Origin of the sequence: Pseudomonas multiresinivorans (assembly GCF_012971725.1) — a bacterium.
GTDB classification, from domain to species: Bacteria; Pseudomonadota; Gammaproteobacteria; order Pseudomonadales; family Pseudomonadaceae; genus Pseudomonas; species Pseudomonas multiresinivorans.
Map to the genome: position 1 here is coordinate 6,242,757 of NZ_CP048833.1, position 54,913 is coordinate 6,297,669.

Genomic DNA, 54,913 nt, shown 5'->3' on the forward strand with positions numbered 1-54,913 from the left:
CAACCTGATCGCCGAAATCGGCCAGCGCCCGGCACAGACCATGCTCAACGCCGGCACCCTGAAAAGCTACGAGAAGGGCATCGCCAAGCTGCTCACCCACCCCGGCCTGCGCCACCTCGCCGGGCATCCGCAGGAAGGTTCGCAAGCATTCCCACAACTGTTCCAGGCCAAGGCCAGCCTGCTGCTGGAAGGCGAGGAACTGCTGCAGGAAGAAGTCTTCGGCCCGACTACCATCGTCGTCGAAGTGGCTGACGAGGCCGAACTACGCCGCGCGCTGGACGGCCTGCACGGCCAGCTCACCGCCACGCTGATCGCCGAGCCGGACGACCTCTCGCGCTTCGCCGCCCTGGTGCCGGTGCTGGAGCGCAAGGCCGGGCGCCTGCTGATCAACGGCTACCCGACCGGCGTGGAAGTCTGCGACGCCATGGTCCATGGCGGTCCCTACCCGGCGACCTCCGATGCGCGCGGCACCTCGGTGGGCAGCCTGGCCATCGACCGCTTCCTGCGCCCGGTTTGCTACCAGAACTACCCGGATGCGCTGCTGCCGGATGCACTGAAGGACGCCAACCCGCTGGGCATCGCACGGCTGGTGGATGGTGAGACGACGCGGGACTCTGTCTCCCGCTGAGGGTTCGTCGGTGCGGGAGTGAACTGTCGGCCAGTCCCGCGCCGATGCTCAGCCCCGGCCTTGCGCCGGGGCTTTTTTATGCGAAGAGGTATGGCGCCCTGCGCGTGATCGCGGGCAGGGCGCCATACCTGGACAATCCTGTGCTGGCTCAAGCCCTCTCCCCCGCCCTCTCCCTGAAGGGAGAGGGAGTTTGCCTGTGCCGGCTGACATCGCGGTTCCAACCTGCACCATAGTGTCCCCTCTCCCTTCAGGGAGAGGGTTAGGGAGAGGGAAATCCCAGGCACGGACTTTCAGACGAAGGCAGTTGCTCCTACTGGTGGACGGCCTTATTCCAGCAGCGCGCGCAAATCGGCATACAGCGAATCACTGATCTCCACGCCCTCTTTCAGGCTGCGCTCGCGTGCCGTGAAACGCCGCTGGGACGGCAGGCGCGCGCCCATGTCGACGATGGACTCGAACAGGGTTTCAGCCCGCGCCAGGTGCTGCGGCGCTTCGGCACCGAGGAAGCGCGCCGGGTCGATGGCGATCAGCAATTCGCCGTGGTACGGCGAGGACTTCGTACCCTCGTCGAACACCGTGGACTCGGCACTGGTCAGGTCGCCGATCAGCGGGCCGGCGATCAGTTCGACCATGGTCGCCAGCGCCGAGCCCTTGTGCCCGCCAAAGGTGAGCATAGCGCCGTCTAGCACGGCGCTTGCGTCAGTACTGGGGTTGCCCTGCACATCGATCCCCCACCCCAGCGGAATCGACTTGCCCTCGCGCTCGTGCAGCTGGATTTCACCGCGCGCCACGACCGTCGTGGCGAAGTCGAAGACATAGGGGTTCTGCCCGGCGCGCGGCCAGCCGAAGGCGATGGGATTGGTGCCGAACAATGGCCGCGTCCCACCGGCCGGCGCCACGTAAGCCTGGGCCGGCGTAACGGCCAGGGCTACCAGGCCGTGGGCGACTATCTGCTCGATCTCCACCCACAGCGCCGAAAAGTGCACGCAATGGTTGACCGCCATTGCGGCAATACCCTGGCTGCGCGCCTTTTCGACCAGCTTCGGCAGGCCGAGATCGAAGGCGCATTGCGAGAAGCCGCCCTTGGCGTCCACCCGCACCAGCGCCGGAGCCGGTTCCGACAACTCCGGCACGGCGTCCAGCGACACCTTGCCGGCGCGCGCCGTGTGGATACAGCCCAGCAGCCGCCACACGCCGTGGGAGGTGCAACCATCGCGCTCGCCGGCCAGCACGGTCTCGGTCACACCCTGCACGTGGGGCTCGCTGAAACCGTGGCGACGCAGGATCGCCTCGGACAATTCGCGCAGTTCTTCCAGGCTCAGTCGGGTCACGCCATCCTCCTCGATTGCTACAAAAGGCTGCGGCAAACCGCCGCCGGTCGGTCATCGTGCCTACAGTGGCGCCTGGCGCCGGGGCTGGCTTGCCTGCAATCGGCAGGGGCGACGACGATTTCAGCACAGCCGGCGGCCAAATCCCGACCATCCGGTCGTCCAAAGGATTGGCCCCACGTTGCTTGGGCCAATCCGGAGCATCAGGTAAACTTCCGCATCTTTGCCTCTCATAACGATCAGCCTGATGCCCACGACGTTCCACGAGATTCCCCGCGAGCGCCCCGCCACGCCTCTGCTCGACCGCGCCAGCACGCCGGTCGAGCTGCGCCGGCTGGGGGAAGCGGAGCTGCTGACCCTCGCTGACGAACTGCGCCAGTACCTGCTGTACAGCGTCGGCCAGACCGGCGGCCATTTCGGCGCAGGCCTGGGCGTCATCGAGCTGACGGTCGCCCTGCACTACGTCTTCGACACCCCGGACGACCGCCTGGTGTGGGACGTCGGCCACCAGGCCTACCCGCACAAGATCCTCACCGGTCGTCGCGAGCGCATGGGCAGCCTTCGCCAGAAGGACGGCCTGGCCGCCTTCCCGCGCCGCTCGGAGAGCGAGTACGACACCTTCGGCGTCGGCCACTCCAGCACCTCCATCAGCGCCGCCCTGGGCATGGCCATTGCCGCGCGCATGCAGGGCTCCAACCGCAAGTCGGTGGCAGTGATCGGTGACGGCGCGCTGACCGCCGGCATGGCCTTCGAGGCGCTCAACCACGCGTCGGAAGTGAAGGCCGACATGCTGGTGATCCTCAACGACAACGACATGTCGATCTCCAACAATGTCGGCGGCCTGTCCAACTACCTGGCCAAGATTCTCTCCAGCCGCACCTACAGCAGCATGCGCGAAGGCAGCAAGAAGGTGCTCTCGCGCCTGCCCGGCGCCTGGGAGATCGCCCGCCGCACCGAGGAATACGCCAAGGGCATGCTGGTCCCCGGCACGCTTTTCGAAGAGCTGGGCTGGAACTACATCGGCCCTATCGACGGCCACGACCTGCCGACCCTGATCGCCACCCTGCGCAACATGCGTGACCTCAAGGGCCCGCAGTTCCTCCACGTGGTGACCAAGAAGGGCAAGGGCTTCGGCCCGGCCGAGATCGACCCGATCGGCTACCACGCCATCACCAAGCTCGAACCCGAGGGCGCCCCCGCCCACGCCGTGCCGAAGAAGGCCGGCGGGCCGAAGTACTCCAGCGTGTTCGGCCAGTGGCTGTGCGACATGGCTGCCCAGGACCCGCGCCTGGTCGGCATCACCCCGGCGATGAAGGAAGGCTCCGACCTGGTGGCCTTCGCCGACAAGTTCCCGGATCGTTACTTCGACGTCGCCATCGCCGAACAGCACGCCGTGACCCTGGCGGCCGGCATGGCCTGCGATGGCGCCAAGCCGGTGGTGGCGATCTACTCCACCTTCCTGCAGCGCGGCTACGACCAGTTGATCCACGACGTCGCGGTGCAGAACCTCGACGTGCTGTTCGCCATCGACCGCGCCGGCCTGGTGGGCGAAGACGGCCCGACCCACGCCGGCAGCTTCGACCTCTCCTACCTGCGCTGCATCCCCGGCATGCTGGTGATGACCCCCAGCGACGAGAACGAGCTGCGCAAGCTGCTCACCACCGGCCACCACTTCGAAGGCCCGGCGGCAGTGCGCTACCCGCGCGGCACCGGCCCGAACGCCGCCATCGAAGCCGAACTGGCTCCGGTGGAAATCGGCAAGGGCGTGGTTCGCCGCGAAGGCAAGGCCGGCAAGGTCGCCTTCCTGGTGTTCGGCGTGCAACTGGCCGAGGCACTGAAAGTGGCCGAACAGTTCGACGCCACGGTCGCCGACATGCGCTTCGTCAAGCCGCTGGACGAGGAACTGGTGCGCCAACTGGCCGCCAGCCACGACCTGCTGGTGACCATCGAGGAGAACTCGGTGATGGGTGGCGCCGGCGCCGCCGTCAGCGAATTCCTCGCCCGCGAGAATATCCAGCAGCCGATCCTGCACCTGGGCCTGCCGGACTACTACGTCGAGCATGCCAAGCCTGCGCAGATGCTCGCCGAGTGCGGTCTGGACGCCGCCGGTATCGAAGCCGCGGTGAAGGCGCGCCTGGAAGCCCTCGGCAATCGCTGAGACCGATCGGCGCATCCCTCCCCGGGAGTATTGCCAGTGACGGGCGCACCGACTAAGGTGCGCCCGTTTTCGTTCGAGGTAACGGGAAGCAGGTGAAAGACCTGCGCTGCCCCCGCAACGGTAACCGACGCACTCCCCAAGGGAGCGCAGCATCGCCATGAGCCACTGCACGAATGTGGGAAGGCGGCGATGTGACGTCGGCAGCCCGGAGACCGCCCTCGACACGCCCCGACAGGTGTTGCGGAGGGCCGCACCGTCAAGTGCGGCCTGCCGCCCTTGCCACGCCCTCCTCGAAAGTCATCCGCCCGCTTTTGAGGACGCTCCATGAAACTGACCCGACTCGCCCTGGCCACCAGCCTGCTGCCCGGCCTGGCGTTCGCCGCCGACGACATCTACCGGCTCTCCGACCAGGTGATCACCTCCGCGCGCCAGGCCCAGCCGCGCGCCGAAGCCACCTCGGCCAACAGCGTGTTCACCCGCGCCGACATCGAACGCCTGCAGGTACGCAGCGTCCCCGCCCTGCTGGCTCGCGTGCCCGGCGTGCAGATGGGCAGCTCCGGCGGCGTAGTCTCGTACTCCGTGCGCGGCACCAGCACCGCGCAGACCCTGGTGCTGGTGGACGGCCAGCGCATCGCCTCGGCCAGCAGCGGCATTGCCCGCCTGGACTACCTGAGCATCGACAGCATCGAGCGCGTCGAAGTGACCCGCGGCCCGCGCTCCGCGCTGTACGGCGCCGACGCCATCGGTGGCGTCATCCAGATCTTCACCCGCCGCGGCGAAGCCGGCCTGCACCCGGAAGTGCGCCTGGCCGCCGGCAACCACGGCACCTTCGAGCGCAGCCTGAGCCTGTCCGGCGGCAACGAGCAGACCCGCTACAACCTCGGCAGCAGCCTGGACGAGAGCCAGGGCTGGGACCGCACCAGCGACAACGTCGGCGCCGACAACGACCACGACGCCCAGCGCAACAAGGCCGTGCACCTGAACCTGGACCATCGTTTCAGCGAGGATTGGAAGGCCGGCCTGAACCTCAACGACCAGCGCGGCAAGAACGAATACGACGACGCCTACAACTTCGAGCCGGGCTCGCCCCGCGACGAGTTCCGCGTCAGCAGCTACAGCGCCTATCTCGACGGCCAGATCACCAACATGTGGAACAGTCGCCTGGAGCTGGGCCGCAGCTTCGACCGCAACAAGGCCGTGGGCGCCGCCGATAGCTGGAACAATGGCACGCTGGAAACCACCCGCCACTCGGCGAGCTGGATCAACCGACTGCAACTGGACGAGGCCAATCAACTGGCCCTGGGCGCCGACTGGTACGAAGACAAGGTCGACGGCAGCACCGACTTCGCCGAGGACCAGCGCAGCAACCGTGCCTTCTTCGCCCAGCACAGTTTAAAGGGCGACAACTTCGGCACCGAGCTGGGCATCCGCCACGACAACAACCAGGCCTACGGCAGCCAGAACAGCTGGAACGCCGCCTTCAGCCTGCCGGTCGGCGACAGCCAGACCTGGATCGCCAGCTACGGCGAAGGCTTCCGCGCACCGACCTTCAGCGACCTCTACTACCCCGGCGCGAGCAACCCGGACCTGAAGGCCGAGACCTCGAAGACCTATGAGCTGCAATGGCGCGGTGACTTCTCCGGCACGCACCTGGAAGCCTCGCTGTACCGCACCGAGATCGACGACCTGATCGCCTGGGACAGCAACAGCAACCAGCCGGAGAACATCAACAAGGCGCGCATCAATGGCTTCGAGGCCAGCGTTGCCCGCGAAGTACTGGGCTGGCAGGCCGCGCTCGGCCTGAGCCTGATCGACCCGCGCGACCGCGACACCGGCCACACCCTGCCCTACCGTGCGCGGCGCACCCTGAGCCTGGACCTGGACCGCCAGTTCGGCGCCTTCGGCGTCGGCGGCACCTGGCGCGCGGTCAGCCAGCGCTACGACGACGCGGCCAACACCCGCGAACTCTCCGGCTACGGCGTGCTCGACCTGCGCACCAGTTGGCTGGCCAGCGACGAAGTCCGCTTCGACCTGAAGCTGGATAACGCCCTGGACCGCGACTACACCCTCGGCGACTACCTGCGGCCGACCAGCCCGATGGACTTCATGGGCGAAGCCCGCCCTTACCGCGAACCGGGCCGCACCGCCCTGCTGGCGGTGACCTGGACGCCGGAGCTGTAAGGCTCCGCATGGCGCGGGATTTTCGGGAAGCACTCCGAGGCCTCGCGCGCGCGTAGGAGCGGATTCATCCGCGATGATCTGGCGTGGTGGGATGCCGATCGCGGACGGAGTCCGCTCCTACGCGCGGGAGGACGCGCACTCAGGGGGTACGGCGCAGGAGCCTGTTCGCGAGCAAGCTCGCTCCTACAGGGTACGGCGCACGTGAGAGTTGGCGGCGCGCCGAGCCGCTCTTCGTAGGAGCGAGGGGGGCGCCTGGCCCTTGCTCGTGAACCAGCACGGCAGCGGGCTAAACCAGCATGCCCGCCCTCCGCCCCGGTTTCGTAGGGTGCATAACCTGGAACAGGTTATCCGCCTCCCGTGCCATCGGCGGATAACGCTGACGCGTTATTCGCCCTACGAAGCTGTAGGAGCGAGCTTGCTCGCGAACCCGCATTGCAGCGGACTACACCAGTACCCCCGCCATCCGCCCGAGCTCCGCACAGTCCTGCGCATGCCAGTCGGTCAGCTCCGGCCAGGGGTTCTCTTGCAGATGGTCTGGCAGGTTGACCAGCGCACTCTGGGCACCAGCAGCCCGCGCGCAATCGAGATCAAAGCGGTAGTCGCCGACCATCAGCATCTTCTGCGGCGCCACGTCCCAGCGCGCCGCAAGACGCAGCAGGCCATCCGGGCTGGGCTTGGGATCGGCCTCGCCACGCCCGAGAACATCCTCGGTCAGGAAGCAGTCACCGATACCGATGGCCGCCAGGGTAATCAGCGCCAGCTCATGGGCATTGCGCGTCAGGATGCCCAGGCGGTAACCCGCAGCATGCAGCGCACGCACCAGTTCCACCGCACCCGGCGCGGCTTTGGACGCTATCGCCAGCTCTCGTTCATGCTCCAGCAGCCAGGCATGCTTGGCCGCCGCCTCATCCTCCGGCAGCGCGGCCAGGTGGGTGAGGATGTCGTGCTCCTGGGGAATCCCCAGCGCGCGCTTGATCGCCGGGAAATCGTGCACCGCCAGGGTCAGGGTGCCGTCCATGTCGAACACCCAATGACGGATATCCCCAAGCCTCATGCCCAGTCCTCGCGGCGGCGGATCAGGCCTTCCTGGGTCGAGGAAGCGACCAACTGGCCGTCACGGTTGAAGATGCTGCCGCGCACGAAGCCACGGCCATTGCCGGCCCAGGGGCTGTCGATCGCATAGAGCAGCCACTCGTCCGCGCGCAGGTCGCGGTGGAACCACACGGAATGGTCGATGGTGGCGACCTGCATGTCCTTCTGCCACACCGAGCGGCCGTGGGGCAGCAGCGAGGTGGTGAGGAAGCCGAAGTCCGAGGCGTAGGCAAGGATGTACTTGTGCAGCGCCGGCACGTCCGGCAGCTTGCCGTCGGCGCGCAGCCAGAGGTACTTGATCGGCTCGCCGACCTCCGGGTCGTAAGGGTCGTTCTCGGTCACCGGGCGGATTTCGATGGGTTTGGGGTAGAGCAGCTTGTCGCGGATGCGCTCGGGGAACTGCGCGGCACTGCGCTTCTTGAGTTCCTGATCGGTCGGCAGATTCTCCGGGCCGACCACGTCGGGCATGGTGATCTGGTGCTCGAAGCCTCCCTCGTCGGTCTGGAACGAAGTGCTCAGGGCGAAGATCGGCTGGCCCTTCTGGATCGCGGTGACGCGGCGGGTGCTGAAGGTGCCGCCGTCGCGCACGCGGTCAACCTGGTAGACGACCGGCTTGCTGGCGTCGCCCGGGCGCAGGAAGTAGCCGTGCATCGAGTGCACATGGCGCTCCGGCTCGACGGTCTGGCTGGCCGCCGACAGCGCCTGGCCGAGCACCTGTCCGCCGTAGAGCTGGCGGAACCCGAGGTCCTGGCTCGTGCCGCGGAACAGGTTCTCTTCGATCTGTTCCAGGCTCAGCAGAGCCACCAGGTTGTCCAGGATCTGGGTCATGCGCGTTGTTTCCTCAATTGCGGTCTTGCTGAAGTGGGAGTCGGCGTGGCGACGGATAGGCGGGAAGGCTGGTGAGCCGTTCATCCCAGACCGCGCCGCCAATGGTGAAATGATAGAGGCTGACCGGGCAGTCCGGCCCACCTTCCAGCAGTTGGTGTACTGCCGGATCGAAATAGCAGCCGATGCCGGTGCCCGACAGGCCCGCCGCTTCGGCTTCCAGGTAGAGCAGTTGGCCGATCTGCCCGGCTTCCCAGTACAGGCGCGGATAAGTCCAGGCGCCCTCGGTCAGCGCGGCATCGAGGTCGGCGAGCATGGCGAAGGCGACGCAACCGTCGCTGGCGATGTCCTGCCCGCAGGACAGGAACGCCGACAGCCCGCGTGCATCGCCGGACAACAGGCGATACAGCGGCACACCGCTCTCCGCCACCGGCTGCCACAGGTAGTCGTCGCGTAGCCCAACCGCCTCGCGGCCACTGCGACCCAGCCAGTACAGGCCCGGCTCCAGGCCCTGGACGCGGTGGACGAACAGCAGCAGGTCGATACGCGGCGGCTCGCCGGTACAGCCGAAGGGTACCGGCGAGCGCTCGGGCATCAGGCGACGCAGCCAGGCATATAGCAGCTCGGCGTGAATACCGCTGCGGCCGTCCATGGATTGCGCGCTGCGCCGACGATGCAGAATCGGGCGCAATGGCAGGCCGGGGTTATCCACAGCTGGATCGGCGTTCGCGACGCTCCATTGGCCGGCGGGCAACGCGGGCGCGCGGCACAGCGGGTGCACGCGCTCCAGCTCCGGCCAGTGGCGATAGTCGCGGGACAGGCGATTGGGCGTGCCATCCAGCGGCAACTCGGCAAGGCCCTTGAGCAGGGTATCGGGCAATGGGAATTCGGCCGGCTGCGCCGGGCCGATCCATAGCAGTGCGTCGGCGAACTCATGCTCGCTGAAGCCTTCACGGTCGAGACCGATCAGCGCATCCAGCCGTGATTCGGCAATACCGCGCAACAGGCGCACCTCCCAACCCTGGATCGCCGCGGCGATGCCCAGGCAGGCCAGCGCGTGGCCGAGGTCATGATTGCAGTAGCGGTAGGCACGCTCGCCGTACTTCCAGGCCTCGCGCCAGGGAATGCTCGCCAGCGCCAGCAGGAAACCACCCGCCGGCAGCGCATCGTCCAATTGCTTGGCCAGCGGCGCCGGCAACTCCGCACGCACCTCCAGCACATGGTCATCGGCGCTGTAGTGAGTCAGCAGCGCAGCGTTATCCACAGCCCCGGCAGGCAGCAGCAGGTAGGCTTCGGTCGGGTGCAGGTTGCCGCTGGAGGGATTTACCCGCAGCGCCCAGCGATTGCCGCCGGCCTCCTTCCACGCCGAGATCGCCAGGCTGTCGTAGAGCAGCTGCGGAACGGCGGCAAGGTTCAGTGGTGCCGGTTGGCCGATGGGGCCGGCGAAGACGCCGTCATACCCCGGCGATTCTTCCTGCGGCCGGTGCAGCAGTTCGATGCAGCGCGCCCCCGCATAGCGGCGGAAGGCGGCCGGCTGGGTCGCCCAGTCGAGCTGGCCGGGGCCGGGGGCGAAGCGCTCCGGGCGATGGCTGCTCAGTTCGTGGTAGGCGCGCACGCCGTCTTCCGGCTTCATGGGCGGCGAATCCGGTACAGGACATGGGGGCGTAAGGCGTGGCCTTCCGGCAGGCGCGGGTGCTCGAAGTCGCCGGCTTCATCGCGGACCATCCCCAGGCGCTGCATCAAGCCCTGGGACGGCAGATTGGCCGGCACGGTGAAGGCCACCACTTCCTCCAGCTGCAACTGCTCGAAAGCGAAATCCAGCGCGGCGCGGGCCGCCTCCAGCGCATAGCCTTGGCGCCAGTAGGCGACGTTGAAGCGCCAGCCGATCTCCACTGCGGGCGTGAAGGCCGCCTCGAAGGACACCCGCGCCAGCCCGAGCACGCCGATGAACGTGCCATCCTCGCGGCGCTCGACTATCCAATGGCCGAAGCCATGCTCGTCGAAATGCTGGAGGATACGCGCGGCCAGCAGGTCGCTCTCCTCGCGGCTCATGCAGGCGGGGAAGTGGCGCATCACCTGTGCGTCGGCGTTCAACGCGGCGAAGGGCACAAGGTCCTCGGTGCGCCAGGGGCGCAGCAGCAGGCGCTCGGTAGTCAGGCTCGGGATATCCATGGTCGGCATCACGCGTCGGCAAAGATGACCATGATACCCGCCCACGGACCTGTAGGCGGCAATCCGTCAGACCAGGCGCAATCGATTCAGCAACGAGCGCCATCATCTGGTATTTTTCTCCTACCTTCGCTGTCGGTCACTGCCTTGACCGTGCTCACGCAGACAGCCGCGCCGCCACGGCGCACCTCAAAAAGACCAAGGAACCCCAATGACGACCTCCACCACCGGACTGCACCGCAGTACGGCCCTGGTGCTTTTCGCCCTTGCTGTCGGCGGCTTCGCCATCGGCACCACCGAATTCGCCACCATGAGCCTGCTGCCCTACTTCGCCCCGGCGCTGGGCATCGATGCTCCCACCGCCGGCCACGTGATCAGCGCCTACGCCCTGGGCGTGGTCGTCGGCGCGCCGCTGCTGGCGGTGCTCGGCGCGCGCCTGCCGCGTCGTACCCTGCTGGTACTGCTGATGGCGCTGTTCGCCGTCGGCAACGGCCTCAGCGCCCTGGCGCCGACCTACCACTGGATGCTGCTGTTCCGCTTCATCAGCGGCCTGCCCCACGGCGCCTACTTCGGCATCGCCGCGCTGGTCGCCGCCTCCATCGTGCCGCCGCACCGGCGCACCGTGGCGGTCGGGCGGATGTTCCTCGGGCTCACCGTCGCCACCATCATCGGCGTGCCGCTGGCCAACTGGCTGAGCCAGGCCGTGGGCTGGCGCTGGAGCTTCGCCCTGGTCGCCGCGCTGGGCGTGCTGACCATGATCTGCGTGCGCCTGCTCGCGCCCTACTCGCCGGCCGAGCCGGACTCCAGCCCGCTGCGCGAGCTGGGCGCGCTCAAGCGCGGCCAGGTCTGGCTGACCCTGGGCATCGGCGCCATCGGCTTCGGCGGCCTGTTCGCGGTGTACACCTACCTGGCCGACATCCTTGGCGCTGTCACCCACGTCTCACCGAGCATCGTGCCGCTGGTGATGGCGGTGTTCGGCATCGGCATGACCCTGGGCAACCTGTTCATCCCGGTACTCGCCGACCGCGCCGTGATGCCCACCGCCGGTGGCCTGCTGGTGTGGAGTGCGGTGGTGCTGGCGATCTTCCCGTTCACCGCCGGGAACATCTGGACCATCTCGATCTGCGTGTTCTTCGTCGGCTTCGGCGGCGCTCTGGGCACCGTGCTGCAGACCCGCCTGATGGACGTCGCCGAAGACGCCCAGGGCCTGGCCGCGGCGCTGAACCATTCGGCGTTCAACTTCGCCAACGCACTGGGCCCGTACCTCGGCGGCCTGGCCCTGGCGGCCGGCTACGGCTGGACTTCGCCGGGCTGGGTCGGCAGCCTGCTGGCCATCGGCGGCTTCGTGCTGTGGTCGGTCTCGGTGGCCACCAGCCGCAGCGCCCAGCGCAACGCAGCAGTCTCCAACGAGGGCTGATGCGAAAAAGGGCCGGCGCAATGCCGGCCCTTTCGTAGGCGCTCAACCTCAGCGTACCCTGACGCCATGCCGCTGCCCCTGGTCTACCACGACGACTACAGTCCGCCCTTCCCGGACAATCACCGCTTCCCCATGGAGAAGTTCCGCCTGCTGCGCGACCACCTGGTGGACAGCGCCCTGGTGAGCGACGCCGAGCTGCTGCGTCCGGAACTCTGCCCTGTGGATATCCTCGCCCTGGCCCACGATCGCGATTACATCGAGCGCTATTGCAGCGGCGCGATGGAGCGCGAAGAACTGCGCCGCCTCGGCTTGCCCTGGAGCGAAGCGCTGGCCCGGCGCACGGTGCGTGCGGTGGGCGGCTCGCTGCTGACGGCCGAACTGGCGCTCGAACATGGGCTGGCCTGCCATCTCGCCGGCGGCACGCACCACGCGCACCATGACCACGCCTCGGGCTTCTGCATCTTCAACGATCTTGCAGTGATCAGCCTCTACCTGCTGGAAAGCGGCAAGGCCAACCGCGTGCTGATCTTCGACTGCGACGTGCACCAGGGCGACGGCACTGCACGCATTCTGGAGAACGTGCCGGACGCGGTGACCGTGTCATTGCACTGCGAGAAGAATTTCCCCGCGCGCAAGGCGCAGAGCGACTGGGACATTCCCCTGCCGCTGCACCTGGGCGATGTGGACTACCTGAAGGTGGTGGAGGAAGCGCTGGACTACCTGCTGCCGCTGTACCAGCCGGACATCGTGCTCTACGACGCCGGCGTGGACGTGCACAAGGACGACGCCCTGGGCTATCTGCAGCTCACCGATGCGGGATTGGCCGCGCGGGACGAGCACGTCCTCCGCCGCTGCCTGGCCAGCGATATTCCGGTGGTCGGCGTGATCGGCGGGGGCTACGACAAGGACCGCCACGCGCTGGCCCGGCGCCACGGCATCCTGCACCACAGCGCTGCACGGGTAGCGCGCGAGCTTCAGTTGGCCCGGTAGCGCGAGTTGTTGGTGTCCATGCGCGAGGGCAGGCGCTGCTGTTCCCAACGCGCCAGCTCGTGGGCCGAGAAGCCCAGCAACGCGCCGGCGCGCTGGCGGCAATCCTCACCGTAGTGCTTCTCGCAGAAGCGCATCACCTGTTCGGGCACATGGTGCTGCAGCAGCTCCTGGGCGCGCAGCGGCCCCGCGAACTGCAGGTAGCGCGGCAACAGGCGGCTCCAGTTGGTGAACACATAGAGGTTGTGCAGCGCGACCTGTATCGACAGCAACTCGAGCACACGCTGCTCGAACTTCACTTTCGAACCCTGCAGGTTCTTGTTCAGGCGCACCACCATGTGGGCCACTGCCTCGTTGAGCAGCGTGCGAATTTCCTCGCTAGGGAGTGCGCGGATAACGATGTCGAGGCCATTCACGCGCACACGAGTGTCGCTGCCCTCCACCCAAAGGTGGGCCTCATGAGAGCGAAGGTAATCACGAACTTTCATCGACCATCGGACCAAGGTTGCAAGAGGCCCGCATGCTGACGGATTCACAAAAGCGCCAACATCGGCGGAATCTCGATCCGCTGTCAGAATTATCGTAACCCCTACCATCTGGGGATCAGGGCGCGCTGTACGATACTGGCCCCTCCTCGGAATTTGCCGCGGTCGGCGTTTTCCACCATGGCTGTGGAACGGCCTGTGGATAAGCTGCGGGAAAGCGCTCGACGCCCCCGGCTGCGCAGGCTCCGGGAAAACTGGGCAAAAAATGAGCAACCGGCGCGCAGTGCTGCTGCGCTAGAATTGCGCCTTTTCCCGCACTCTTCGCCTGGCCTTCTGCATGACCGATTCCCGCCCGCTCGCCTCCCGTACCGCCATCATCATCGGCGGCGGCCCCACTGGCCTGATGGCGGCCGAAGTCCTGTCCAGCGCCGGGGTGAAGGTGGAACTGTTCGACGCCATGCCCTCGGTCGGACGCAAGTTCCTGCTGGCCGGCGTGGGCGGCATGAACATCACCCATTCCGAGGCCCGCGAGCCGTTCCTGTCGCGCTACGGGAAGCGTGCGCAGACCCTGGCGCCGCTGATCGACGCCTTCGACAACCAGGCGCTGTGCGCGTGGATCCATGGCCTGGGCATCGAGACCTTCGTCGGCACCTCCGGCCGCGTGTTCCCCACCGACATGAAGGCCGCACCGCTGCTGCGGGCCTGGCTCAAGCGCCTGCGCGAAGCCGGCGTGGTCATCCACACCCGCCACCGCTGGATGGGCTGGGACGCCAACGGCGCGCTGCTGATCGAAGGGCCGGAAGGCCAGCGCAGCGTGACGGCCGACGCCACCGTGCTCGCCCTTGGCGGCGGCAGTTGGCAACGCCTGGGCTCGGACGGTGCCTGGGTGCCGCTGCTGGCCGAGCGTGCTGTGGATATCTCGCCGCTGCGCCCGTCCAACTGTGGCTTTGAGGTGGAAGGCTGGAGCGAATTCTTCCGCGACAAGTTCGCCGGCGCACCGGTCAAGCCGGTGGCCCTCTCGCTGCCCGGCGGCACGCCGCGCCAGGGCGAGTTCGTGGTCACCGCCGGCGGTATCGAAGGCAGCCTGGTCTATGCCCTGTCTTCCGCTATCCGCGAGCGCATCGAGCAGACCGGCAGCGCCACGGTGCACCTGGACCTGCTGCCCAACCGCAGCCTGGAGCAGGTTGCCAAGGCCGTGGCGCAACCGCGCGGCTCCAAGTCCATGGCCAATCATCTGCGCGGCCGCCTGGGCCTGGACGGCGTGCGTGCCGGGCTGTTGCGGGAGTTGTCCACAGCCGCCGACTATGCCGACCCGCAGCGCCTCGCCGCCCTGATCAAGGCGCTACCGCTGACCGTGGTGCGCCCCCGCCCGCTGGACGAGGCTATCAGCAGCGCCGGTGGCGTGACCTTCGAGGCGCTGGACGAGCACCTGATGCTCAAGGCGCTGCCGGGCGTGTTCTGCGCCGGCGAAATGCTCGACTGGGAAGCGCCCACCGGCGGTTACCTGCTCACCGCCTGCTTCGCCAGCGGCCGCGCGGCCGGAGCCGGCGCGTCAAAGTGGCTCGATACGCAAGGCTGAGCGCTGCACTTTATGGAACCATGGTGCTAAATTCTCGACTCCCACCCAGGAGTCGCCTGCATGTCGCTGACCTTCCGCCGCGCCCGCCCCGATGATGTCGCCGCCATCCCGCTTATCTACAGCTCCGGCCCCGACGCCTTCGACTATGCCTTCGCCCGCCCCGGCCGCAACAGCGCGCAGGATTTCCTGCGTTACGCCTTCGTCCAGGGCGGCGGGCAGTTCGGCTGGCGCCAGCACTGGGTCGGCGAACAGGACGGGCAGGTCGTGGCTGCCGGCACCGTGTTCGGCGGCGAGGTGACGCTGGGCTACATGCTCGCGGCCACGCGGCAGATTCTCGGCTATTTCGGGCTGGGCGCGCCCGGCGTCATCCGCCGCGGCCTGCAACTGGAAAGAATCATCTGCCCACCGCCGCGCAGGACACTGTACCTCGCCCACCTGGGCGTCACCTCGGACCTTCGTGGCGAGGGGCTGGGCAGCCAGTTGATCGAGCACTTCCTGCAGATCGGCCGCAGCAACGGCCTGCCCATGGCTGCACTGGACGTCTCGGTGGCCAATCCCAAGGCCCAGGCGCTCTATGAGCGTTTCGGCTTCGAGGTGCAGGTGGAGCGCGTCTCGACGCTGCCGGGCGTCTCCAGCCATCGCTACATGCAGCGCAAGCTCTGAGTTAGACTCGCGGCCAGCCGCCCGCCAGAGACGGCTTGATCCCGCAGAGAACACCGTCGAAAAGCCTGCTCACGAATTACCAGGAAGGTTGCCCATGAGCACTGCCAGCGTTGAACTGAAAGTCTTCGTCCCCGCCCGCGATTTCGCACTCTCCCAGCAGTTCTACAAGGACCTGGGCTTCAACTCGCCGTGGACCTCCGAGGAGCTCGCCTACTTCCACCATGGCGACCATTGCGCCTTCCTGCTGCAGAACTACTACGTCAAGGAATTCGCCGAGAACCTGATGTTGCACCTTCTGGTGGAAGACGCCGACGCCTGGTACACGAAGGTCCTCGACTCCGGCCTCGCCGAGCGCTATGGCGTGCGCCTGGGTGCGCCGGAAGACCAGCCGTGGAAGATGCGCGACTTCACCCTGCACGACCCGAGCGGCGTGCTCTGGCGGATCGGGCATAACCTCGATTGATACGCTGGTAACAGCCGGAGCCTTGCTTCGCCTGTGGGAGCGAGCTTGCTCGCGAATGGAACCTCAGGCCACACCGCATTCCCGGCCAACCTTTGTTCGCGAGCAAGCTCGCTCCTACAGTGATGCCGCTACTTCAGGTACCAGCCCCAGGGCTGGTCGGAGATGTACTCGGTCACCTGCTTCACCTCCAGGTAATTCTCCAGCCCCCAAACGCCCAGCTCGCGGCCGATGCCGCTTTGCTTCATGCCGCCCCAAGGCGCCTGGGTGAAGGTAGGTTGCGAGCAGTTGACCCAGACGATCCCCGCCCGCAGCCCGTCCGCCACTCGCGCGGCGCGCTGCGGATCGCCCGACATCACCGCGCCGGCCAGGCCGAAGCGGCTGTCGTTGGCCAGGCGCAGGGCCTCAGCCTCGGTCTTGAAGCGCTTTACGCAGAGTACCGGGCCGAAGATTTCCTCGCGCCAGATCAGCGCGTCCTCGGCCGGTTCGTCGAAGATTGCCGGCTCGATGAACCAGCCCTGCTCCAGCCCCGCCGGACGCTTGCCGCCGGTGAGCAGGCGAGCGCCACCGGCGCGGCCCTTGTCGACGGATCCGAGCACCTTCTCGTGCTGCCCCTGGCTGACCAGCGGGCCGAGCAGCACGCCCGGTTGCAGGCCGTTGCCGATGGTGATGGCGCGGGTCGCTTCCACCAGCCGCTCGATCAGGCGCGGGGCGATGCCTTCCTGCACCAGCAGGCGCGAGGTGGCGCTGCACACCTGCCCCTGGTTCCAGAAGATGCCGAAGAGAATCCATTCCACCGCCGCCTCGACATCGCTGTCATCGAAGACGATGAAGGCCGACTTGCCGCCCAGCTCCAGGCTGACGTTCTTGATGTCCTGCGCCGCCGCCGACATGATCCGCGAGCCGGTCGGCACGCTGCCGGTGAAGGCCAGCTTGTCCACGCCCGGATGCTGGCTCAGCGGCCCGCCGGCCTCCGCGCCCAGCCCCGGCAGCACGTTCAGCACGCCTGCCGGCAGCCCGATGGCATCTGCGGCGGCAGCCAGCTCCAGGGCGCTCAGTGGCGTCAGCTCGGACGGTTTGAGCACGCAGGTGGCACCCGCTGCCAAAGCCGGCGCCACCTTCCATGCCGCCATCAGCAGCGGGTAGTTCCAGGGGATGATCTGCCCCGCCACGCCCACCGGTTCCTGCCGGATACGGCAGCGGAAGCGTTCGTCGGGCAGTGGCAGAGTCTGGTCCTGGCGCTCGTCCAGCTCCCGCGCCAGCTCGGCGTAATAGCGGAAGCAGCCGATGGCGTCGGCCACGTCCCACTGCGCCTCGGGCAGTGGCTTGCCGTTGTCGCGCACTTCCAGTTCGGCCAACGAGTCCTGGTTGCGTTCCAGCTCGCCGGCCAGCGCTTCCAGCCATTCGGCGCGCTCGCTGCCGCGGCTCTGCCCCCAGCCACGATTGAACGCGGTGCGCGCCGCGCGCACCGCGTGGTCGACGTCTTCCTCGGTGGCCGCCGGCACTTCGCGCAGCGGCTGGCCGGTGGCGGGGTCGTAGCTGGTGAAGCGGCCGCCCAGGTCCGGCCTGACCCACTGCCCGTTGATGTAGAGCTGGTCGCGCATCCTCGAGTCTCCTTGAAGTCGGCCCTCAGGCGGCCTGAACGCCGGTGCGGCGGTTCTGCAGGTAACGGGAGGTGAACAGCAGCGCCAGCGAGGCGCAGATGATCACCGTGGAGATCGCGTTGATCTCCGGCGTGATGCCGCGGCGGATCGACGAGAAGATGTAGATCGGCAACGTGGTTTCCGAGCCGGCGACGAAGAAGGCGATGATGAAATCGTCGAAGCTGAAGGTGAAGGCCAGCAGGAAGCCGGCGAGGATCGCCGGGGCGATCTGCGGCAGGGTCACCCGCCAGAAGGTGTCCAGCGGCGGCGCGTAGAGGTCGGCGGAGGCTTCCAGCAGCGACTTGTCCATCGCCTCGACGCGGGTGCGGACGATCACCATCACCAGCGCCATGGTGAACAGCGAGTGCGCCGCGACCACGGTGCCGAAGCCCATGTTGAGTTTCGGCAGGCCGATATCCAGCAGCGCCAGCAGCGGGTTCACCACGTCGAACAGGGTGATGAAGGCGATCAGCGTGGCAATGCCGATGACGATGCCCGGCACGATGATCGCGCAGTAGGTCAGCGCGTCGAACAGCAGGCGCACGCGCTTGCCGACGCGCTGCAGGCCGAACACCGCGAGGGTGCCGAACAGCGTGGCGATCAGCGCCGAGCAGAAGGCGATCAGCGCGCTGTTGCCCAGCGCTTCCATGATGAACGGGTTGCCGAAGGCGCGGCCGAACCACTGCACCGAGCAGCACTGGAAGCTCAGCCCGCTGCGCCCGGCGTTGAAGGCGAAGAGCATGATCAGCGCGATGGGCGCGTAGAGGAACAGGTAGACCGAGGTGGAGTAACTGCGCAGCCACATGTCAGAGCACCCCGTCGTTGCGTGAGCCGCCGTAGCGCGCCACGAGTTTCAGGTAGACGCCGATGATCACCAGCATCATCGCCACCAGGGTCATCGCCACCGCGCTGCCGAACGGCCAGTTGCGCGATTGCAGGAACAGGTCGACCAGCGCGTTGCCGACGAAGAACACCTTGCCGCCGCCGAGGATCGCCGGGATCAGGAACTCGCCCATGAGCAGGATGAACACCAGCATCACCCCGGTGATCACCCCCGGCGCGGACAGCGGCAGGGTCACCCGGCGGAAGGTCTCGAAGGCGCTGGCGCCGAGGTCGCCGGAGGCTTCCAGCAGGCGCTTGTCGAGCTTCTCCAGAGTCACGTAGATGGGAAACACCATCAGCGGAAGGTAGCCGTAGACGATACCGATCAGTACCGCGTAGGCCGTGTTGATCAGCCGCACATCGGCGATGCCGAAGCTCTCCAGCAGCGCGGGAATGCCGCGACCGCTGAGGATGAAGATCCAGGCGTAGGTGCGGATCAGGAAGCTGGTCCAGAACGGCACGATGACCAGCGTGAGCAGCAGCGACTTGTTGCGCCGCACCTTCACCGCCAGGAAGTAGGCCAGCGGGTAGGCCGCCAGCAGGCAGGCCAGGGTACCCAACGGCGCCAGGGTCAGGGTGTTCCAGAAGGCCTGGGCTCGGGAACCGAGGTTCAGGTAGTTCTCCAGCGTCAGGCCGCCACCGTAGCCTCCCACGGCGCTGCGCTCGCCGAAGCTGAAGACCAGGATGATCACCAGCGGCATCAGCAGCAGTAGCAGGAACCACAGGGTGGACGGCAGGAGCAGCAGGAGCGTGACGCGCCGGCCGAGGCTTTTCGCGCGCGAGGCCGTGGGCGTCGCCTGGGTCTGCGGCAACGGGGCGCTGACAGCGATGTTCATGTTCGATTCCCTACGCATGGAGTTACGCAGTTCCCCTGTAGGAGCGCGCTTGCTCGCGAAAGAATTCACCGGCAGCTCGGGAGCTGGGCGGTTCGCGAGCAAGCTCGCTCCTACAGGGAGACCTTCCTCAGGCGGCCTTGAACCGCGCCATCAGTTCGGCGCGCGCCGGGCTGGTGAGGGTCGCCGCGGCGCCGAACTCCAGCGGCGACAGGCGCTCGGCCGCCGGGTACATGATCGGGTCGTCGAGCATCTCCTTGGAGAGCAGCGCATCGACGCGCTTGTCGCCGCTCGGGTAGCCGTGGGAGAGCACCTCCAGCTTGTTGTGTTGCGGATCGAGCAGGTAATTGATGAACGCGTAGGCCGCGTCACGGTGCTCGGCGCTCTTGGGAATGGCGAAGAAGTCACTCCAGATTTCGCCGCCTTCCTTGCCCAGCACGAAGGTCATGTCCGGGTTGTCGCGGTGCAGCTGCGAGGCGTCGCCGGTCCAGGCCATGGCCATCCAGGCGTCGCCGTTGCGCAGCGAGGGCTGGATGTCGGAGTTGATCGCGAACAGGTGCGGCTTGGCCTGGATCAGCAGCTTCTCGGCCTCGGCCAGTTCCTTCGGGTCCAGCGAATTGAAGCTGTAGCCGTAATACTTGAGTGCATTGCCGATGGCGGTGAGCTGGTAGTCGTGGACGATGGTGCGGCCCGAGGCGCTGGTCAGGGTCAGGTCCCAGAACTGCTTCCAGGAGTCCGGGCTGCCCTTGACCTTGCTGGCGTCGTAGACGATGCCGGTGGTGCCCCAGTTCTTCGGCACCGCGTAGACCTTGCCGTCCACCGTGCCCTGGGCCATGAAGCGTTCCTCGAAGGCCTTGGGGTCGAAGTTGGGGATGCGCGAGAGGTCCAGTGGTTCGATCAGCCCGAGCTGCACGTAGGTGCTGATGGTGTAGTTGGTCGGCACGAAGACGTCCCAGCCGCTGCCGCCGGCCTGCAGCTTGGCGAGCATCTCCTCGTTGGAGCCGAACACGTTCATCTGCACCCGCGCACCGGTGGCCTTGGCGAAGGCGTCGAAGTTCTCCTGGCTGTGGTAGTTCGGCCAGGTGGCCAGGGCCAGGCGGTCGCCGATGTTGCTGCCCTCGGCAGCGTAAGCCTTGCCGCTCAGCAGACCGGGAGTGTTGGCGGCGACCACGGCCATCGCCAGGCCGAGACCGGTCTTGCCGAGAAAGTCGCGCCGCGTGATGGAGCCGTTTTCCCAGCTGCGCATCGTCTTGATGAAGCTCTTCTTGTCCATCTTCACTCCCCGCCTGTCTGCTGATTGTCGTTATGGTTGGATCGTCGGGCTGTGCCCGGTTCAAAGAGCCATGGCCAGGCCGCTGGCCTGGTTCCAGCCGACCTGCACCGGCGCGCCGTGCTCGAAGGCCTCAACCTCGCCGCCGGCCTTGCGCGGCACGCGCACGCAGACGATGCCGAAGGCGTCGGTGCGAACGCGGTATTCGGTGAGATTGCCCAGGTAGATGCGGTCCTCGACGCGGCCCTTCAGGCGCACCTCGCGCTGCAACTCCGAATCCGCAGCGGCGATGCCCACCAACTCGGGGCGCACGGCGATGCAACCCTCGGCCTGGGGTGAGAGCGAGGGGCCAGTGGGTGTCGGCGGGCTGCTCAGTTCCAACCCGGCCGGCGTGCCCAGCACCACGCGGCCGGAATCGAGGCGGCGAACGGTGCCGGCGAACAGGTTGGACTCGCCGATGAAGTCGGCCACGTAGCGGCTCGCCGGGGTCTCGTAGAGCGCCTCGGGAGTGGCGGTCTGGATGATCAGGCCGTCCTTCATGATGCTGATGCTGTCGCTCATCGACAGCGCTTCTTCCTGGTCATGGGTGACCAGCACGAAGGTGATGCCGACCTCGCGCTGCAGCCGCAGCAGCTCGGACTGCATCTCCTTGCGCAGCTTGCGGTCCAGCGCCGCCAGCGGCTCGTCGAGCAGCAGCACGGTGGGCTTGTTCACCAGGGCGCGGGCCAGCGCCACGCGCTGCTGCTGGCCGCCGGAAAGCTCGTGGGGCTTGCGCGTGCCGAAACCGGAGAGGCGCACCATCTCCAGCGCCTCATCGGCCATGCGGCGCTGCTGCGCGCGGTCCGGGCGCGGCGTGCGGTAGCGCAGGCCGTAGGCGATGTTTTCGGCCACCGTCAGGTGCGGGAACAGTGCGTAATGCTGGAACACCATGTTCACCGCGCGCTGGTGCGCCGGCACCCCGGCCACCGCCTGGCCGGCCAGCAGGACCTCGCCTTCGCTGGGCTGCTCGAAGCCGGCGATCATCCGCAGGGTGGTGGTCTTGCCGCAGCCGGAGCTGCCGAGGAAGGAGTGGAAAGCGCCGCGCTTCACCTTGAAGCTCAGCCCGTTGACCGCCGGCACGCTGCCGTAGCGCTTGACCACGTTACGGAACTCGATATCGACATCCTGACCGCTTTCCATCACCGCGCTCCCACCTTGTTCTTGTTGGTGGTCACGCTAGCAATGGGGCTTTCGGGGTGTATATATCCCTCGGGGGATAGATGGCGGGATTGGTTCTCCCGGCGCGTGATCGCGGGATGTGCATCCCTGTAGGAGCGAGCTTGCTCGCGAACCGCCCAGCGCCGGAGTTATCGGGGAGCCCGTTCGCGAGCAAGCTCGCTCCTACGAAGAGCCGTGCACTTATCCCACCGCAAGCATCCCACCCGCCGCATCGCGCCCGGCCAGCTCGCGGATGAACAGCCCGAGCAGTTCCGACTGGCTGCCGATGCCGAGCTTGGCGTAAAGGTTCTTGCGATGGATCTTCACCGTGCCGGGGCTGATATCCAGCTGCTCGGCCACCGAGGCGCTGGAGTGGCCGCGCAGCAGCAGCTGGACGATCTCCTGCTCGCGGGGCGTGAGCAGCTGGGCGCCGAACTGGTCGAAGGCCTCGCGGATCTGGTAGTCCAGGTCCTGTGCCGGGCGCGGTTGCGCGCGGCGCAGTTCCCAGGCCTCGCGCACCACCTGCTCGACCACCGGCCGCGCGCACTCAAGCAACTGCATCTCGTCGCGGCTGTAGGCCAGGCTGGAAGTCTTGCGCATCAGCGAAAGCACGGCGGTGGCACCGTCGGCCAGGTCGACGAAGAAGGCGATCTCCTCGGTCAGGCCGGTCTGCTGATAGTAGGTCTGGTAGTACTCGCCCACGTAGAAGTGGTCCGGCGCGAACTGCCGCAGACGCCACAGCCCCGGCGCCTGGTGGCGGGTGCAGGCGAGGTAGAAGGGATCGAGCAGGTAGGGGCCGACCTGGTAGTCCTCGACGTAGACGTGGCGGATGTCGGCCGGGAAGGTGTCGAACAGGTCCAGTGGGCGGTGGTTGCCTTCGTAGACGAAGAGCACGAAGTTATCCACCGCACAGACCTGCTGCAGCCACTGGCTGAGGCCGAGCAGGCGCGGGCGACCGGCGGCCAGCGGGAGCAGATGGGCGACTCCGCCGGTCCAGGCTTTGAGTTCCTTGTGGCGCATGGGCTGTCGTTCTTGTTGTGTGCGCGATGGGCACACTATAGGCGTTCGGGATTCCACACGGAAATGCAGCTTTTGCGCCACACCGCGCAAGACCCCGCCACGCCTGGAGACAGCCCCGACTCAGCCCTCGGCGACGCACCGCGATGAAGCAGGCGCGCGCCTTATCGGCTCAGGGGCGGCGAGCGCCCTTGCCGCCGGGCTTTCCGGAAGGCTTGCCAGCGGCGGGCTTGCCACCGGCCGGCTTCCCTCCCAGGCCAAAGCCCGGCGCCTTGCGCACTGCCTTGACCTGCGGCTTGTCGTCCAGGAGCGAGCCCAGGTGGACCTTGCCCGGCTTGCCTTCGGGCACCTTGGGTTGCTTGGGCTTCTTCGGCTTTTTCGTTATCTGGCCGCCAGGGGCGGTGACGGGCACCCGGTGTTCCGCCTCGAAGCCATCTTCTTCCTGGCGCTGCAGGGTCTGGCCGATCAGCGTCTCGATGGCCGCCAGCTGCTGAACTTCGTCGGCACAGACCAGCGAGATCGCCTGCCCGCTGGCGCCGGCGCGACCGGTACGGCCGATGCGGTGCACGTAGTCTTCGGGGACGATGGGCAGGTCGAAGTTGACCACCAGCGGCATTTCCTCGATATCCAGGCCGCGGGCGGCGACGTCAGTGGCAATCAGGAAGTCCACTTCGCCAGCCTTGAACCGCGCCAGCGCGCGCAAGCGCGACGGCTGCGGCTTGTCACCGTGGATCGAGTCGGCGCGGATGCCTTCTTTCTGCAACAGGCCAACCAGCTCGTCGACGCCCTTACGGGTCTTGGCGAACACCAGCGCCTGGCGCCAACCCTGCTCGCGCATCAGGTGCAGGAACAGTTCGGCCTTGCGCTTCTTGTCCACGGTGACCAGGTGCTGCTTCACCGTCTTCGCCGCCGTGTTGCGCGGCGCCACGTCGATGGTCAGCGGGTCGCGCAGCAGCTCGCGAGCCATCTGGCGGATGGCGTCGGAGAAGGTCGCGGAGAACAGCAGGGTCTGCCGGCGCCTGGGTAGCGCGGCGAAGACCTCGTCCAGCTCGCGGGCAAAGCCCAGGTCGAGCATGCGGTCGGCTTCGTCCAGCACCAGCGCCTGCAGCTGGGTGAATTTCAGGGCGTTCTGCCGGTACAGGTCGAGCAGGCGGCCGGGGGTGGCCACCAGCACGTCGACGCCCTTGCGCAGCTTCATCATCTGCGGGTTGATGCTGACCCCGCCATAGGCCACGGCCGTGCGCAGCGGCACATGCTGGCCGTAGGCGCGGAAGCTCTCGTGGACCTGCTCGGCCAGTTCACGGGTCGGCACCAGCACCAGCGCGCGAATGGAGTTGGCCCCCACCTGCGGGCCTTCCTGCAGCAGCTTCTGCAACAGCGGCAAGGCGAAACCGGCGGTCTTGCCGGTACCGGTCTGCGCGGCGGCGAGCAGGTCGCGGCCCTTGAGCACGGCCGGAATGGCCTGGGCCTGCACCGCCGTCGGGTTCTGGTAGCCGAGCCCGTCGAGGGCGCGCAGGAGGGGATCGATCAGGCCGAGGTTGGCGAAGGTCATGGAGCGCTCGCAATACGAATTCGGAATGGGCGGCATTGTAGCCGCAAGGCTCAGGAACGCAGCAGCAGCGCGCCTTCGATGGGCACGTAGCGGCTGGCCGCACGGATCAGCGCCTGGGCGGTGAGGCCCGGCACGCCGTAGGCGGTGGCATCGGTGCCGCCGGCGCGGACGCGGTCCAGGAGCAGGTCGAAGTCACCGTCGCCGGAAGCCAGCACGACTTCGTCCACGTTCGGCGCGGCGTCGAGGATATCGATGGTGATGCCCACGTCCCAGTCGCCCTTGGCCGAGCCGTCGGCGCGCTGGATGTAGGGCTTGAGCTTCACGGTGAAGCCGAGCTTGCGCAGGATCTGCTGGAACTGCTGCTGCTTCGCATCGCCCCGGTCGATGGCATAGGCGTAGGCCTGGACGATGTTGCCCTGGGCACTCAGCTCGGCCCACAGGGCGGCGTAGTTGAAGTGGCAGCCGTAGGCCTGACGCACGGTGTAGTAGAGGTTCTGCACGTCGGCGAACAGGGCGATGGTCTTCAACTATGACTCCGGGACTCGAACAGCGGGGGCGCATTATCGGCACAGCGGCGCGCCCCCGCCAGTCCCGGCGGGCGGGCGGCTCAGCTGAACATGTCGCCGTCGTCGCCACCGAAGAAGCCGGAGTCGTCGCCGAAGCTGCCGCCGTCGTCGTAGTTGGCGTCACTGAAATTGCTGTCGGCGTAGCGGTCGCCGCCGCCAAAGGAGTCGTCCGTCCGCGAGTCGTCGAAGTTCGAAGGCTCCGGCTGCACCGGCTGTTCCTGGATCACTTCGACGATTTCCTGCGGCTGGTTGTGGTGGAACATGCTGGTCAGCAGGTCCGCCACCATCACCCCGCCGGCCACGCCCGCGGCGGTCTGCAGCGCACCGCGCATGAAGCCACCGCCCTGGGGTGCGGCTTGCGCCGGCTGTGCGGGGCGGAAGTCGTTGGGATTGCCGGCCGCAGGATTATTGGCGTACGCCGCATTGCCGCCAGGCTGCGAGAAACGTGTCTGGCCCCAGCCGTCCGGGCGCTGCTGCGGTTGCGCCGCGCGCTGCTCCTGGCTCTGGCCGCCGCCGAACAGCCCGGCGAGGAAGCCGCCGCTGCTCGGGCGCTGCTCCTGAGCCCTGGCCTGCTGCGCTTCGAGTTCCTTGACGCGCTGGTCCAGGCGCTTGATCGCCGCTTCCTGGATCAGCATCGCCTGGGCCATGTAGTACGGCGCGGCCGGCTGTTGCACCAGGTGCCTGTTGATCTGCGCCTCGGCGTCGGCGTCGCGGGGCGCGGTCTGCGACTCGGCGTCACGCAGGCGGGTGAACAGACCATCGATCAGGGATTGCTCTTCGGAATTCATGGCAGGCCTCGAGTGAGCGGGTGGTTCAAAACGGATCGCTGTAGCGAAACATTGGATCGGGTCGGAAAAAAACAAGTTCCGGTCACAGAATTCTTGCGCCTTCTATCTGAGGGTTTGCTTAAGTTAGAGTCGAAGCCCTCGGACAGTATCGGGTTACTGATGAATCCCCTTTCCATCCTCCGCGACACCTGGTTCTTCTTCTCCCGTCATCTGGGCACCCTGGTGCCGCTGTGTCTGCCGTGGATCGTCATCGAGACGCTGGTGCAGCAACAGATCAACGTCGCCGCCGGCTCGCAGAACTTCGCCCCGTGGGGCATGGCCGCGGGCTTGGTGTTCTACCCGATCTACACCGCCAGCCTGATCCTCTACATGATCGACGCGGGCGAAGGTGTAGAGCGCAGCGTGCGCGAACTGTGGAGCGCAGCGTTGCGCCTGTGGCCGGCTTTCGCCCTGCTCTCGGCGATCTCCTCGCTGCTGATCGTGATCGGCCTGTACCTGATGGTACTGCCGGGCATCTTCGTGATGATCAAGCTGGCCTTCGCCGAATTCCTCCTGGCGCAGCGCGGCCGCGCGCCAATCGACGCGATGCGCGAGAGCTTCAGCCTGACCACCGGGCATTTCTTCCTGCTGCTGATCACCTCGCTGGCCATCCTCGCACCGGTGTGGATCGCCGAAGGCTGGATCACCGAGGCCGGCAAGGATGCGCCGGTACTCAGCGTCGCGCTGCACTCGCTGAGCGGGTTTTTCCAGCTGCTGCTGACGGTGGCCGCGTACCGCATCTTCATCCTGCTTGGCCGCGAGGCCGCCTAAGCGGCAGCAAGTCGCAACAAATACCCCGGCACGTCGCGGGCCGGGGTTCTACGCTGGAGTTTCCTTTCCCCGAGTATGGAGACTCGCCGTGAGCGACTTCCCGCCCAGCTGCCTTTCGCACATTTCCATCGGCACCAACGACTACCCGCGCGCCAAGGCGTTCTATGACGCCGTGCTGCCGACCCTGGGCTGCCAACAGATCATGGAGCACCCCGGAGCCGTGGCCTACGGCCGCGCCTTCCCGGAGTTCTGGCTGCAGACGCCGATCGACGGGCGCCCGGCCAGCGTCGGCAACGGCACGCACTTCGGCTTCATGGCCAACTCCCGCGAGGAAGTGGACGCCTTCTATCGCGCCGCGATAGCCGCCGGCGCCACCGACGAAGGCGCCCCCGGCCCGCGCCCGCTCTATGGCGATCCGTACTACGGCTGCTTCATCCGCGACCTGGACGGGCACAAGATCGAGGCGTCGTTCTGGGACATGGCATTGGCGGACGGCTCGTTCGACTCGCACTCACATTGAGCGTAGGAGCGGACTCTGTCCGCGATTGGCCTGGCGCGAGGTGCGATCGATCGCGGACGAAGTCCGCTCCTACCCACCGAGCAGGCACCCCTCGCCGGGCAGGCAAGGAGCCTTGTAGGAGCGAGCTTGCTCGCGAACCCGCTCCACTTTGGCGTCGTCGATAAATCCGTTCGCGAGCAAGCTCGCTCCTACAGGCACGGTTTTCTGAGCGTAGGGCGGACTCTGTCCCCGATTGGCCTCGGCGTGAAGTGAAACCGATCGCGGACGAAGTCCGCTCCTACCCACCGAGCAGGCACCCCTCGCAGGGCAGGCAAGGAGCCTTGTAGGAGCGAGCTTGCTCGCGAACCCGCCCCACTTTGGCGTCGTCGATGAATCCGTTCGTGAGCAGGCTCGCTCCTGCGAAAAGCTAGTACCCCGGCCTGAGCCCCGACATCTTCGGCACCAGGAGCTTCTCGAACAGCCGTGGGAAGAAGCGCGCCAGCAGCCTCGCCCGCCAGTTGACGTTGGACAGCACCAGCAACCGCCGGCGGCGCAACGCGCCCTGATAGATCGCCTCGGCCACATCGCGTGGCGAGGCGACTTCCGCGCCCAACACCACCGCCGGCTGGCGGATTACCGAACCGTCGCCCACCAGGGCGTTCTTGCGCAGGTCGGTGGCAGTGAAGCCCGGGCAAGCCAGGGTGACCGCCACGCCGGTGCCGTCCAGCTCCATGCGCAACGTGTCGAACAGGCCGTGCAGCGCATGCTTGCTGGCGTTGTAGGCGCTGCGGTAGAGCAGCGGCGCGAAGCCGGTCAACGAACTGAGCACGACGATCTGCCCATGCCGCGCCAGCAGGCTGGGCAAGGCCGCCTGGGTGCAGTGAAGTGCGCCGTAGAAATTCACCGCCATTACCCGGCGAAAGACTGCCAGTTCGGTCTCGATGAACAGGCTGCGGTGGGTGATGCCGGCGTTGTTCACCAGCACGTCGATGCCGCCGAAGCGCTCGATCGCCAGTGCCACCGAGCGCTGCACCGCCTCGGCGTCGGCGATGTCGCAGCGCAGGCCGAGGGCTTCGACATTCAGGTGTTCGCGCAGGTGCTGCACCAGGCTGTCCAGCGCCGCCTGGTCGAGGTCGAGGATCACCGGGTGGGCCCCAGCCCGGGCGAAGCGCAGCACCAGGGCGCGGCCGATGCCGGAACAGCCGCCGCTGACCAGCACCACCTTGCGTCGGTAGACGGGATGGGAGAAGAGCTTGCTCGACATGGCAGCCTCCCGGAGCGCGCAGGGTGCGAAACGGCATCTTGCGAACTACGTCGCACAAGGTTTCAGGATAATTCCCACACTAAACACAGAGATGAAATACGAAGTCACAGCCACTATCCTCTGGTCCCAACAAGCATAGCCCCTGGTCACCCATGAGCCTCTCGCTTCGCCGTCGCGCCCTGTTCCTGCTGTTCATCGTCCTGCTGCTCGCCCTCACCGCTGCCGCCTGGCTGCTGGCCTGGCACCCTGCCGAACGCGAGAGCATCGCCGCCCAGTGCCGCACCCCCGCGCCGCAACTGCAGCCGGGCCAGGCGCTGAAGGTGATGACCTGGAACGTCCAGTACCTGGCCGGCAAGCGCTACATCTTCTGGGACGACCTGCCCGACACCACCGGCCCGGACGACAGCCCCAGCCCCGAAGACATCGCCTACAGCCTCGACGAGGTGGTCCGGGTGATCCGCGACGAGGCTCCGGACATCGTCCTGCTGCAGGAGGTGGACGACGGCGCCGCCGCCACCGGCAAGCAGGACCAGCAGGCGCTGATCGGCGATCGCCTGGCCGACCTCTACCCCTGCTCCAGCGCCGCCTTCGACTGGAAGGCACGCTTCGATCCCAATCCCCATGTGTTCGGTAGCGCCGGACGCAAGCTGGTGACCTTCAGCCGTTTCCAGATCGCCAGCAGCGAGCGCATCGCCCTGCCGCAGCGTTCATCCATCCCGCTGCTGCACCTGTTCGCCCCGCAACCGGCGCTGTTGCAGAGCGACCTGCCGATCCGCGGCGGTGGCCAGCTCAGCGTGATCAACACGCGCCTGGAACGCCCCGACGGCGACGACACCCCGCAGCGCCAGGTGGAAGCCATCGAGGCCCAGATGAACTCCCTGCAGGCCGCGGGCCGCCCCTGGCTACTGGGCGGCGATCTGGGCCTGCTGCCGCTGGGCCAGTATCCCTACCTGCCGGAAGTGCTGCGCGCGCCCTACCGCGCCAACAGCGAGCTGAACCTGCTGGCGGCGCGCTTCCCGGTGATCCCGGCGGTGGAAGAGTCCAGTGGCGCCGACCAGGAGAACTGGTACACACATTTCCCCAACGATCCGCGCGTGCACAAGCCAGACCGCACCCTCGACTACCTGTTCCACAGTCCCAGCCTGAACCGCCTGGAGGCCGGCGTACGCGGCCACGACACCCTGCGCATCTCCAATCACCTGCCGCTTTCCGCGCGTTTCCTGCTGCCCCACTGAGCGCTTCGGCACAACGCCGCCGGTGGAAGCTGGACAAGTGCGAGGCGGCGGTCGCATGCTCGGCCCGCTTCGAACAAAAACGATAACGAGCACCCAGGCCATCCATGCATTTGCGCCGTCTCGCCGGGCTGATCCTCGCCCTCCTCTGCCTCAACGCCCTGGCCGTCGACCGGCCCACGCTGGCCGACCGCCTGCCGCATCCACTGCCGGCGCTGACGGTGGGCTACTACGAATTCCCGCCCTACACCTATACCGCCCCGGATGGCAGCACCCGCGGCAGCGGTGCCGAGATGGTCCGGCGCATCCTGCTCAAGGCCGGCTACCGCGCCGACTTCCGCCCACTGCCCAGCGCCCGCCTGTACCTCGGCTTGCAGGACGGCAGCGTGCAGCTCTGGGCCGGCGCACCCGGCAAGCAGGAGCTGGCCGGCAGCACGCTGGAGTGCGAGCGCGTGCTGGGCCACGTCGAGCTGAACCTCTACCGCATGCCCTCGCGGCCCTCGCCCGAAGTGCCCGGCGGCCTGACCGGCAGCCGGGTCATCCTCATCAGCGGCTACAGCTACTGGCGACCGATCACCGACCTGCTCGCCGACCCGAAGCTGAAGCTGGAACTGCACCGCACCAGCACCCACACCGCGGCGCTGCAGATGCTCGAACGCGGCCGCGGCGACTACCTGATCGACTACCAGACGCCGGTAGAACAGGCGCGCCGGGAGCTGAATATGGCGCCACTGGCCTTCGACAACCTGTACAGCGTGCCGACCAAGCTGATCGTCTCGCGCCACGCGCCCGACGCAGAAGGCCTGCGCGCACAGCTGGACCATGCCTACGACGAATTGCAGGCGGCAGGTTACGAGATGAAATTGCCCTGACCGGGAAGACCGCTATCGCGTAGGAGCGGACTCTGTCCGCGATCGGCTCCGCTTCGCACAGAAACATCGCGGATGAATCCGCTCCTACAAGAGCAGGAGCCCTTGCGCGAATTTCAGGTCTTGCGCGGCTTCGCCCGCGCCGTCGGCTCGGCAATCAGCGGGTCATCCGGCCAGTAGTGCTTGGGATAGCGCCCCTTGAGGTCCTTCTTCACCTCGGCGTAAGTGCTACGCCAGAAGTTGGCCAGGTCCTGGGTCACCTGCACCGGCCGCTGTGCCGGAGAGAGCAGGTGCAACTTGACCGCCACCCGGCCCTGGGCGATGCGCGGCGTATCGGCGAGGCCGAACAGCTCCTGCAGGCGCACGGCAAGCACCGGCGGGAATTCGCTGTAGTCCAGGCGGATGTTCGAGCCGGACGGCACCTGCAACGTGCGCGGCGCCAGTTCATCCAGGCGTTGCGGCAATGGCCAGGGCAGCTGCGCATGGAGAATCCCGCTCAACTCCAGGTTGCCGAAATGCGAGAGCCGCGAAACCTTGCCCAGGTAAGGCAGCAGCCAATTCTCCAGCGAGCCCAGCAAGGCGGCGTCGCTGACGTCCGGCCACTCGCTTTCGCCCTTGCCCTCCAGGTCCAGCCGCCGCAGCAGCGCGATGCGTGCCTGCCACTGGCGCAGCTCCGGCGTCCACGGCAGCAGCTCCAGGCCCTTGCGGCGCACCAGCCCGAGCAGTGCGCGGCTGCGGGCTTCGGCGTCCAGATTGGGCAGCGCCTCGGTAGACAAGACCAACTCGCCGACCTTGCGCTGTCGCTCGGCGCGCAATACGCCTTCGCGCTCGTCCCAGTCCAGTTCATCGTGAACGCTGACCTGTTCGGCGAGAGTCGACTCGAATAGCGCCGGCTCCAGCGCCGCCGCCAGGTAGATGCGCTCCTCGCGCTGGCCCTGGCGGCTGCCAAGGTCGGCGATCACCAGCCAGGCTTCCTTCATCAGCGCATCCGGCTCGCCGAACAACGCGGCGCGACCATTGGCCAGGCGGTACTCGCCGCTACCGGCGCGGCGCTGGCGGGCGATACGGTCCGGGTAGGCGAAGGCCAGCAGGCCGCCGAGCCAGCGCGGATGATCGGGATCGGCAACCGGTTCACGGGCAGGACCCCGCAGGTAACCCTTGAACTGCCGCGCCAGTTGGCGAACGCGCTGCACCGCACCGCGGCTGGCGCGCGGGCCATTCTGTTCGCCGGCCAGCAGGGCGATGCGGTGATGCAGGTCGGCGTCGTTGCCGCGCAGGATGTCGCGCTCGCCCAGCAGTGCGGCCAGATCACAGGCCAATTGCCCCAGTCCCAAAGCGTGGCCGCGCAGCAGCAGGTGGGCGATTCGCGGGTGCGCCGGCACCTCGGCCATGGCCTGGCCGTGGGGCGTGAGGCTGCCGCCACCGGCGCGGGAGCCCAGCGCGCCGAGGCGCTCCAGCAGGTCCTGGGCCTGTGCATAAGCGGCGGCGGGCGGCAGGTCGAGCCAGGCCAGTTCCTGCGGAGCCACGCCCCAGCGCGCCAGTTGCAGCGCGAGGCCGGCGAGATCGGCCTGGAGGATTTCCGCCGCGCCATAGGCCGGCAGTTGATCGTGTTGCGCCTCGGACCACAGGCGATAACAGGCGCCCGGTTCCAGTCGCCCGGCACGGCCAGCGCGCTGGGTGGCGGAGGCGCGGGAAATGCGCTGGGTGTCCAGGCGGGTCATGCCGCTGCCCGGATCGAAGCGCGGCACCCGCGCCAGCCCGGCATCCACGACGACGCGCACGCCGTCGATGGTCAGGCTGGTCTCGGCGATATTCGTGGCCAGCACCACCTTGCGCTTGCCTGCCGGTGCGGGCTCGATGGCGGCGCGCTGGGCGTCCAGATCAAGTTCGCCATGCAACGGGCAGATGAGTACTTCGGGGCGACCGGCCAGTGCATCACCCAATTGTTCGGCGACGCGGCGAATCTCCGCCTGGCCGGGCAGGAACACCAGCAGGCTGCCGGGTTCATCCGCCAGCGCCTGCTGCACGGTCTGCACCACGCGCGGCTCGATGAATTCGCCGGCCTGCCAGGGGCGGCCCCATCGGATGTCCACCGGGAACATGCGGCCCTCGCTGCGCACCACCGGGGCGTCGTCCAGCAACGCGGACAAGCGCTCGCCTTCCAGGGTCGCCGACATCACCAGCACCTTGAGCGGCGGCTCGTCGCGCAGCAGCGCGCGGCCGTTGAGGGTCAGCGCCAGGGCCAGATCAGCGTCAAGGGAGCGCTCGTGGAATTCGTCGAAGATCACCAGGCCCACGCCTTCCAGCGCCGGGTCATCCTGGAGGCGGCGCGCCAGGATGCCTTCGGTAACCACCTCGATGCGCGTCTTCGGGCCGACCCTGCTGTCCAGGCGAATGCGGTAACCGACGGTCTCGCCGACTTTCTCGCCCAGCTCACTGGCCAGCCGCTCGGCAGCAGCGCGGGCAGCCAGGCGGCGTGGTTCCAGCATCAGGATCGACTGCCCGGCCAGCCACGCCTCGCCCAGCAGCGCCAGCGGCACGCGGGTGGTCTTGCCGGCGCCGGGCGGCGCTTCCAGCACCACCTCGTGGCGCGCAGCCAGGGCCTGGCGCAAGTCAGGAAGGACGCTGTCGATGGGTAGGGCGATCATGCCGGCTCCTGGAATTTCATGGGGCAGTAACCCGGTTTTCGCGGGGGCGGCGATTATAGCGGGCGAACCGCGATGCCAACTCGGCAGTCATAGAAGCAACGAGAACGCCGCATAGTGCGAATCTGCCAGCAGCGACAGCGAGCTCGTTGATATAGTTGTCCGCATCATCCTCCTGGAGGTTTTCCATGCGTCTTGCCACCCGTGTGTCCTGCGCCGTTCTGAGCGCCGCCCTGTTCAGCCAGCTGACCGCCTGCGGCACCCTGTTCTATCCCGACCGCCGCGGCCAGATCGACGGCCGCATCGACCCGGCCATCGTCGCCTTCGACGCCATCGGCCTGTTGTTCTACATCATCCCGGGGCTGATCGCCTTCGGCGTAGACTTCGCTACCGGCGCGATCTATCTGCCCGATGCGAAGTACTCCGTCGCGCCGGAAAAGCTCAAGGATGCCGTGGGTGAAGACGGCACCGTGGACAAGGCTAAACTCAAGACGATCCTCGAGCGTGAAACCGGCCGCAGCCTGCCCCTGGACGACCCGCGTCTGATCCAGCGCAGCGGCGGCCTCCAACAACTCGCCAGCCTGGGCCTGCGCCCGGAGGCCTGATATGCACGGCGCTCTCGCTTCACACCTTCAGCAACTCCTGGCGTACCACCAGTGGGCCTACGAACGCATCCTGGAGGCCGTCGCGCCCCTGGATGAAGAGGCCTACCGCGCGCCGCGCGGGCTGTTCTTCGACAGCCTGCACGGCACCCTCAACCACCTCGCGGTGGTCGATCGCATCTGGTTCGCCCGTGTGCAGCGCGAGCCCTGGCAGTTCGAGCGGCTCGACGCCGAGGCCGCGCCTGATCGCGCCGGCCTCGCCGCCTTCCTCAATGACGGTGTCGGCGCCTGGCGCCTGTGGCTGAGCAAGCAGAGCGACGCCACCCTCGGTACCCAGCTGGATTACCGCAACATGGCCGGGCAGGAACACCGCCAGAGCCTGGCGAACATCGTCCAGCACCTGGTCAACCACGGCACCCACCACCGCGGGCAGATGAGCGCGGCGATCACCGCGCTGGGCCACAAGGCGCCGCTGCTGGACTACATCTACTTCCTGCCCAACCGCCTGGACACCTGATGCTCAAGCACGCCAGCCACGCCCACCTCATGCGGCTGGCGACCTTTGCGTCGCTCGGCGTCGCCACCACCCTGATCGTCGCCAAGGCCATCGCCTGGTGGCTCAGTGGCTCGGTCAGCCTGCTGGCCGGCCTCACCGACTCGCTGCTCGACGGCGCCGCGTCCTTCCTCAACCTGCTGGCGGTGCACTACGCCATCCGCCCCGCGGACGACGACCACCGCTACGGCCACGGCAAGGCGGAATCCCTGTCGGGGCTGGCGCAGGCGCTGTTCATCGCGGTCAGCGCCGTGCTGGTCGGCGCCCAGGCCATCGACCGCCTGCAACACCCCGAACCGGTGGAAGCCGCCGGCTGGGGCATCGCGGTGATGATCCTGTCGCTGGCGCTCACCGCCGGCCTGCTGATGGTGCAGGGCTACGTGGTGAGGATCACCGGTTCCAACGCCATCCGCGCCGACTCCCTGCACTACCGCTCCGACCTGCTGCTCAACAGCAGCATCCTGGTCGCCCTGGTGCTGGCGAACTTCGGCTGGCAGCAGATGGACGCCATCTTCGGCCTGGGCATCGCCTTCTACATCCTATGGAGTTCGTTCCAGATCGCCCGCGAATCGGTTGCCGTGCTGATGGATGAGGAACTGCCGCCGGACGTCAGCACGCGCATGCTCGAACTGGTACGCGAGGTGCCCGGCGTGCTCGGCGCCCACGACCTGCGCACGCGGATTTCCGGGACGCACTGGTTCGTCCAGCTGCACCTGGAGCTGCCCGGCGAGCTGTCGCTGTCCAAGGCGCATCACCTGTGCGACGAGGCAGTGCTGGCGATCCACAAGGAATTCCCGCGGGCCGAAGTGCTGGTGCACGCCGACCCGCAGGAAGTGGTGGGCAAAGAGACGATCAGTTAGAGAGCATCAGTTGACGCTGTAGCCGCGCCCGCTCAGGCAGGCGCCGAGTGCACGGCGGTAGTTGTCGGCGACGTAGGCCGGTGGCGCATAGCTGGCCGAGGCAGGGTCGAAGCCACTTTGTTGCACGGCCCAGCCGTGGCATTCGTAGCGGTCACGGGCCTGCTGGTCCGGTCCCTGGTTATACATCGGATAGGCAATCACGTCGTAAGGCGAAGACTGAGCAACGGCCACCGGTTGCTGCTGGGGCGGCGCCACCACTTCGTAGTCCTGCGAGCTGGCCTGCCACAGGTAGTAGGTACCGGCGGCCAGGAAGTAGCCAATACTGCCGATCCACACCTGCTCGGCATAGGACGGCAGGTAGCGTACGCGCACGCCGTAGGGCGGCGTCACTACCACGTAGCGCGCGCCATAAGGGCGATACCAGTAGCCATCGTTGAAGTAATAGTCGCTGCCACGATAGGGCACACGGTAATGCCCCGACGGCATGTTGCTGGTGACGTAGCCCGGCCGCCAGTAGGACGGATGCGGGCCCCAGTTGCCGTGGTTGGGCGGCGGACGCCCCTGCCAGCCGCTCGCCGGCGGGTGTACCTCGTGGGAGCCGAACTTGCCGTTGTTGTCGCGATCGGCCGGCGGGCGGCTCTGCCATTGGTTATCGCCATACCCCGGAGGCCGGCCCTGCCCCTGCCATTGGTTGCCGTTACCGCCGTTGTGGCCATTGTTGCCGTTCTGGCCCGGCGGTCGACCGTGCCACTGGCCATCGCTATTGCCGTTGTTGCCCGGGGGCCGACCCTGCCACTGGCCAGCGTTGTTGCCGTTGCTGCCCGGCGGATGACCCTGCCACTGGCCAGCGTTGTTGCCGTTGCTGCCCGGCGGATGACCTTGCCACTGACCGCCGTTATTGCCGTGATTGCCCGGGGGACGTCCTTGCCACTGACCATTGTTGCCGCCGCCGGGTGGACGCCCCTGCCAGCCGCCGCCAGAGTTGCCGGGAACCTCGTGGGAGCCGAATTTGCCTCCGCCTGAACTGCTGGAACTGCCGGAGCCACCCGACGGCCGCCCCTGGCCACCGCCCTGACTCTGCGGCTGCCCCTGTCCACTCTGCACTTCCGCGCCGCCAAAGCCGGCAGCCGTGACAGTCTGCACTGCCAGCGCCAGCGAAAGCACAGCAAACGAGGCGCACTGCCAGATGCCCGACTTCATGAATTCCTCACTTCGGCTCCTGCCGAAAACAGTGATGCGACATTGCCATAGACCACGGCGCAAAGCCCGCATTGCAAGGCGTTGGGTAAAGTCAGGGTAAAGATGACGGGCAAATCGCGGGCAAGAAAAAAGGGAGGCTCGTCAGCCTCCCTTTGTGGAATCTCGTCCTGCTCGTCGCTGTTGGCGCCGGCTCACCTCGCTCCGCCTTCTGGGCAGTGCGTAGCCCGGTGGCCGGCGCGATCCTGTGGGGTCGGCGGGCCGCGAAGCGCCTGATTGGGCGGATCGCTGGGGGACGTTATGTCCGGGCTGTGAATCTGGAAGAAATAGTACGGCGACAGAGCGGATAAATGATTGCTAAGATTGCTCATACAGGCACCACCTGAGCAACAAACAGCTAAAAATTACGCCAAAAGCGCAATTCATTTAACTTCCGAGGCTTTCATGGACAAGCTGGACCGCTACGACCTGCGAATTCTTGCCGAACTGCAACGCGACGCACGCATCTCCAACCAGGAGCTGGCCGAACGCATCGGCCTGTCGCCCTCCCCCTGCTCGCGGCGGGTCAAGCAGCTCGAGGACGATGGCTACATCGTCCGCCAGGTCGCCCTGCTGGACAGCAAGAAGCTCGGCCTGAGCCTCACCGCCTTCGTGCTGATCGGCATGGACCGGCACACCCCGGAGCGTTTCGAGCACTTCCAGCAGATCATCGGCAAGTGCCCCGAGGTGCTGGAATGCAGCCTGGTGACCGGGATGGACGCGGATTACCAGCTCAAGGTGATGGTGCCGGACATGGAGCACTACCAGCACTTTCTGCTCGGCACCGTGACCCGCATCGAAGGGGTGACCAGCGTGCGCTCGAGCTTCGTGCTGCGCAACGTACTGGCCAGCACCGAATTACCGCTGGACCACCTGCGTATCTGATCGTCTTTCTGTAGGACCGAGGGGGGCGCCTAGCCCTTGCTCGCGAACGGAGCCTGCCGGGCACGCCGGTGCCGTGCGGTTCGCGAGCAAGCTCGCTCCTACAACTTGTGCCCCTGCGACACAGCAGCGCACCCCGCCTCCCGCCGAACGAAATCGATACCGGAGATTTCCCCGCCAGCCGGGCCGCGGCGCGAACTTTCGCGGCATTGCGTCCGTCGCGCAGGAGGAACTGTTCAATTTATGAACGGCTCTGAACGACAAAGCACCGCATGCGTATAATGCGCGCCTTCTCCACCACCACCCTCAGTCCCGGCGCCCCACGAGACACATCCGTACCGGGCAGGAGCAGCAATGAACGAAAGTTTCGAAGACTGGATGATGTATGGCCTGGTGACCGGCCTGATCCTGTTCATGGCCTTCATCGTCTGGGACCTCGCCAAGAAGTCCAAGGCCGGCCGCATGGGCACCATGGTGCTGTTCTTCGCACTGGGCCTGGGCGTACTCGGCTTCCTGATCAAGTCCGTGGTCGTCGCCGGACTCGAAGGCGGCTTCTGACGCCCGCCTCGCCCCGGACTGTCAGAGTTCGGGGCTGACTTCCCGCCACTCTCCCGGCTGCAGCCCATCCAGCTGCCACGGCCCGATGCGCACGCGCACCAGGCGCAGCGTGGGCAGGCCGACTGCCGCCGTCATCCGCCGTACCTGGCGGTTTCGACCCTCGCGGATCACCAACTCCAGCCACGCCGTGGGCACCGACTTGCGGAAGCGCACCGGCGGGTCGCGCTCCCACAACTGCGGTTCTTCCAGCCGCCGGGCCTCGGCCGGCAAGGTCGGGCCGTCGTTGAGCTGCACGCCCTTGCGCAGTTGTTCCAGTTGCTCGTCGCTCGGCTCGCCTTCCACCTGCACCCAGTACGTTTTCGGCAGCTTGTGCTTCGGGTCGGCGATCCGCGCCTGCAGGCGGCCGTCGTTGGTCAGCAGCAACAGGCCTTCGCTGTCGCGGTCCAGGCGCCCGGCCGGATAGACGCCCGGCACATCGACAAAATCCTTCAGCGTTGCGCGGCCGTCGCTGTCGTTGAACTGCGTCAGCACGTCGAACGGCTTGTTCAGCAGGATGAGCTTCGGTTGCGCCGGCGGCGCCTTGGCCACGCGACGGGGCGCAGGACGAGGAGCGGGACGGCGATTGGCGGGGCGCGGAGGACGGGGCATGGCGAAAAGACTGGTAACCGAGGTTGGGGGGTACGGCGAATGCCCGGCATGCTAGGTTGTGCCGAGTACTCATCGCAAGAGCACGCACGAGCATGCCCATGAGCCACCCCACCTGGCTGATCACCTTGCAGAATCTCAGCGGCCGCCTCGGCGCCCGCTATCGCGGCCCGCAGACCGCGCATTTCGACGGCACCCGCTTTCATAACCTCGACCGCCAACCGCACAACGGCCTGCGCGCCTTCCTCAAATGGCAACGCGAACGCGGCCGCAAGCAGGAGTGGATTGCCCAGCCCGGCCCCAACGCCCGCCCGGAGACGCCGGCCCGCGTCGAAGGCGACGAACTGCGCGTCACCTACATCAACCACGCCACCCTGCTGATCCAGCATCGCGGCCTGAACATCCTCACCGATCCGCTCTGGTGCCAGCGCACCAGCCCGTTCAGCTTCGTCGGCCCCAAGCGCGTGCACCCGCCGGGCCTGGCGCTGGACGAGCTGCCGCCGATCAACCTGATTCTGGTCAGCCACAACCACTACGACCACCTGGATATCCACAGCCTGCGCGAGCTGGCCCGGCGCTTCCCGTCCGCAAAAGTGGTGACCGGCCTGGGCAACGGCGAGCTGATCCGCGCCTGCGGCTTCACTGACATCGACGAGCTGGACTGGTGGCAGAGCCTGCCGATGCCCGAGGGCATGCTGCTCACCGGCGTGCCGGCGCAACACTGGTCGGCGCGCTCGCGGCGCGATACCAACCGCACGCTGTGGATGGGCTTCGTGCTGGAATCGCCGGATGGCCCGTTGCTGTTCCCCGGCGATACCGGCCTGGGCGAGGAGTTCGGCCTGATGCACGAGCGCTTCGGTCCCATGCGCTTCGCTGCCCTGCCCATCGGCGCCTACGAGCCGCGCTGGTTCATGCGCCACCACCACATGAACCCGGATGACGCGGTGCAGGCACACCAGCATCTCGACTCGCAGTGCAGCATGGCGATCCATTTCGGCACCTTCCGCCTGAGCGACGAAGGGCAGTTCACGCCGGTCAGCGACCTGGCCAAGTCCCTGGAGCAGCGCGGCGTGGCCGCGGAGCGTTTCCGGGCGCCAAAGCCGGGAGAGCAGTGGCTGGTGCCGCCGATGCCGGATGTCTCCTTGTAGGAGCGAGCTTGCTCGCGAATGCGCTTCCCGGCAGCTGTGGTGCTGGGCGATTCGCGAGCAAGCTCGCTCCTACAGAAAGCCGGGCGTAACGCCCCCCACGAAAGCGCGCGGCGGTTGCCTCTGGGCAGGAGCGGACTCCGTCCGCGATAGGTTGGCACCCGTGCCAGTGTCTCAAAAAGTCGCCAGCAGCTCGCTCCCACGAAGAGCAGTCTCAGTTCTCGCGAACCCGCTTGCTGCAGCAATTGCGATAGCGCTTGCCGCTGTTGCACGGGCACGGCTTGTCGCCGCTGCCGCCCAGCTCCAGCCAGCTTTCCAGCCGTTGGCGCATGGACTCGCGAACCTCCCGGCGCTCGTCATCCATCTGCGGTTTGCTCAACTCGCGGCTGAGCCAGAGGTAGTCCTCCAGCAGCTCGTCACGCTCCAGCGCATGCAGCTGTTCGGCCAGCGGTACACCTTCGTAACGGCGCTTCGGGTCGGGCAGGAAGGCGATGGCCTCGCCGCCCGGCAGCACGTTCCACAGGCGGCCCTGGGCATCGCGCCAGCAGGCGCTGAAGCCGGCACGCAAGGCCAGGCCCGGCCACTCCTCCAGGCACCAGCCGTCTACCCGTTCCCCACCGAGGCCTTCCACCGCCTTGCCCACGGAGAACCAGGGTTCACCGGCGATGCTGTCAGGCAGCGGAAGCGGCGCGGCGACTTCGGGCGTGCCGTTTTCCACCAGGCGGCGGGCGAAGCGGCGCAAGGGGTTGGTCAGGTGCGAGGGGGCGCGGAAGGGCATGCAATCACCAGCAGAAGAGGTCGGCAAAGGTCCGACCGGAGGGTCGCGCCACGGTTCCCCGTGGCGCGGGAGGCGAGCATTCTAGGCCCGCCTCGGGCTGCGTCAACGCGGGCGGTTCAGTAGCTGCGCGTGGAGATGGGCTTGGCCTCGGCGCCCAACTCGCGCAGCAGATCATCGAGCAACGACGAAGCCCCGAAGCGCAGATGCTCCGGGGTGATCCAGCCAGCGCCGAAACGCTCCTCCACCAGCGCCCGGTAGCCCTGCGCATCGGCCAGCGTGCGCAGCCCGCCGGAGACTTTCAGGCCGACCTTGCCACCCTCTTCCTCGATGGTTTCAAGCATCACCCGCACGGCATCCGGCGTGGCATTCACCGCCGTCTTGCCGGTACTGGTCTTAAGGAAGTCGGCGCCGCCAGCGATGGCTTCGCGACAGGCCGTGCGGATCAGTTCCGGATCGTCCAGTTCGCCGGTCTCCAGGATCACCTTGAGCCGGTGGTACGGCCCGCACAGCGTCTTGCAGGTACGGATCAGTTCCACCGCGCCGGTTGGCTCGCCGGCCTTGAGCTTACGCCACGGATAGACTAGGTCGATCTCGTCCGCGCCTTCGGCGAGGGTCTTGCGTACCTCCTCCACGACATCGGCCAGCGGAGCGTTGCCAGCGGGGAAGTTGCACACGCTGGCGACCTTCACGCTGCGTCCGCCCAAGGTGTTGAGCGTGCGGCGCGCCACGTGCACCAGCTTCGGCGAAACACACACTGCCGCCACGTCGCCGTAGGGCGTCAGCGCGCGGCGACAGAGGTCCACAGTGCTTTGCAGGTCATCGCCGGCGTTCAGCGAAGTCAGGTCGAGCAGGGCGAGCACGCGGCCCGCCGGGGTCTTGCGAGGATCGGTCATCGGCAACACTCTCCATCGGCTTTCTTCAGCACCGTAGGGCGGATAACGCTGGCGCGTTATGCGCCCTACGCTGCTTCCTTGATGCAGCTGAGGCGACCACCATCCCCCCGGCAGGCGCTCCGCGCCCTGTCGCAGATCAGCGGAACGGCGGCTCGTCGAAACTGCGCAGCTTGCGCGAGTGCAGCGAGTTGAGCTGGGTGCGCAGCAGGTCGACGGCGGCGATGCCGATGGACAGGTGCTGGCTCACCGCGCGCTGGTAGAACGCCGTGGCGGCACCGGGCAGCTTGATCTCGCTGTGCAGCGGCTTGTCCGAGACGCACAGCAGCGTGCCGTAGGGCACCCGCAGGCGGTAGCCCTGGGCGGCGATGGTGCCGCTTTCCATGTCCACCGCAATCGCCCGCGCCAGGTTGATCAGCGGGCGCTCCTGGGCCCAGTGCAGCTCCCAGTTGCGGTCGTCGTAAGTAAGCACGGTGCCCGTGCGCAGGCGGCGCTTGAGCTGGTCGCCGCGTTCGCCGGTGACCAACGCGGCGGCTTCTTGCAGCGCCAGCTGCACTTCGGCCAGCGCCGGAATCGGGATGTGCGGCGGCAGCACGCGGTCGAGAATGCCGTCGCGGCGCATGTAGGCGTGGGCCAGCACGTAGTCGCCAATGGTCTGCGACTGCCGCAGGCCTCCGCAGTGGCCGACCATCAGCCAGCAGTGCGGTCGCAGCACGGCGAGGTGGTCGGTGATGTTCTTCGCGTTGGACGGGCCGACACCGATGTTCACCAGGGTCACGCCGTCGCCATCCTCGGCGATCAGGTGGTAAGCCGGCATCTGGAAGCGATGCCACTCGACGCTGGCGACGATGGCATTGGCCTCGCCGGCATCAAGGCCGCGCTCGATGATCACATTGCCCGGCAACACCATGCGCACGAAGCGCGGGTCATCGCGCAGGCGCTCCAGGCCCAGGTGGATGAACTGGTCGACGTAGCGGTGGTAGTTGGTCAGCAGGATCCACGGCTGCACATGGCGCCAGTCGCTGCCGGTGTAATGCACCATGCGGCGCAGGGAGAAGTCGGTACGCGCGGCGTCGAACAGCGCCAGCGGCATCGGGTCGGCGTTCTCCCATTCGTACAGGCCGTCAGCCACGCCATCGGAAGTGGCCGACAGGTCGGTGCTGGGGAAAACCCGCGCCAGCTCGGCGGCGGTCACGCCGGAGCCGCCCAGCTCGTCGCCGCTCTCCACCACGTAGGGGTAAGGAATGTTCTGCTGGCTGACACCGACTTCCACGCGCACGGTGAAATCTTCCATCAGCGGGCGTAGCTGCTCGAGCAGGTATTTGCGGAAGGCCTTGGGCTGGGTGATGGTCACCGCGTAAGTGCCGGGCACCTGGACCTTGGCGTAGGCGCGGGTGGTGGATGGCACTTCGCCCTGGCACAGGTAGGTCACCCGCAGCAGCGGGTAGCGGAATTGTTCGCGCTGCTGCGCGTCGGGAACTTCGCGGTCCTTCAGGTACCGCTTGAGCGCCTGGTTCAGGGCGCCGGTGGCGCGCTCGTGGAGCACGGCCAGTTGATCGACGGCCTCTTCGGCGGTCTGCGCGACGAAGAACTCGTCGCCAGTCGTAAGACTCATGGTGGGCATCCTGTCTGAACGATCAGCTCCATCTTGCCTGCTTCCGTCACAGAAAGGGATGACAGATTGAACACCGGCAGGACGAGCGGAAGGGTTGAAGAAAGCCTATGACAGAATCAATGCCCGCGAGTGCGGATGACAGCCCGAATTACCAGGCGGACTTCCGTTTTCGTATATCGCGTGTCGGGGCGTCCCAAGCTGCCGGAAGCGTCTTGTTTATCGAGGTGCCGCCGTTAGATTGGCCGCGCTGCGGTCAATCCCGCAGCCGGGTTTGACGGCCTGACAATTTTTGGACGCACTTGCGTCTTGCGATGAGTGTGAAGGTGGCGAGCACCTTTACATACCATTGTGCATCTGCATTTCATGCAGTCACGCTCAATGGCCGGTCGCGCAGGGAGGCCCATTCTCTGGATGGGTCTGCCGGTTTGTCCAAATGCCGGTCCGTCAACCCCGCGCGATCTGCCACCCTTCGATTGACGGCGGCGGGGGCAGGTACCTTCACTCAATTTGGACTGGTACCTCAATGAATAACGAAGTTCTCAACGCAACTGTGTTCATGCGCCATCAGCGCCCGCTTCGCGCCCTGATGCTGGAAGATCAACCCTGGTTCGCCGCCCGTGACCTGGGCGGCCTGATGAGCTGCCAGGCCGAACACTTCACCCAGCATCGCCTCGACGCCGACCTGCGCCGCCAGGTACGCCTTCAAACCCAAAGTGGCGAGGAAGAGACCTGGCTGGTCAGCGAAGCCGGCTTCTTCACCCTGCTCACCCGCTACCGCCACGCGGAAAACCGCAGCCTACGGCAGTGGGTAACCCAGGAAGTCATCCCCGCCCTGCGCGGCCCCACCCTCCCCGTCCAGCACCCACGCCGCTCCCTGCTGCGCTGGGAAAGCCGTGACATCGCCCTGCTGGAGTGGAACGACCAACTGTGGGTCCGCTACAGCGATGTGCCGCAATTGCTCCAGCCCAAAACCGACACTATGCCCCGCACCGGCTGGTGGCGCTCGCTACGATCGCGAACGGGTATCTGAACAAACATGCCTCCAGGGTTATTCAACTAACTTTAAATATAACCCTGGAGGTATTAAAATGATCATCAGCAAAGGATGAGGCCGTGCAGAACAGGGAGCTGATCAAGGAACTGGAAGCAGCAGGATGGGCGCTTCAACGGATTACCGGCAGCCATCATGTCTTCACTCACCCCAACCGCTCTTACTCGGTTCCCGTTCCTCATCCGAAGAAGGACCTACCCATCGGCACGGTACGAAGCATCAGAAAGCGCGCCGGCCTGATTTGATTCGACGCATTCAGGAGGCTGACATGCAATACCCAATCGCCATCGAATGGGGCAACGACGAAACGGCCATCGGTATCCACATTCCGGACATTCCCGGAGCAGTCACTGCTGGCGACACCTACGAGGAGGCGTATGCAGCGGCCGTCGAAGTCGCGCACCTCATGCTCGAAGAGATTGCCGGAGCCGGCCAGGAAGTACCCTTTCCGAGCAGCGTCGCAGCGCACCGCAGCCATCCTGATTTCGAAGGAATGGGCTGGGGCCTGCTGGAAATCGATATCACCCCGTACCTGGGCAAGACCGAAAAGGTCAACGTCACCCTACCCGGCTACATCATCCAACGCATCGACAACCATGTACGCCTGCACGGCGTAAAGAGTCGCTCTTCGTTCCTGGCGACTGCCGCACTGGAAAAACTCACCCGCGGCGCATGACAGCTGTCAGCCAGGCGCCAGAGAAATCTCTTAAGCGTGCTGCTCGATGTACTCACTCAACGCGCGGCGCGTCAGGTCGTTCAGCGTGATGTTCTGCTGGATGGCCGCGATGCTGGCCGCCATATGCAGTTCGTGGCCCACGCGCACGTTGAAGGAGCCCTTGCAGGGGATTTCCGGTTCGACGCCCCTCCCAGCGCAGTCAGCCAGGTAGTCATCGACCGCCCCCCCTGAACGAGCCGGCCAGCCCGGCGACGGTTTCGCCTTCGTAATTGACCAGGGCGCGGATGAACAGCAGCTTGCCGAACAGGCAGTTGACTTCCGGGCTGGCTTCGATGGAGCCGTAGTAACCCCGGTGCTGCAACAGATTGTTCATCGGATCAGTCCTCCGCTTTTCAGTTGCTCAACCACCTGACGCTTGGCATAGGCCTTCAATTCGTTAGATCAAGGCAACCTCACTGCTGAGCTGCCCGTACCGAAATGAACACCAACGAGGCTCATCCCGGTACCAGCGAAGAACACTCCTCCTGCAACCTATTGATCGGCCAGCGACCGTTCAACCCGAAAACTTCTACTGAAATTTCCTCACGCCAGATGCGGCGTCGCCCGCGCCACCAGTGCTTCCACGTTCACCCCGCGCGGCAGGGTGCCGTAGACGCGGCCGCCGTCGTCCAGGCGGCTGGCGATGAAGGCGTCGGAGACCACCGAGTTGCCCGCTTCCAACAGGAGCTTGGCCTGCAGGGCGACGGCGACGTTCTCGGTGAGCTGGCGGGCGCGGTACTGGATGTCCTGGGTGTCGGCGAACGAAGCCTTGAGGTTGCCGATGAACGAGGCCAGGCGCGCGTCACCATGACCGTCGCCCAGCTCGGCGAACAGTGCGTCGAGCACGCCGGGCTCCTTGGACAGGGCGCGCAGCACGTCCAGGCACTGCACGTTGCCCGAGCCTTCCCAGGTGGAGTTGACCGGCGCTTCGCGGTACAGGCGCGGAAGGATGGTGTCCTCGACGTAGCCGGCGCCGCCCAGGCATTCGGCAGCTTCGTTGATCATCACGGGGGCACGTTTGCAGATCCAGTATTTGCCCACGGCGGTAACCAGGCGGGCGAACTTGTCTTCCTGTTCGTCGTGCAGGTGGTCCAGGGCGCGGCCCATGCGCATGGTCAGGGCCAGCGCGGCTTCGCTTTCCAGGGCGAGGTCGGCCAGCACGTTCTGCATCAGCGGTTGCTCGGCCAGCACGCGACCGCCGACCTGGCGGTAGGCGCAGTGGTGCGCGGCCTGGGTCAGCGCCTGGCGCATCAGCGAGCTGGAACCGATCATGCAGTCGAAGCGGGTCATGGCGACCATCTCGATGATGGTCGGCACGCCGCGGCCTTCCTCGCCGACCATCCACGCCAGCGCGCCCCGGTATTCCACTTCGCTGGAGGCGTTGGACCAGTTGCCCAGCTTGTTCTTCAGGCGCTGGATGTAGAACTCGTTGCGGCTGCCGTCCGGGCGGTGGCGCGGCAGCAGGAAGCAGGTCAGGCCCTTGTCGGTGTAGGCCAGGGTGAGGAAGGCGTCGCACATCGGCGCCGAGCAGAACCACTTGTGGCCGACCAGCTCGTAGGCCTGGCCCGGGCCGGGAATGCCCACCGGGTAGGCGCGGGTAGTATTGGCGCGCACGTCGGTACCACCCTGCTTCTCGGTCATGGCCATGCCGATGGTGGCGCCGGCCTTCTGCTCGATGGGCAGGTTGCGCGGGTCGTATTCGGTGGAAAGGATCTTCGGCAGCCACTTCTCGGCGATGTCCGGCTGCAGGCGGATAGCCGGCACGCTGGCAAAGGTCATGGTCAGCGGGCAGCCGGTGCCGGCCTCCGCCTGGCTGTGCAGATAGCTGAGGCCGGCGCGGGCAACGTGGGCGCCGGCACGCGGGTCGGTCCAGGGCATGGACGGGATACCGGCCTCGATGGAGGCGCGCATCAGCTCGTGGTAGGCCGGGTGGAATTCGATCAGGTCGACGCGATGGCCGTAGCGGTCATGGGACTTGAACACCGGCTTGTTCTCGTTGGCCAGAAAGCCCGCCGCCATCAGCGGGCCACCCGCCAGCGCGCCATAGGCGTCGAGCTTCTGCTCGGCGAAGCCGCCGCCGTAGCGGCGCACCCACTCCTGCAGCGGCACGTCGACGCGATAGAGGTTGGCGCCATCCAGCGGCGGCACCTGGTTGGTCACTTCGTGGGTCTCGGCGTACTGGTGCGGGATCATGGCTGGTCCTCCATCACAGGCGTGGGCCTGGCAGGTTTTGGCAAAGCAGCAGGGAACGCACCGACGGCGCGCAGGCAGAAGTTCACGAGGGCGTCGCTGACGTCCTCCAGGGAAACCTTGGACTCACCGGCATCCCGCGCGGCGCGGGCCGGCGGCGAGAGCGGGCCGATCAGCGCCTCGGCGATGGCGCCGACCAGGCAGGCGGCAGTGAGTTGCACCGGCTGGGACTGGAACTCTCCGGTGGCGATACCCTGCTCCAGCAGCGTGGTGAACAGTGCGGCATAGGCTTCGCGGTAGACCAGGCGCTGCTCGTCCACCTCTGGATCAACTGGCTCGGCGATCAGCGCAAAGGCCAGTTGGCGGCTACCCCAGGCACGGGCGGCGAACTGGTGGAGGCCTCGATTCAGGCGCTCGGCGGCGCTGCCCGAATCCTTCAGTAGCACGCCCAAGGCATCGACCTCGCGCTGGCTGGCGCGGGCGAAGACTTCGGCGGCCAGTTCGCCCTTGCCGCTGAAGTGCCGATAGAGGCTGCCGGTGGCGATGCCAGCGTCATCCGCCAGGCTCTGCATGGTCAGCGCGGCGAAGCCGCCGTCGGCAACCCGCGCCAGCGCCAGCTCGAGGATGCGCTCGCGCTGTTCACCGTCCTTTTGCAAGCGGGCCTCGGTTTGCCGGTAAGCCATGGTCTGAACCCTGATTCATTGCATTGAAAGCAGTGAATCACGGTTCAGACTTTACCTGAAAGGGACATTCCCGCCACGGACGGGGCGATTCTGGCCAAACCGCCACCGCCCGTAACGATGATTACCAGAGCGGCATCTGGTAGCTGACGATGACCCGTGTTTCGTCGATGTCGTTGCCGAAGTCGCTGCGGAAGGCGCCGTTACGCACCTTGAAACCAAGGTTCTTGAACGGGCCGTTCTGCACCACGTAGCCGATGTCGGTGTCGCGCTCCCATTCCTTGCCGCGCCCCTGGCCGTTGAGCAGGTCGATGTGGTCGCCCTGCAGGTAGCGCGTCATGAAGGTCAGGCCGGGCAGGCCAAGGCCGGCGAAGTCATAGTCGTAGCGCGCCTGCCAGGAGCGTTCGTCCTTGTTGGCGAAGTCGCCGATCTGCACGAAGTTGGTCAGGTACGGGTCGGTGCCGGACAGGTAGGCGAAGCCGGTGTCGCCGGACATGCGCTGGTAGCCCACGCCGAAGCCGCTGCCGCCGATGCGGTAGGTGAACAGTGCGTTGAGCGCGCGGTTGTCGACATTGCTGCCGCCATCATCGGTGGAACTCGCCCAGCGGATGTCGGACTTGAGCGACTGGCCCTCGGCGATGGGCAGCGTGTGGACCACGCTCAGGTAGTGCTGGCGGTAGAAGTTTTCCAGGCCGCCGTAGTGGTAGCTGGTGCTGAGGTTATCGGTCCAGCGGTAGGTGCCGCCGGCGAGGTTGAAGCGGTCGCTGCTGGTATGGCTGCCGAGCACGATGTTGCGCTTGTTGCCACGGGTCATCGACAGGTCTTCGTCGTTGGTCGAGTCGCGTTGCTTCACCTGGCGCAGCTGGCCGAGTTGCGCGGTGAGGCCGTCGATCTCGTTGATCTCGGCGAGGCCACCCTGGAAGGTCTGCGGGTGCAGGCGGGTATCGTTGTACTGCACCACCGGCATTTTCGGCAGCAGCGTGCCGACCTTCAGGGTGCTCTTGGAGGCACGCAGCTTGGCGGTCACGCCCAGGTCGCTGTAGTCGTCGGCGGCGCGCTTGTCGCTGGCCGAATACGGCAGCAGGCCGGAGCCGGTACGGTCGGGGCTGGAGTCCAGCTTGATGCCCAGCAGGCCGAGCGCATCGACGCCCACGCCGACCGTGCCCTCGGTGTAGCCCGACTCGAAGCGCAGCAGGAAACCCTGCGCCCACTCCTCGGATTTCGACTGCGCGGCACCGCTCTGGCGATAGTCGCGGTTGAAGTAGAAATTGCGCAGTTCCAGGTTGGCCTTGCTGTCCGCGATGAAGTCCGCGTGGGCGAACAGAGGCAGGCAGGCGAAGCTCGAAACGAGCGCCCGTACGGGAAGATTTTTCATTGTTGTTGTCTCTTCGTCAGGTGAGGTGAAGGCGGCGCCGCTGCTGTCTGGAAGTCAGTACGAGCCCCTCTCCCCCGCCCTCTCCCTGAAGGGAGAGGGAGCTGACCGTGCCGGCTGATGCAGTGGTGTGATCCTGCACCGGACAGTCCCCTCTCCCTTCAGGGAGAGGGTTAGGGAGAGGGAGCCTCCGCGCATAGCCTCCAGAAGAAACGCTTGCTCCCACGCCGCCACATGGAAAATCACTGGATAAGCAAACCCTCCAGTCGCTCGCGGATCAGCTCGCGCGCCTGCTCGACGATGCCGCGCAGCAGTTCCTTGCAGCTCGGTTCGTCATCGATCAGGCCCTGGACCATGCCCGCCGACCAGATGCCCAGGTCGGTGTCGCCCTGCTCGTAGACCGTGCGCCCGCGCAGGCCGCTGACCAGGGTGGCGATGTCGGCATAGGTGGCGTTGCCGCGCGCCTCGATGGCCAGCACTTCCTGGCTGATGGCATTGCGCGCGACCCGTGCGCTGTTGCGCAGCGAACGCATGATCACGTCGGTGGAGCGCTCGTCGGCGGCGCGGATGGCCGCCTTGACCTGCGGGTGGATCGGGCATTCGCGGGTGCTGAGAAAACGCGTACCCATGTTGATCGCATCGGCCCCCAGCGCCAGCGCCGCCACCAGCCCTCGGCCGTCGGCGAAACCACCGGAAGCGATGATCGGCACACGCAGCCGGTTGGCCGCGGCGGGCAGCAATACCAGGCCGGGAATGTCATCCTCGCCCGGATGCCCGGCGCACTCGAAGCCGTCGATGGACACCGCGTCGACACCCAGTTGCTCGGCCTTGAGCGCATGGCGCACCGCCGTGCACTTGTGGATAACCTTGACCCCATGCTGGCGGAACTCGGCGATGTGCTCGCCGGGATTGTTCCCGGCGGTTTCGACGACGCGGATGCCACTCTCGATGATCACCGCGCGGTACTCGGCGTAGGGGATCGGCTTCTGCGTCGGCAGCAGCGTCAGGTTGACGCCGAAGGGCTTGTCGGTGAGTTCGCGGCAACGCGCGATCTCGTCGGCCAGCGCCTGCGGGGTCGGCTGGGTCAGCGCCGAGAGCGTCGCCAGGCCACCGGCGTTGGCCACCGCTGCCGCCATCTCGGCGCGGCCCACCCACTGCATGCCGCCCTGCATGATCGGGTGTTCGACGCCGAAGGTTTCGGTGAATCGGGTCTTGAACATGCGCCTGTCCTCCGAAGGGTCAGATCGGGTCCCAGGAGAACACGTCCGGGCTGCGCGCCAGGTCCATGAAGCTGCCGCGCAGCGCCGGCATGCCGTGCTCGGCAATGCTCTGCGGGGTCCAGCCGTTGTCGCTGTGCACGCTGCGCAGCGGGCGACTCTGGCTCATCAGGAAGATCTCGTGGTTGCGCGCGGCGAACACCTGGCCGTTGACCGCACTGGCGGCATCGGAGGCGAGGTACACGGCCAGCGGCGCGTTCTTGTCCGGAGTCATGCGTTGCAGGTTTTCCACCCGCGCTTTCTGCTCCGGGGTCTCGGCCGGGATGGAGTCGGTCATGCGGCTCCAGGCGAAGGGCGCGATGCAGTTGGAGCGCACGTTGTAGCGCTGCATGTCGAGGGCGATGGATTTGCTCAGGGCGACGATGCCCAGCTTGGCCGCCGAGTAGTTGGCCTGGCCGAAGTTGCCGATCAGCCCCGAGGTGCTGGTCATGTGCACGAAGGCGCCGCTGTTCTGCGCGCGGAAGTGCTCGGCGGCGGCGCGGCTGACGAAGAAGCTGCCGTTGAGGTGCACGTTGATCACCGACAGCCAGTCCTCGGCGCTCATCTTGTGGAAGATGGTGTCGCGCAGGATGCCGGCATTGTTGACCACGATGTCGACGCGGCCGAAGGCATCGATGGCGCTGGAGACGATGCGCCGCGCGCTGTCCCAGTCCGACACGCTGTCGGTATTGATGGCGCCGTCGCCGCCGCGCTGGCGGATCAGCCCGAGGGTTTCCTCGGCCGGGGAAGCCGAGCCGCCCTCGCCCTGCAGGGACACGCCGATATCGTTGATCAGTACCCGCGCACCGCTGTCGGCCAGGGCCAGGGCGATCTCGCGGCCAATGCCGCCACCGGCGCCGGTGACGATCGCTACCTTGCCTTCGTTGAGTCGTTGGGTCATTGCTCGTTCCTTACTTCAATTCGTGTTTGAGGTTCGTTGTGCGCACGATCAGCTCGGCAGGCCGAGCACGGCCTTGGCCAGGATGTTGCGCTGGATCTCGTTGGTGCCGCCGTAGATGGTGGTGGGCCGCGACTGGATGAAGATGCCCGCCGGGTGCAGTTCAGGGTCGTCGCTGAAGGGGTTGAGCAGCGCCGAATCGGCGCCGGCGATCTCCAGTCCCAGCTCGCTGATGCGCTGGTACAGCTCGGACTGGTGGATCTTCAGCAGGGAAACATCCGGGCCCAGCTCCTCGCCGCGCCGCAGGCGTTCGGCGAAGCGCTCGTAGAGCGCCTTGTGGCAGTCCAGGTCCATGCTCAGCGCGGCGAAGCGCTGGGCGAACACCGGGTCGTCCCACAGGCCCTGGTGACGGGCCAGGCGCACCAGGCGCTCAAGGGCGAAGGTGGCCTGCTTGGGCGAGCCGAGGAAGATGCGCTCGAAACCGAGCAGTGCCTTGGCCATCCCCCAGCCGTGGTTGACCGCGCCGACGAGGTTCGCCTCCGGCACGCGCACATCGTTGAAGAACACCTCGCAGAATTCGCCCTGCAGTTCGAGGTTGAGGATCGGCCGCACCTCGACACCGGGGCTGTCCATCGGCACCAGCAGGAAGCTGATGCCCTGCTGTGCCTTGGCGCTGCGCTCGGTGCGCGCCAGCACGAAGATCCAGTTGGCCTCGGTGCCCATGGTGGTCCAGGTCTTCTGGCCGTTGATCACCCATTCGCCATCGCGCAACACCGCCTCGGTGCGCAGGCTGGCGAGGTCGGAGCCGGCGTTGGGCTCGCTGTAGCCCTGGCACCAGATGTCCTCGCCACTGAGGATGCGCGGCAGGAAACGCTCGCGCTGGGCGTCGGTGCCGTAGCGGATCAGCAGCGGGCCGAGCATGGTGATACCGCTGTCGGGCAGGCGCGCGCAGCCGTAGTTTTCCATCTCTTCGATCATGATCAGCTGCTTGCCGGCGGACAGGCCCATGCCGCCGAATTGCACCGGCCAGCCGGGGCACAGCCAGCCCTGCCGCGACAGCGCCTGGTACCACTCCCAGGTGTCGTCGCGGCCCAGGCGGTGAGCCGGGTTGCGGATGCGCTGCGGGTAGTTGGCGGCGACCCACTCGCGCACCAGCCGGCGGAATTCGCCATCTTCGAGGGCGTTGTAATCGGTCATGTCATGGTTCTCCTGATTACTGGCCCCGGAAATTCGGGGAACGTTTTTCGAGGAAGGCCGCTTTGCCCTCGGCGTGGTCGGCGCTGAGGAACAGCTGGCTCTGGAAATCGCCTTCGCGTTCGAGCAGCAGTTCCAGGCCATCGGCCAGCAGGGCCTTGGTCAGCGACAGCGCCAGCGGCGCCTGCTCCTCGACCTTCGCGGCCAGTGCCAGCGCCGCATCCAGCGCGGCACCCGGTGCACAGAGCTGGTCAACCAGACCGATGCGCAGCGCTTCCTCGGCCTCGATCACCTGGCCGAACATCAGCACCTGCCGCGCCCGACCGTTGCCGATGCGCGCCGGCAGGGTGTGCAGCTGGCCGAGATCGGCGATCAAGCCGACCTTGCCGAAGCCGGCGGCGAAGCGCGCCGTGCCACCGCAAACCAGGCTGTCGCAGGCCAGCGCCACCGACAGCCCGGCGCCCACCGCCCAGCCTTCGATGGCGGCGATGATGGGTTTGCCCATACGCAGCATCTGGCGGATCAGGTCAGCGTTCTTCTGCATGCGCACGCGGCCGGCATTCAAGTCGGTGACGTGCATGTCGCTCAGATCACCGCCGGCGCTGAAGACTTCTGCCGAACCGGTGAGGACCACGCTGCGCACGGCAGGATCGGCGTCCGCTTCACGCAGCGCGTCGAGCAGCTCGGCGCGCAATGCGGGGGACAGCGCATTGCGCCGCGCCGGATTGTTGAAACGCAGCAGGCGCACCGAGCCATGAGTTTCCTGCAGCAGCATCTCGCTCATCACGCCACCTCCGCATGCAGCAGGGCGATGTAGCGCGCCCGGTGGAAGGCCAGCGAACCCTGGCTGTTGAGCAGCACCATGGCGCGGCGCAGGAACAGGCCGATGTCGGCCTCGTCGGTGTAGCCGATGCCGCCGTGCAGCTGGATCGCCTGGCGGGTGACCAGCATGGCCGCTTCGGCGGCACGCACCTTGGCGGTGGACACCAGCCGCTGTACCTGGGCGGTCGGCGCGCCGTCATCCAGCGCGGCGGCCGCTTCGCCGACGATGGCGCGGGCCAGTTCGATCTGCAGTTTCAGATCGACCATGCGGTGCTGCAGCGACTGGAAGCTGCCGATCTCGCGGCCGAACTGGCGGCGCACGCCGAGGTAGTCGCGTGTCTGTTCGAAGGCCGCGTCCATCAGCCCGACCAGATAGGCCGAGCAGGCCAGCGCCGCTTCGTCGAGGGCGGCGGGCGTGGACTCGACGAGTTGCGCTGGCGTGCCGTCGAAGCGCAGGCGCGCCAGGTGGCCGCCGTCCTGGGTCGCTTCCTGATGCAGGCTGAGCCCTTCGGCGTTGCGCTGCACCAGGGCAAGGCCGGCGTTGCAGGCGACCAGCCAGGCATCGGCCGCAGCACCGAGCGCCACGTGGGCGATCTCGCCACGCAGCTGGCCGTCGCGCAGTACCGGCAATGCCGCTTCCGCTTCATAACCGATGCCGGCCGGCAGGATCAGCCGCTCGCCGGCCAACAGCGCATCACGCTCGTCTGCCGGCAGCAGCGGCGCCACCAGGCTCGCCTCGATCAGCGGCTCGGGCAGCAGGCCACGGCCCAGCTCTTCCAGCAGCGCCGCATACTCGGCCATGCCCAGCCCGCTGCCGCCCAGCTCCTCGGCGAGGCGCAGGCCCGGCCATCCCATGGCGCAGACTTCGCCCCAGGCATCGCGGTCGACGCTCGCCTGCTGGAAGCGCAGACGGCGCACCCGGCCCAGGTCGCCGCCGCGCGGGACCAGGGAGGCGGCGCTGTCACGGATCAGCCGCAGGCGCTCTTCGCGTTCCTCGGCCATCGCGGTGTGGTCGGTCATTTCATCATTCCCGTGTCGGTTGAACAGCTCCGGCCGCCGCGGGCCGGTACTTGAAACTGCCGGTGGCACTGGCGATCAGCTCGCCGGCCTGGTCGAAGATTTCCGCCGCGCAGAAGCACAGCGTGCGGGTGCGCTTGAGCACCCGGCCGACGGCGTTGATCTCGCCGCGTGTGCTGCCCATGAAGTGGGTGGCCATGTCGATGGTGACCATCGAGCAACCCGGCATCTGCGCGCGGATCGCGCCGGCCATGGCGGCATCGAGCACGCTCATCAGCACACCGCCGTGGAAGCTGTCGATGTAGTTCATCAGCTCCGGGCGGTGGCGCAGGCGCACCCGCACCACCTCGCCATCGACCCAGCGCTCCAGGCCGAGGAACTCCTGGAAGGTGTATCGATCGCGGGGGAACATGTCCGGCCCGGGCGCCTTGGCGGCGCGGGTGAAATCGGTCATCGCAGGCTTTCCTCCGTAACGGGTTGGCCCAGCGGGCGGGCTGCGCTGTGCGTCGGCGCACGTGCGGGTGTGCCGGGCGGCGCCGTGCGCGCTTCGCGGTTCGGGTCATACAAGCGGTTGGGGATCAGCAGCGCCGGGATCAGGCCGGTGATGACGTAGGTGATGCCCATCACCAGGAAGCCCGCGCCGATGGACACGTGGGAGGCCAGCAGGCCGATGGCCGCCGGGGCCACCGCCGCGCCGATGCGGCCGAGGTTGTAGGAGGTACCCACGGCAGCGCCGCGTACCTGGGTGGAGAAGCTCTCGGTCATGTAGGTGGCGAGCACGCCCACCGGTACGCCGTAGATGAAGCCGAACAGCGCAAGGATCCAGACGATGTTGTCCGGCGTGTGCCAGAACACGATCACCGGCATGAAGATCGCGGTGCCGATGGCGCCGGCGGCGAAGGTGGCGCGGCGGCC

At 66.9% G+C, this 54,913-nt stretch carries 53 protein-coding genes, 1 pseudogene and 1 riboswitch (2 of these 55 only partly in view); of the genes and pseudogenes, 21 read left to right on the forward strand and 33 right to left on the reverse strand.

The window, feature by feature from the left end:
• A protein-coding gene (locus tag G4G71_RS28465; RefSeq protein WP_169942066.1) for an aldehyde dehydrogenase (NADP(+)) crosses the window boundary here: on the forward strand, positions 1–628 show its 3' end. It extends 950 nt beyond the left edge of the window; the window shows 628 of its 1,578 coding nt (coding positions 951–1,578); its start codon lies off the left edge, out of view; the stop codon is at positions 626–628.
• A gap of 326 nt (positions 629–954) precedes the next feature.
• Here the strand turns inward: G4G71_RS28465 and G4G71_RS28470 are convergent, their stop codons facing one another.
• Entirely contained in the window at positions 955–1,959 is a 1,005-nt protein-coding gene (locus G4G71_RS28470) for an Ldh family oxidoreductase (RefSeq protein WP_169942068.1), read from the reverse strand.
• Positions 1,960–2,203: 244 nt separating this feature from the next.
• On the opposite strand from G4G71_RS28470, the gene dxs reads away from it, so the two are divergent.
• Both dxs and G4G71_RS28480 read left to right on the forward strand, forming a co-directional pair.
• Positions 2,204–4,114, forward strand: coding sequence for a 1-deoxy-D-xylulose-5-phosphate synthase (gene dxs, locus G4G71_RS28475; RefSeq protein ID WP_169942070.1), 1,911 nt, complete (start codon positions 2,204–2,206; stop codon positions 4,112–4,114).
• Between the two features lie 41 nt (positions 4,115–4,155).
• Positions 4,156–4,332, forward strand: a riboswitch (cobalamin riboswitch).
• A 106-nt stretch (positions 4,333–4,438) separates the two neighbouring features.
• Complete coding sequence (locus tag G4G71_RS28480; RefSeq protein WP_169942072.1) at positions 4,439–6,295, forward strand: TonB-dependent receptor domain-containing protein; 1,857 nt, start codon at positions 4,439–4,441, stop codon at positions 6,293–6,295.
• 442 nt (positions 6,296–6,737) lie between these two features.
• Here G4G71_RS28480 and G4G71_RS28485 read toward each other — a convergent pair whose 3' ends face one another.
• The 4 genes from G4G71_RS28485 to G4G71_RS28500 are packed head-to-tail and all read right to left on the reverse strand — an operon-like array spanning position 6,738 to position 10,384.
• Positions 6,738–7,349 (reverse strand): HAD family hydrolase, encoded by a 612-nt coding sequence (locus G4G71_RS28485; protein WP_169942074.1) that lies wholly within the window; start codon positions 7,347–7,349, stop codon positions 6,738–6,740.
• Positions 7,346–8,215, reverse strand: coding sequence for an acyl-CoA thioesterase II (gene tesB, locus G4G71_RS28490; protein ID WP_169942075.1), 870 nt, complete (start codon positions 8,213–8,215; stop codon positions 7,346–7,348). Before tesB ends, G4G71_RS28485 begins: the two co-directional genes overlap by 4 nt.
• A gap of 13 nt (positions 8,216–8,228) precedes the next feature.
• Positions 8,229–9,845 (reverse strand): nitroreductase family protein, encoded by a 1,617-nt coding sequence (locus tag G4G71_RS28495; protein WP_169942077.1) that lies wholly within the window; start codon positions 9,843–9,845, stop codon positions 8,229–8,231.
• On the reverse strand, positions 9,842–10,384 hold the full coding sequence (locus G4G71_RS28500) for a GNAT family N-acetyltransferase (RefSeq protein WP_169942856.1): 543 nt from the start codon (positions 10,382–10,384) through the stop codon (positions 9,842–9,844). Before G4G71_RS28500 ends, G4G71_RS28495 begins: the two co-directional genes overlap by 4 nt.
• 208 nt (positions 10,385–10,592) lie before the next feature.
• Between G4G71_RS28500 and G4G71_RS28505 the strand changes: the two genes are divergently transcribed.
• The gene (locus tag G4G71_RS28505) at positions 10,593–11,798 is read left to right on the forward strand and encodes an MFS transporter (protein WP_169942079.1); all 1,206 of its coding nucleotides are present in this window, start codon (positions 10,593–10,595) and stop codon (positions 11,796–11,798) included.
• Between the two features lie 66 nt (positions 11,799–11,864).
• Positions 11,865–12,788, forward strand: a complete 924-nt coding sequence (locus tag G4G71_RS28510) for a histone deacetylase family protein (protein ID WP_169942082.1) — start codon at positions 11,865–11,867, stop codon at positions 12,786–12,788.
• Here G4G71_RS28510 and G4G71_RS28515 read toward each other — a convergent pair.
• Entirely contained in the window at positions 12,773–13,201 is a 429-nt protein-coding gene (locus G4G71_RS28515) for a hypothetical protein (protein WP_240964854.1), read from the reverse strand. The two genes, G4G71_RS28510 and G4G71_RS28515, sit on opposite strands and share 16 nt — an antisense overlap.
• A 472-nt stretch (positions 13,202–13,673) precedes the next feature.
• Here G4G71_RS28515 and G4G71_RS28520 point away from each other — a divergent pair, with 472 nt between their 5' ends.
• From G4G71_RS28520 to G4G71_RS28530, 3 genes are all read left to right on the forward strand, one after another.
• Positions 13,674–14,849: a TIGR03862 family flavoprotein gene (locus tag G4G71_RS28520; RefSeq protein ID WP_240964985.1), complete on the forward strand. Its 1,176-nt coding sequence runs from the start codon at positions 13,674–13,676 to the stop codon at positions 14,847–14,849.
• Between the two features lie 60 nt (positions 14,850–14,909).
• A complete protein-coding gene (locus tag G4G71_RS28525) occupies positions 14,910–15,512 on the forward strand; it encodes a GNAT family N-acetyltransferase (RefSeq protein WP_169942088.1) in 603 nt (200 codons plus the stop codon).
• Between the two features lie 94 nt (positions 15,513–15,606).
• Positions 15,607–15,975 (forward strand): VOC family protein, encoded by a 369-nt coding sequence (locus tag G4G71_RS28530; RefSeq protein WP_169942090.1) that lies wholly within the window; start codon positions 15,607–15,609, stop codon positions 15,973–15,975.
• Positions 15,976–16,103: 128 nt separating this feature from the next.
• Here the strand turns inward: G4G71_RS28530 and G4G71_RS28535 are convergent, their stop codons facing one another.
• The 9 genes from G4G71_RS28535 to G4G71_RS28575 form a co-directional block, all read right to left on the reverse strand.
• Positions 16,104–17,576: an aldehyde dehydrogenase family protein gene (locus G4G71_RS28535; protein ID WP_169942092.1), complete on the reverse strand. Its 1,473-nt coding sequence runs from the start codon at positions 17,574–17,576 to the stop codon at positions 16,104–16,106.
• Between the two features lie 25 nt (positions 17,577–17,601).
• Positions 17,602–18,420 carry an ABC transporter permease gene (locus G4G71_RS28540; protein ID WP_024764643.1) on the reverse strand — a complete coding sequence of 273 codons (819 nt, stop codon included), beginning with the start codon at positions 18,418–18,420 and terminating at the stop codon, positions 17,602–17,604.
• 1 nt (position 18,421) lies between these two features.
• Complete coding sequence (locus G4G71_RS28545; protein ID WP_169942094.1) at positions 18,422–19,333, reverse strand: ABC transporter permease; 912 nt, start codon at positions 19,331–19,333, stop codon at positions 18,422–18,424.
• A 127-nt stretch (positions 19,334–19,460) separates the two neighbouring features.
• Positions 19,461–20,603, reverse strand: coding sequence for an ABC transporter substrate-binding protein (locus G4G71_RS28550; protein ID WP_169942096.1), 1,143 nt, complete (start codon positions 20,601–20,603; stop codon positions 19,461–19,463).
• Between the two features lie 60 nt (positions 20,604–20,663).
• The gene (locus tag G4G71_RS28555; protein ID WP_169942098.1) at positions 20,664–21,779 is read right to left on the reverse strand and encodes an ABC transporter ATP-binding protein; all 1,116 of its coding nucleotides are present in this window, start codon (positions 21,777–21,779) and stop codon (positions 20,664–20,666) included.
• Between the two features lie 219 nt (positions 21,780–21,998).
• Positions 21,999–22,817 carry a helix-turn-helix transcriptional regulator gene (locus tag G4G71_RS28560; RefSeq protein WP_169942100.1) on the reverse strand — a complete coding sequence of 273 codons (819 nt, stop codon included), beginning with the start codon at positions 22,815–22,817 and terminating at the stop codon, positions 21,999–22,001.
• A gap of 169 nt (positions 22,818–22,986) precedes the next feature.
• Positions 22,987–24,366: an RNA helicase RhlE1 gene (locus G4G71_RS28565; protein WP_169942101.1), complete on the reverse strand. Its 1,380-nt coding sequence runs from the start codon at positions 24,364–24,366 to the stop codon at positions 22,987–22,989.
• 50 nt (positions 24,367–24,416) lie between these two features.
• Positions 24,417–24,893: a LabA-like NYN domain-containing protein gene (locus G4G71_RS28570; RefSeq protein WP_024764639.1), complete on the reverse strand. Its 477-nt coding sequence runs from the start codon at positions 24,891–24,893 to the stop codon at positions 24,417–24,419.
• Positions 24,894–24,973: 80 nt separating this feature from the next.
• Complete coding sequence (locus tag G4G71_RS28575) at positions 24,974–25,720, reverse strand: DUF2076 domain-containing protein (RefSeq protein ID WP_169942104.1); 747 nt, start codon at positions 25,718–25,720, stop codon at positions 24,974–24,976.
• Positions 25,721–25,879: 159 nt separating this feature from the next.
• Here G4G71_RS28575 and G4G71_RS28580 point away from each other — a divergent pair, with 159 nt between their 5' ends.
• Together G4G71_RS28580 and G4G71_RS28585 are read left to right on the forward strand one after the other, a co-directional pair.
• The gene (locus tag G4G71_RS28580) at positions 25,880–26,530 is read left to right on the forward strand and encodes a YciC family protein (RefSeq protein ID WP_169942106.1); all 651 of its coding nucleotides are present in this window, start codon (positions 25,880–25,882) and stop codon (positions 26,528–26,530) included.
• A gap of 88 nt (positions 26,531–26,618) precedes the next feature.
• Complete coding sequence (locus G4G71_RS28585; RefSeq protein ID WP_169942108.1) at positions 26,619–27,050, forward strand: VOC family protein; 432 nt, start codon at positions 26,619–26,621, stop codon at positions 27,048–27,050.
• 406 nt (positions 27,051–27,456) lie between these two features.
• Here the strand turns inward: G4G71_RS28585 and G4G71_RS28590 are convergent, their stop codons facing one another.
• Positions 27,457–28,293: an SDR family oxidoreductase gene (locus tag G4G71_RS28590; protein ID WP_169942110.1), complete on the reverse strand. Its 837-nt coding sequence runs from the start codon at positions 28,291–28,293 to the stop codon at positions 27,457–27,459.
• 152 nt (positions 28,294–28,445) lie between these two features.
• On the opposite strand from G4G71_RS28590, the gene G4G71_RS28595 reads away from it, so the two are divergent.
• Together G4G71_RS28595 and G4G71_RS28600 are read left to right on the forward strand one after the other, a co-directional pair.
• The gene (locus G4G71_RS28595; protein WP_169942112.1) at positions 28,446–29,528 is read left to right on the forward strand and encodes an endonuclease/exonuclease/phosphatase family protein; all 1,083 of its coding nucleotides are present in this window, start codon (positions 28,446–28,448) and stop codon (positions 29,526–29,528) included.
• Between the two features lie 104 nt (positions 29,529–29,632).
• Positions 29,633–30,397: a substrate-binding periplasmic protein gene (locus G4G71_RS28600; protein WP_169942114.1), complete on the forward strand. Its 765-nt coding sequence runs from the start codon at positions 29,633–29,635 to the stop codon at positions 30,395–30,397.
• Positions 30,398–30,510: 113 nt separating this feature from the next.
• On the opposite strand, the gene hrpB is transcribed toward G4G71_RS28600, so the two are convergent.
• Entirely contained in the window at positions 30,511–33,042 is a 2,532-nt protein-coding gene (gene hrpB, locus G4G71_RS28605) for an ATP-dependent helicase HrpB (RefSeq protein ID WP_169942116.1), read from the reverse strand.
• Positions 33,043–33,227: 185 nt separating this feature from the next.
• Between hrpB and G4G71_RS28610 the strand changes: the two genes are divergently transcribed.
• Genes G4G71_RS28610 through G4G71_RS28620 form a run of 3 tightly spaced genes read left to right on the forward strand, consistent with a single transcriptional unit; the run spans position 33,228 to position 35,054 of the window.
• Positions 33,228–33,644 (forward strand): polyribonucleotide nucleotidyltransferase, encoded by a 417-nt coding sequence (locus G4G71_RS28610; RefSeq protein WP_169942118.1) that lies wholly within the window; start codon positions 33,228–33,230, stop codon positions 33,642–33,644.
• A 1-nt stretch (position 33,645) separates the two neighbouring features.
• Positions 33,646–34,158 carry a DinB family protein gene (locus G4G71_RS28615; RefSeq protein ID WP_169942120.1) on the forward strand — a complete coding sequence of 171 codons (513 nt, stop codon included), beginning with the start codon at positions 33,646–33,648 and terminating at the stop codon, positions 34,156–34,158.
• Positions 34,158–35,054 (forward strand): cation diffusion facilitator family transporter, encoded by an 897-nt coding sequence (locus G4G71_RS28620; RefSeq protein WP_054906802.1) that lies wholly within the window; start codon positions 34,158–34,160, stop codon positions 35,052–35,054. Before G4G71_RS28615 ends, G4G71_RS28620 begins: the two co-directional genes overlap by 1 nt.
• Before the next feature lie 6 nt (positions 35,055–35,060).
• On the opposite strand, the gene G4G71_RS30010 is transcribed toward G4G71_RS28620, so the two are convergent.
• Positions 35,061–36,254: a DUF6515 family protein gene (locus G4G71_RS30010; RefSeq protein ID WP_240964855.1), complete on the reverse strand. Its 1,194-nt coding sequence runs from the start codon at positions 36,252–36,254 to the stop codon at positions 35,061–35,063.
• A gap of 441 nt (positions 36,255–36,695) precedes the next feature.
• On the opposite strand from G4G71_RS30010, the gene G4G71_RS28630 reads away from it, so the two are divergent.
• On the forward strand, positions 36,696–37,175 hold the full coding sequence (locus G4G71_RS28630; protein ID WP_169942122.1) for an Lrp/AsnC family transcriptional regulator: 480 nt from the start codon (positions 36,696–36,698) through the stop codon (positions 37,173–37,175).
• Positions 37,176–37,526: 351 nt separating this feature from the next.
• Complete coding sequence (locus G4G71_RS28635) at positions 37,527–37,730, forward strand: DUF2788 domain-containing protein (protein ID WP_015475469.1); 204 nt, start codon at positions 37,527–37,529, stop codon at positions 37,728–37,730.
• A 21-nt stretch (positions 37,731–37,751) separates the two neighbouring features.
• Here the strand turns inward: G4G71_RS28635 and G4G71_RS28640 are convergent, their stop codons facing one another.
• On the reverse strand, positions 37,752–38,318 hold the full coding sequence (locus G4G71_RS28640) for a pseudouridine synthase (protein ID WP_169942860.1): 567 nt from the start codon (positions 38,316–38,318) through the stop codon (positions 37,752–37,754).
• A gap of 152 nt (positions 38,319–38,470) precedes the next feature.
• Between G4G71_RS28640 and G4G71_RS28645 the strand changes: the two genes are divergently transcribed.
• On the forward strand, positions 38,471–39,523 hold the full coding sequence (locus G4G71_RS28645; protein ID WP_169942124.1) for an MBL fold metallo-hydrolase: 1,053 nt from the start codon (positions 38,471–38,473) through the stop codon (positions 39,521–39,523).
• Positions 39,524–39,734: 211 nt separating this feature from the next.
• Here G4G71_RS28645 and G4G71_RS28650 read toward each other — a convergent pair whose 3' ends face one another.
• The 3 genes from G4G71_RS28650 to amn all read right to left on the reverse strand — a co-directional run bounded on the left by G4G71_RS28650 (position 39,735) and on the right by amn (position 42,803).
• On the reverse strand, positions 39,735–40,298 hold the full coding sequence (locus G4G71_RS28650) for an SEC-C metal-binding domain-containing protein (protein ID WP_169942126.1): 564 nt from the start codon (positions 40,296–40,298) through the stop codon (positions 39,735–39,737).
• Between the two features lie 116 nt (positions 40,299–40,414).
• Entirely contained in the window at positions 40,415–41,191 is a 777-nt protein-coding gene (deoC, locus tag G4G71_RS28655; RefSeq protein WP_169942128.1) for a deoxyribose-phosphate aldolase, read from the reverse strand.
• A gap of 136 nt (positions 41,192–41,327) precedes the next feature.
• Positions 41,328–42,803, reverse strand: coding sequence for an AMP nucleosidase (gene amn, locus G4G71_RS28660; protein ID WP_169942130.1), 1,476 nt, complete (start codon positions 42,801–42,803; stop codon positions 41,328–41,330).
• A gap of 523 nt (positions 42,804–43,326) precedes the next feature.
• Between amn and G4G71_RS28665 the strand changes: the two genes are divergently transcribed.
• The 3 genes from G4G71_RS28665 to G4G71_RS28675 all read left to right on the forward strand — a co-directional run bounded on the left by G4G71_RS28665 (position 43,327) and on the right by G4G71_RS28675 (position 44,530).
• Positions 43,327–43,833, forward strand: a complete 507-nt coding sequence (locus tag G4G71_RS28665) for a BRO-N domain-containing protein (protein WP_169942132.1) — start codon at positions 43,327–43,329, stop codon at positions 43,831–43,833.
• An 83-nt stretch (positions 43,834–43,916) separates the two neighbouring features.
• Positions 43,917–44,099, forward strand: a complete 183-nt coding sequence (locus G4G71_RS28670) for a type II toxin-antitoxin system HicA family toxin (RefSeq protein WP_169942134.1) — start codon at positions 43,917–43,919, stop codon at positions 44,097–44,099.
• 23 nt (positions 44,100–44,122) lie between these two features.
• On the forward strand, positions 44,123–44,530 hold the full coding sequence (locus G4G71_RS28675; RefSeq protein WP_169942136.1) for a type II toxin-antitoxin system HicB family antitoxin: 408 nt from the start codon (positions 44,123–44,125) through the stop codon (positions 44,528–44,530).
• 30 nt (positions 44,531–44,560) lie between these two features.
• Here G4G71_RS28675 and G4G71_RS28680 read toward each other — a convergent pair.
• From G4G71_RS28680 to G4G71_RS28730, 11 genes and pseudogenes are all read right to left on the reverse strand, one after another.
• Positions 44,561–44,903 (reverse strand): annotated as a pseudogene (locus G4G71_RS28680) (type II toxin-antitoxin system HicB family antitoxin).
• 209 nt (positions 44,904–45,112) lie between these two features.
• Complete coding sequence (locus G4G71_RS28685) at positions 45,113–46,762, reverse strand: acyl-CoA dehydrogenase family protein (RefSeq protein ID WP_169942138.1); 1,650 nt, start codon at positions 46,760–46,762, stop codon at positions 45,113–45,115.
• Entirely contained in the window at positions 46,759–47,442 is a 684-nt protein-coding gene (locus G4G71_RS28690) for a TetR/AcrR family transcriptional regulator (protein WP_169942141.1), read from the reverse strand. Before G4G71_RS28690 ends, G4G71_RS28685 begins: the two co-directional genes overlap by 4 nt.
• Positions 47,443–47,563: 121 nt before the next feature.
• Positions 47,564–48,814 (reverse strand): OprD family porin, encoded by a 1,251-nt coding sequence (locus G4G71_RS28695; RefSeq protein WP_169942143.1) that lies wholly within the window; start codon positions 48,812–48,814, stop codon positions 47,564–47,566.
• 239 nt (positions 48,815–49,053) lie between these two features.
• The gene (locus tag G4G71_RS28700) at positions 49,054–50,031 is read right to left on the reverse strand and encodes an NADH:ubiquinone reductase (protein ID WP_169942145.1); all 978 of its coding nucleotides are present in this window, start codon (positions 50,029–50,031) and stop codon (positions 49,054–49,056) included.
• 19 nt (positions 50,032–50,050) lie between these two features.
• Positions 50,051–50,968 carry an SDR family NAD(P)-dependent oxidoreductase gene (locus G4G71_RS28705; RefSeq protein WP_015475457.1) on the reverse strand — a complete coding sequence of 306 codons (918 nt, stop codon included), beginning with the start codon at positions 50,966–50,968 and terminating at the stop codon, positions 50,051–50,053.
• 48 nt (positions 50,969–51,016) lie between these two features.
• On the reverse strand, positions 51,017–52,162 hold the full coding sequence (locus tag G4G71_RS28710) for an acyl-CoA dehydrogenase family protein (protein ID WP_169942147.1): 1,146 nt from the start codon (positions 52,160–52,162) through the stop codon (positions 51,017–51,019).
• Positions 52,163–52,178: 16 nt separating this feature from the next.
• A complete protein-coding gene (locus G4G71_RS28715; protein WP_169942862.1) occupies positions 52,179–52,934 on the reverse strand; it encodes an enoyl-CoA hydratase/isomerase family protein in 756 nt (251 codons plus the stop codon).
• A gap of 8 nt (positions 52,935–52,942) precedes the next feature.
• Positions 52,943–54,001, reverse strand: coding sequence for an acyl-CoA dehydrogenase family protein (locus tag G4G71_RS28720; RefSeq protein WP_169942150.1), 1,059 nt, complete (start codon positions 53,999–54,001; stop codon positions 52,943–52,945).
• A 4-nt stretch (positions 54,002–54,005) separates the two neighbouring features.
• Positions 54,006–54,410: a PaaI family thioesterase gene (locus G4G71_RS28725; protein WP_169942864.1), complete on the reverse strand. Its 405-nt coding sequence runs from the start codon at positions 54,408–54,410 to the stop codon at positions 54,006–54,008.
• 38 nt (positions 54,411–54,448) lie between these two features.
• Positions 54,449–54,913, reverse strand: partial view of an MFS transporter gene (locus G4G71_RS28730; protein WP_169942151.1) — the 3' portion only. 894 nt of this gene lie beyond the right edge of the window; the window shows 465 of its 1,359 coding nt (coding positions 895–1,359); its start codon lies off the right edge, out of view — the gene reads right to left on this strand; the stop codon is at positions 54,449–54,451.

What these genes read in the sequence shown, in the direction of transcription:
- dxs (WP_169942070.1), top strand. Translation starts at nt 2,204, where the DNA reads ATGCCCACGACGTTCCACGAGATTCCCCGCGAGCGCCCCGCCACGCCT.
- G4G71_RS28480 (WP_169942072.1), top strand. Translation starts at nt 4,439, where the DNA reads ATGAAACTGACCCGACTCGCCCTGGCCACCAGCCTGCTGCCCGGCCTG.
- G4G71_RS28485 (WP_169942074.1), bottom strand. Translation starts at nt 7,349, where the DNA reads ATGAGGCTTGGGGATATCCGTCATTGGGTGTTCGACATGGACGGCACC.
- tesB (WP_169942075.1), bottom strand. Translation starts at nt 8,215, where the DNA reads ATGACCCAGATCCTGGACAACCTGGTGGCTCTGCTGAGCCTGGAACAG.
- G4G71_RS28495 (WP_169942077.1), bottom strand. Translation starts at nt 9,845, where the DNA reads ATGAAGCCGGAAGACGGCGTGCGCGCCTACCACGAACTGAGCAGCCAT.
- G4G71_RS28500 (WP_169942856.1), bottom strand. Translation starts at nt 10,384, where the DNA reads ATGGATATCCCGAGCCTGACTACCGAGCGCCTGCTGCTGCGCCCCTGG.
- G4G71_RS28505 (WP_169942079.1), top strand. Translation starts at nt 10,593, where the DNA reads ATGACGACCTCCACCACCGGACTGCACCGCAGTACGGCCCTGGTGCTT.
- G4G71_RS28510 (WP_169942082.1), top strand. Translation starts at nt 11,865, where the DNA reads ATGCCGCTGCCCCTGGTCTACCACGACGACTACAGTCCGCCCTTCCCG.
- G4G71_RS28520 (WP_240964985.1), top strand. Translation starts at nt 13,674, where the DNA reads ATGGCGGCCGAAGTCCTGTCCAGCGCCGGGGTGAAGGTGGAACTGTTC.
- G4G71_RS28525 (WP_169942088.1), top strand. Translation starts at nt 14,910, where the DNA reads ATGTCGCTGACCTTCCGCCGCGCCCGCCCCGATGATGTCGCCGCCATC.
- G4G71_RS28530 (WP_169942090.1), top strand. Translation starts at nt 15,607, where the DNA reads ATGAGCACTGCCAGCGTTGAACTGAAAGTCTTCGTCCCCGCCCGCGAT.
- G4G71_RS28535 (WP_169942092.1), bottom strand. Translation starts at nt 17,576, where the DNA reads ATGCGCGACCAGCTCTACATCAACGGGCAGTGGGTCAGGCCGGACCTG.
- G4G71_RS28540 (WP_024764643.1), bottom strand. Translation starts at nt 18,420, where the DNA reads ATGTGGCTGCGCAGTTACTCCACCTCGGTCTACCTGTTCCTCTACGCG.
- G4G71_RS28545 (WP_169942094.1), bottom strand. Translation starts at nt 19,333, where the DNA reads ATGAACATCGCTGTCAGCGCCCCGTTGCCGCAGACCCAGGCGACGCCC.
- G4G71_RS28550 (WP_169942096.1), bottom strand. Translation starts at nt 20,603, where the DNA reads ATGGACAAGAAGAGCTTCATCAAGACGATGCGCAGCTGGGAAAACGGC.
- G4G71_RS28555 (WP_169942098.1), bottom strand. Translation starts at nt 21,779, where the DNA reads ATGGAAAGCGGTCAGGATGTCGATATCGAGTTCCGTAACGTGGTCAAG.
- G4G71_RS28560 (WP_169942100.1), bottom strand. Translation starts at nt 22,817, where the DNA reads ATGCGCCACAAGGAACTCAAAGCCTGGACCGGCGGAGTCGCCCATCTG.
- G4G71_RS28565 (WP_169942101.1), bottom strand. Translation starts at nt 24,366, where the DNA reads ATGACCTTCGCCAACCTCGGCCTGATCGATCCCCTCCTGCGCGCCCTC.
- G4G71_RS28575 (WP_169942104.1), bottom strand. Translation starts at nt 25,720, where the DNA reads ATGAATTCCGAAGAGCAATCCCTGATCGATGGTCTGTTCACCCGCCTG.
- G4G71_RS28580 (WP_169942106.1), top strand. Translation starts at nt 25,880, where the DNA reads ATGAATCCCCTTTCCATCCTCCGCGACACCTGGTTCTTCTTCTCCCGT.
- G4G71_RS28590 (WP_169942110.1), bottom strand. Translation starts at nt 28,293, where the DNA reads ATGTCGAGCAAGCTCTTCTCCCATCCCGTCTACCGACGCAAGGTGGTG.
- G4G71_RS28595 (WP_169942112.1), top strand. Translation starts at nt 28,446, where the DNA reads ATGAGCCTCTCGCTTCGCCGTCGCGCCCTGTTCCTGCTGTTCATCGTC.
- G4G71_RS28600 (WP_169942114.1), top strand. Translation starts at nt 29,633, where the DNA reads ATGCATTTGCGCCGTCTCGCCGGGCTGATCCTCGCCCTCCTCTGCCTC.
- hrpB (WP_169942116.1), bottom strand. Translation starts at nt 33,042, where the DNA reads ATGATCGCCCTACCCATCGACAGCGTCCTTCCTGACTTGCGCCAGGCC.
- G4G71_RS28610 (WP_169942118.1), top strand. Translation starts at nt 33,228, where the DNA reads ATGCGTCTTGCCACCCGTGTGTCCTGCGCCGTTCTGAGCGCCGCCCTG.
- G4G71_RS28615 (WP_169942120.1), top strand. Translation starts at nt 33,646, where the DNA reads ATGCACGGCGCTCTCGCTTCACACCTTCAGCAACTCCTGGCGTACCAC.
- G4G71_RS28620 (WP_054906802.1), top strand. Translation starts at nt 34,158, where the DNA reads ATGCTCAAGCACGCCAGCCACGCCCACCTCATGCGGCTGGCGACCTTT.
- G4G71_RS30010 (WP_240964855.1), bottom strand. Translation starts at nt 36,254, where the DNA reads ATGAAGTCGGGCATCTGGCAGTGCGCCTCGTTTGCTGTGCTTTCGCTG.
- G4G71_RS28630 (WP_169942122.1), top strand. Translation starts at nt 36,696, where the DNA reads ATGGACAAGCTGGACCGCTACGACCTGCGAATTCTTGCCGAACTGCAA.
- G4G71_RS28635 (WP_015475469.1), top strand. Translation starts at nt 37,527, where the DNA reads ATGAACGAAAGTTTCGAAGACTGGATGATGTATGGCCTGGTGACCGGC.
- G4G71_RS28645 (WP_169942124.1), top strand. Translation starts at nt 38,471, where the DNA reads ATGCCCATGAGCCACCCCACCTGGCTGATCACCTTGCAGAATCTCAGC.
- G4G71_RS28650 (WP_169942126.1), bottom strand. Translation starts at nt 40,298, where the DNA reads ATGCCCTTCCGCGCCCCCTCGCACCTGACCAACCCCTTGCGCCGCTTC.
- deoC (WP_169942128.1), bottom strand. Translation starts at nt 41,191, where the DNA reads ATGACCGATCCTCGCAAGACCCCGGCGGGCCGCGTGCTCGCCCTGCTC.
- amn (WP_169942130.1), bottom strand. Translation starts at nt 42,803, where the DNA reads ATGAGTCTTACGACTGGCGACGAGTTCTTCGTCGCGCAGACCGCCGAA.
- G4G71_RS28665 (WP_169942132.1), top strand. Translation starts at nt 43,327, where the DNA reads ATGAATAACGAAGTTCTCAACGCAACTGTGTTCATGCGCCATCAGCGC.
- G4G71_RS28675 (WP_169942136.1), top strand. Translation starts at nt 44,123, where the DNA reads ATGCAATACCCAATCGCCATCGAATGGGGCAACGACGAAACGGCCATC.
- G4G71_RS28685 (WP_169942138.1), bottom strand. Translation starts at nt 46,762, where the DNA reads ATGATCCCGCACCAGTACGCCGAGACCCACGAAGTGACCAACCAGGTG.
- G4G71_RS28690 (WP_169942141.1), bottom strand. Translation starts at nt 47,442, where the DNA reads ATGGCTTACCGGCAAACCGAGGCCCGCTTGCAAAAGGACGGTGAACAG.
- G4G71_RS28695 (WP_169942143.1), bottom strand. Translation starts at nt 48,814, where the DNA reads ATGAAAAATCTTCCCGTACGGGCGCTCGTTTCGAGCTTCGCCTGCCTG.
- G4G71_RS28700 (WP_169942145.1), bottom strand. Translation starts at nt 50,031, where the DNA reads ATGTTCAAGACCCGATTCACCGAAACCTTCGGCGTCGAACACCCGATC.
- G4G71_RS28705 (WP_015475457.1), bottom strand. Translation starts at nt 50,968, where the DNA reads ATGACCCAACGACTCAACGAAGGCAAGGTAGCGATCGTCACCGGCGCC.
- G4G71_RS28710 (WP_169942147.1), bottom strand. Translation starts at nt 52,162, where the DNA reads ATGACCGATTACAACGCCCTCGAAGATGGCGAATTCCGCCGGCTGGTG.
- G4G71_RS28715 (WP_169942862.1), bottom strand. Translation starts at nt 52,934, where the DNA reads ATGCTGCTGCAGGAAACTCATGGCTCGGTGCGCCTGCTGCGTTTCAAC.
- G4G71_RS28720 (WP_169942150.1), bottom strand. Translation starts at nt 54,001, where the DNA reads ATGACCGACCACACCGCGATGGCCGAGGAACGCGAAGAGCGCCTGCGG.
- G4G71_RS28725 (WP_169942864.1), bottom strand. Translation starts at nt 54,410, where the DNA reads ATGTTCCCCCGCGATCGATACACCTTCCAGGAGTTCCTCGGCCTGGAG.